Origin of the sequence: Ruminococcus sp. RTP21204st1_B2_RTP21204_210225 (genome assembly GCF_040914135.1) — a bacterium.
In the GTDB taxonomy this organism is placed as follows: domain Bacteria; phylum Bacillota; class Clostridia; order Oscillospirales; family Ruminococcaceae; genus Hominimerdicola; species Hominimerdicola aceti.
In genome coordinates this window covers 1-50,098 of sequence record NZ_JBCPGA010000016.1, presented here as the reverse complement: position 1 = coordinate 50,098, position 50,098 = coordinate 1, and the positions used below count along the sequence as shown (strand labels likewise).

The window sequence follows — 50,098 nt, the reverse complement described above, 5'->3', positions numbered from 1 at the left end:
GTGAGTTGAAATGTCAAAAGTTGTCTTTCCAGTTGTAATTGACGTGGTCACGCTCCACGTGAGCGTGTGAGTTGAAATGAAGTTGTTTACAATTTTTACATCTGCTGAAATGGTCACGCTCCACGTGAGCGTGTGAGTTGAAATATGTTCACATTAAAACTGTTCATGTGTAATACCGTCACGCTCCACGTGAGCGTGTGAGTTGAAATACCCATCCGTTATGATTAGAAAAAAATATCCAATGGTCACGCTCCACGTGAGCGTGTGAGTTGAAATTTTTTCAAGGTCAGGCAACAGATTTTTCAGTTCGTCACGCTCCACGTGAGCGTGTGAGTTGAAATCTGATTGATATTGATAATCAGGGTGACAGCTCACGTCACGCTCCACGTGAGCGTGTGAGTTGAAATATATATACAAAGAGAAATATGGTGATAGTGGTCGTCACGCTCCACGTGAGCGTGTGAGTTGAAATTTGCCTGTTCTGCCGTCTTTTTGAGCATTGATTGTCACGCTCCACGTGAGCGTGTGAGTTGAAATGCTGTTCTGAGGGGCAAAAAAACACTTCTGATTGGTCACGCTCCACGTGAGCGTGTGAGTTGAAATGCTTTCAAGTCTGTCTGTATTAAATCTTCCCATGTCACGCTCCACGTGAGCGTGTGAGTTGAAATTCTTTTTTTGTGAGCTACATATGGCGCAGAGAGGGTCACGCTCCACGTGAGCGTGTGAGTTGAAATTTGAATTACTTTTCTCCTGAAAAAAATAATGCCGTCACGCTCCACGTGAGCGTGTGAGTTGAAATTAAATTGTTAATAAATAACAATACTGAGTTAGGGGTCACGCTCCACGTGAGCGTGTGAGTTGAAATAATATAGTTGCAACGTTGCAACTTTAGGTTGCAAGTCACGCTCCACGTGAGCGTGTGAGTTGAAATTATCTGTTCTTCAACAACTGGTAATCTCCTTGCGTCACGCTCCACGTGAGCGTGTGAGTTGAAATTGGAACAGGGGAAGCAATTTACAGACGTATAAAGTCACGCTCCACGTGAGCGTGTGAGTTGAAATGTCCTTCTTCTTGTTGTCCAACATCTCGAGGACGTCACGCTCCACGTGAGCGTGTGAGTTGAAATTCTTTTCCGTGTTCCATTCTTTTCCATCAAAAAGTCACGCTCCACGTGAGCGTGTGAGTTGAAATGATCTTATATGTTCTTGCATCATCAAGGAATTTGGTCACGCTCCACGTGAGCGTGTGAGTTGAAATTGACCTGTTCACCGATTGCCGATATCCTATCCAGTCACGCTCCACGTGAGCGTGTGAGTTGAAATTTGACGGTGAAAGCATGGATAAGCTTATTGAGCGTCACGCTCCACGTGAGCGTGTGAGTTGAAATTATTTGTTCTTCAACAACTGGTAACCGCCTTGCAAGTCACGCTCCACGTGAGCGTGTGAGTTGAAATGCACTGTCGTTTCCAGTCATCGGAATTGATACAGTCACGCTCCACGTGAGCGTGTGAGTTGAAATTGATTTTGCAGAAATTTCCAAAATCAACGTTACGTCACGCTCCACGTGAGCGTGTGAGTTGAAATAACATTAAACTGCACTTTAAATCAAAACATTCGGTCACGCTCCACGTGAGCGTGTGAGTTGAAATTGGTGACTACACAATGACAATGTTTAACATCACAAGTCACGCTCCACGTGAGCGTGTGAGTTGAAATGCATCATATTTATAAAAATAATTCCAATATTCGCCGTCACGCTCCACGTGAGCGTGTGAGTTGAAATTGTATTGTACATTGTCAAAAGATTAACAACATTGTCACGCTCCACGTGAGCGTGTGAGTTGAAATCTGATAATTTGTACCAGTTGCAAAACCGCTGTACGTCACGCTCCACGTGAGCGTGTGAGTTGAAATTTTTCTAGTTGCAACGTTGCAACTTTAATATGCTGTCACGCTCCACGTGAGCGTGTGAGTTGAAATGACAAAAGCACCATTTTCAGGTCACTTTCAGGGGTCACGCTCCACGTGAGCGTGTGAGTTGAAATTTAGGCGATAATAATTGTTTAGTTTTTTTCTTAGTCACGCTCCACGTGAGCGTGTGAGTTGAAATTTTAAGATTTGCAAAATGCGCCACATCTCTGGGGGTCACGCTCCACGTGAGCGTGTGAGTTGAAATTCGGATTTGCGTTACATACCATGCAGGCATCACGTCACGCTCCACGTGAGCGTGTGAGTTGAAATCTAAGTAAATTCCAGTGTCAACGGGTTCAGTAAAGTCACGCTCCACGTGAGCGTGTGAGTTGAAATCCTGCGGTCGACCGCGCTTCGCGCGCCCATATTCGTCACGCTCCACGTGAGCGTGTGAGTTGAAATTGAAATCTCTTTTTGCGAACGCAGACTATGAATGTCACGCTCCACGTGAGCGTGTGAGTCAATTTTCGTTTCAACGCAGGACTTAGGGTGTACGTTATCCGCTCAGATCACAGCAAGTGCTGTGTGGTGTTCAAAGCTTGCAGTAAAAGACGTTTATCCTGAATTTAACTGGAGAAAAGGGGGCTATGTTCATGGCAGAAGAAAATGATATTCTCACGAAGTTAAAAAAAGGCGAAAAAGTTGAGTGTCCTGTTTGCCATAACGGCTACTATGTTCCTGTGAATACAACAGCAGATAAGGCACATTACTTTGTCTGCACTAACAAAGAGTGCAACGGACATTATCGGTGGGAGCCGATAATCGATATTGAATAATACAAATAACCGCTTGACTAAGGTCGGGCGGTATTTTTATACCCAAATACTATACATTTTTTCATGTGTTTTCCGTCAAATCCGCCAATTCACACCCCCAAATTTGTGCAAACAAATGATTTATAATTTAATTTGGCAACATTTCTGCAATTGTTGCATTTTTTCTGCAACAAAATACCCACTTTTCGTGTATAAGTAGAAGAGGTTTCACCACAAATCGGAAACCTTGCGGAGCGACAGTGTATGAGGAAACATTTTGTCAACGTGAGTTAGGTGAACACGATGAGAGGTTCTGATCGCACAGAAAAGCACTTCCTGCACTCCGTCTGAAGCTTGAAAATTGAATATTTATACCGACACACCTTAGCTATACCCCGTGAGCATACTGCTAAATTTAATTGTTATAACCGCCTTTGTTGACATTATTCATATAAAATGGTATACTTAAAATAAAATTTATACATAATGAAAAGAGTAAATGTGATGAATAAACATACCATTATCGATAAGTCAACAGGCGAGAAAAAATGTAGCTGCTTTAAACGCTGCGGCGGCTGTCAGTTGGATAAGGTCTACGCCCAGCAAATAGAATGGAAGCAGGCAAAAGCCGATAGAATGTTGAGCCGCTTTTGCAGACCTCAGCAGATAATAACTATGGACGACCCCTATAATTATCGCAATAAAGTCCAAACTGTCTATAAGGTCAATAGCTCAAAGCGTATCGTCTCAGGAGTGTATCAGTCCTCTACCCATAGCATGGTAATAACTGACGATTGCTTTTTGGAGGATATAAGAGCACAGCAAATAGTCGCTACCCTTAAAGAGCTTATGGTCGACTTCCGTATCCTTCCATATAACGAGGAAAGTGATCAGGGCCTTCTTAAGCATACCCTTATCCGTACCTCCCAAACAACAGGCGAGGTAATGCTCGTGCTAGTTACAGCTACCCCAATATTTCCTGCAAAGAAAAATTTCGTTAAAGCTATCACGGAAAAACACCCGTATATAACCACTATCGTCCAAAACGTTAATAAAGGCAGAGTTCCTCTTACTTTGGGCGACCGTGATATTATAATGTACGGCAAAGGCTATATCACCGACGAGATGTGCGGCTGTAAGTTCAGAATTTCACCCCATTCTTTCTATCAGGTAAACCCCGAGCAGACCGAAAAGCTCTATTCTAAAGCAGTTTCCTGTGCCGAGCTTAAAAAAGGCGATAAAGTTATCGACGCATATTGCGGAACAGGTACTATCGGTCTTATCGCTGCAAAAAGCGGTGCAGACGTGGCAGGCGTTGAGCTTAATGCCGAAGCCGTAAAGGACGCAGTTTCAAATGCCAAGCTCAATAAGCTTGACAATATCAGGTTTTATAATGAGGACGCAGGTGAGTTCATGACAAAGCTTGCGCAGGCAGGTGAGAGTTGTGATACAGTTTTCCTTGACCCTCCAAGAGCAGGCACAACAGAAGAATTTGTTGAAGCCTTGGGCAAACTCAGACCTGAAAAGATAGTCTACGTTTCCTGTAAAATAGAAACTCTCGAGCGTGATTTGAAGCTTCTTGCAAAAATAGGCTATAAAGCACAGCTTATCCAGCCCGTTGATATGTTCCCGCATACCACAGGTATCGAAAATGTGGTGCTTTTAAAAAGAAAAATGATATCGCTCACACCAAACAGAACACCTGATAAAAAGGGGGATAAAAAAATTGAACGAAAAGGTAAAACTTCTCACAGATAATATCGAAAAAGTTATCGTCGGCAAGACCGACTCTGTGCTTAAAATAATCACAGCCATGCTTTGCGGCGGTCATGTTCTTATCGAGGACGTGCCTGGAGTAGGCAAAACTCAGCTTGTATCAGCCCTTGCAAGGTCAGTGGACGGCAAATATAACCGTATCCAGCTTACCCCTGACGTTATGCCGTCCGATATCGTTGGCTTTTCTATGATAGACCAGAAAACTCATGAGCTTGAGTATAAAGAGGGTGTGGCAATGTGCAATTTCCTCTTGGCAGACGAAATAAACAGAGCCTCCCCAAAATCTCAGTCAAGCTTGCTTGAAGTCATGGAAGAACATCAGATATCCATTGACGGTAAAACTCATGAACTTCCATTGCCATTTATGGTGCTTGCCACACAAAACCCTGTGGAAACTTACGGCACTTATCATTTGCCTGAAGCCCAAATGGATAGATTTCTTATGAAGATATCAATGGGCTATCCCTCATATGATGATGAGCTTGATATCATGTCAAGAGCCGAAAGATCAGGCTTTGCAAAGAATATCAAGCCTGTCATGACCCTTGAAAACGTCCGTGAGCTTATGGGTTACGCTGAAAATGTAACCGCAGAGCTTTCCGTGAGAAAATATATCCTGAGCCTTGTTACCGCAACAAGAAATTCAGATTATGTAAAGCTTGGCGTTTCTCCCCGTGGAAGTATCGCACTTCTCAAAGCTTCAAAAGCCTATGCCTTTGTTCAGGGCAGAGGATTTGTTATGCCAGATGATGTCAAGGCTGTTATGCCTGACGTTCTTGCACATAGACTTATGCTTTCTCCTAAAGGCAAATCCGCCTTTGAAAATGAAAGGGAAGCTCTTGAAAGTATCGCTCTTACAGTAAAATCACCTGACGCAATAGAGAAATAGAGGATATGACCCCATGAAAAATCTTTTAGGTTATCTTACCTGCGTGGCGGTGGCGATACTGCTTAGAGTTTATATAAACGGAAGCGGCGGTACGCTTGTGCTTTATCTTTTAGCTATAGCCTTTGTGGTATCTCTTGCGGCACTTCTCATTACCAAACGTAAACTTGTGGCAGCCATAAAGCTTTCCACAGAAATAAATGCAAAGAACGAGGAGTTTGACGCTGACATAATGCTTTTAAATGCAATACGCATTATTCCCTCATGCGTTGTTGAGGTAACGGCAGAGTGTTCAGATAATATCGGTGCTGTAAGCCCACTTGAATTTAAAACTATCGTGGCAGGCGGCAGACAGCAAAGCGTCAGCGTTAAGCTGAAAACACGCTATGCAGGTCTTGGCTCAGTGAAAATAAAAAGCATACGTTTGCATGACTATCTTGGAATAATCACCCTGCACCTTGACAGTTCACGTTATGAAAAAGCTGTGGGAAAAATAAAGATAATGCCGAATATCCCTGACACTGGCTCTCAAACAGAGCTTCTTAAAGCAACTTCCGAGAACGCTTCATTTGACGATAACGAAAGCGAATCAGATGAAAATGCACTTGGTCTTACAGGCGTTCCGGGCTATGACCACAGACAGTATGAGATAGGCGACCCGCTGAAAAGAATAAACTGGAAGCTTTCTTCAAAGCGTGACGAGCTTATGGTGCGCCTTGATGAAAAGGTCACGGCTTCAAGTCAGGCGTTTTTCCTTGATATACCAAGCGAGAATCATGAGCCTATGTTTGCTATGAATATCGATAATATAGTCGAAGCGAGCCTTGCAATGCTTTCAATGCTTATCATGGAGGGCTTTGAGAGTGAGTATAATTATTATCTTGACGGCTGGAAAAGCATGAAAATAAAGCAGGCAGGTGATATAATAGAGCTTCAAAACGACCTTGCGGCAATAGCACCATATCCGCAGGAAAAGCGGTTTGCCTTTTCTCATGAGATAGGCAAGACAGCTCCTATTTGCTTCACAGCCTGCATGGCGACTTCTCAGGGGGATTTTTCTTCTCTTATAGAAGAATTTAACGGCTCTTTTGTAGTGACACGCCTTAGCGGTCTTGATAAGCAGACAGAAAATATGTGGCTTGTAGACGAAACTTTCGAGTTTCGTAAAATGACATAGGGGGTGTGGCTTTTGAATACTAAAACTGCTCAGATAAAAAACACCCTTGTGAATATTCTTTCAAAATATGCTTTGCCTCTGCTCCTTGGAGCAGTGGTCATGAACATAATCTTTAAGACCTATCTTGTAGACAATGTCAGACTTTATACTTTTGGATATGTGGTCTATGAATGTCTGCTGTTCGCTCTTTTTGAGTGGCTAAAGCCGAAAAAAGTCCTGCGAGGTCTTGTCTATACCGCCCTTATGGTGGCAGTGCTGTTTTTGGGCTTTCAGCTTCTTCGTGCTGGATTTGAACATTCTGGGAAATCATTTATCAATTGGTTTTATGTAAACAGGCAGGAGATAGGTCAGATAGATGAATATTTCTACTTTCTGTTTGTGGGACTAGGCTTCTTTATCATTTCGGTGCTTTATTATTTCACCATTGTGCGCTATAGAAGCTTTGGAACGATGCTCGTTGTGCTTTTTCCGTTTTTTATTTACGGAAAGCGAGCCGACTCAATGGATACTCTTGACATAACCATAATGCTCACTGTGTTCATTGCACTTATGGTGCACAGCAGACTTGTTTCAGACGAGAGCAAGCATGACCTTGTTATAAACGGCTCTTATGTGGCGGCATCGGCGGTTTTCGTTACCCTTGTGGGTGCGCTTGCAATGCTTATGCCGACTTCATCAAAAACATCTTATCTTGAAAAAAACAGCAACTTCTTTGATGTGAATATCAAAAGCAGTGGCACATATGACAATCTTAGTGATGAGTCTTCCCCAAGATTTGGCGCAGACGCAACGGGCGAGATACTTTTCAACTTCACCACAACCTCTGATGAACAGGTCATTTACCTCCGCAGACAATCCTTTGACCTTTTCAGAAACGAGAAGTGGGTAACAGACGATAGCTTCTACGATTTTGCTTTTGACAAAAATGTTCATCTTTACGGTGACAACGAGGTGAACTCACCGAGCTATGTTTACAGCATAGCAAAGTCACTTGCAGATAAGGATTACACCAAGGATCTTGGCGTGGACAGGTCACAGTTCCCTGATGATCTGTTCAGTGAAAAGGCAGTCATGAATCAGTTCAGCGACAGCTTTGCCCCTAGCTATATCCCTGCTCCACTGATGATAACCCCAGGGGAGAACAACGTTTATATCAAAACAACTCACAGCGAGGTCTACAGACCATATGACACCGCAGGAAATAAGCTTGGCATTAGCTTTGAGTATATCCCTGAAACGGAGAGCGAAAGACAGGCTGCGGCAAATCTTGATATGACCGAAAATCAGTTCAAACTGCTGCTTTCTTATGGTTTGACAAACGGAGATGTCACATCAAATCAAGCGCTGAATATTTATAAGATATATGCGTTGTACACAGACGTTTCTGCATATGACGATAAAGGTGGAAAAATGGAGGCTCTTGCAAAGAGTATAACGGAAAACTGCAAAAATGATTATGAGAAAGCTCAGGCGCTTGTGGATTATTTTGAGCAGAACGGCTATGTTTACGATAACGAGTATGAGCCTGACGATGAGTCTATCGCATATTTTCTTTTCACGAGCAAGCGTGGAAACTGCACAAACTATGCCACAAGCATGACGCTTATGGCGAGAATGCTAGGACTTCCAGCAAGGTATGTTGAGGGCTTTGCAGCATATGAAAAGAATGAACGTGGAGAGTTTGTGGTAAGAGATAGCCACGCTCACGCTTTTGTAGAGGTCTTTATCACAGGCATTGGCTGGATGACTTTTGACCCAACAGTTCCGGGCTATCAGCGTGACTACAGTGTAAATGGTACGAACTTTGATGTTTCAACTTTTGTAAGCTATTTCAGCAGGATCGCACTGTTTATCGGTGTAGCGTTTGTGCTTGTGGTTTTCGTGTTCCTTAACAGAATTATCGAGGTATTTTTCCGACTGTCACTTAAATTCATAGATAACGGCGACAAAGTCATAAGGCTTTACAGGCGGGTGGTAAGGCTTTTGACCATAGCTTCTAATGATAAGCTATCGGGATACACGCCTGAAATGATAAGAGAATATCTTGTTAAGAGGCGTGGAGTTGAGCTTGGCGGTCTTATAGATCTTTTTGAAAAGACCTGCTTCGGTGGATATGTTCCTGATGAAGCCGAGTGGAAAATGGTTTATGCAGAGTACAAAGTACAATGGAAAAAGCTCACAAAGCGTGAGAAAACGACTTTGGAGCTTGATAAGAATATGTAATGAAATGGCTGTGCGGAAAAAATTACGCACAGCTATTTTTTTGTATAAAAAAAGGCTGCCGTATAAAACAGCAGCCTGAGAGTGTAAAAATCTCCGAAAGAGCAGGACGTCAATGACGCCCACTGTATCTGATATTTAATTAAAGTGAAGCAAGAAGATCGCTCATTGCGTAAAGTCCTGCCGGCTTTCCACAAAGGAAAACGCCTGCATTCACTGCACCCACAGCGAAAACCTGCTTTGAATGAGCCTCATGCTTGAGTGAGATAACTTCATCTCTGCCTGCAAAGATTATCTCATGCTCGCCAACAATAGTGCCGCCACGGACAGAGTGCATACCGATCTCTGTCTTTTCTCTCTTTGCTCTTACAGAATGACGATCGTAAACATAGTGATACTTGTTGTCAAGCTCCTCGTTTATTGCGTCGGCAAGCATGATAGCTGTGCCTGACGGAGCGTCTATCTTCTGGTTATGGTGCTTCTCGATTATCTCGATATCATACTGACCGCCAAGAACTTTTGCGGCAGTTTTTGCAAGATTTGCAAGAAGATTGATACCAAGGGTCATGTTGAATGTGAAGAAAACAGGTATCTGCTCGGAAGCCTTGTGTATCTTCGCTGTATCCTCTTCTGTATAGCCTGTGGTAGCTATTACAAGTGCAGTGCCGTTTGAAAGGCAATAGCTGAGAAGTCCGTCCAGTGCGGAAGGGTGTGAGAAGTCGATTATTACATCAGGCTTTTCAGGCAGGTCGGCAGGCTCTTTTACAACAGGGAAGTCTGCATAAGCCTCGCCGAACTTGTCGATACCTGCGCTTACTGTGCAGTCGTCACGCTCTGACATAACGTCATATATGAACCTGCCCATTTTTCCGCAGGCGCCACATATTGCGATCTTAGTCATTTATATCATTCCTTTTCTTTTTATTTATTGACCAGTATGTGCAGGGAAACGGGCGAACGCTGTTCGCCCCTACAGCACACCTTAAAATTTTGTTATAAACATAAAGGGCGAATTTCTCCGCCCTTTGTATTTTTTTTACTTGATAAGTCCGAGAGCGTTCATTGACGCTTTCAGCTTTTCTATCTTATCATCGCTCATTCTTACAAGCGGCAGACGGCACTCGCCGACCTCAAAGCCCATAAGGTTAAGAGCTTCCTTGACAGGGATAGGGTTTACGTCGCTGAAAAGTGCCTTTGCAAAACCAAGGGTCTTGAATACCTTTTCTCTTGCTTCCTCGTACTTTCCATCAAGGCAGAGCTGTGTGATCTCATGTGTTTCAAATGGCATACAGTTGGAAAGAACTGAGATAACACCCTTTCCGCCCAGAGCCATGATAGGAACGATCTGATCGTCGTTGCCTGAATAGATATCAAGGTCATCGCCGCAGAGAGCTGCCACCTGTGTTATCTGGCTGATGTTTCCGCTTGCTGCCTTGATAGCAACGATATTGTCTATCTTTGCAAGCTCACGGCAGGTCTCAGGAAGAATGTTCACACCTGTTCTTGACGGTACGTTGTAAAGAATGATAGGCAGTGTAACAGCCTTTGCGATAGCGGAGAAGTGTGCGATAAGTCCTGCCTGTGAAGTCTTATTATAATAAGGTGTAACACAAAGCAGAGCGTCAGCACCAAGCTCCTCAGCTTTCTTTGAAAGGTTTACAGCATACTCTGTATGGTTTGAGCCTGTGCCTGCGATAACAGGAATTCTGTGATTTGTCTTTTCAACAGCATAGCGGATACACTCGATATGCTCCTCGTCTGTCATGGTAGCACTTTCGCCTGTTGTTCCGCAGATTATGATAGCGTCTGTACCGTTGTCGATGTTGAAATCGATAAGCTCGCCCAACTTGTCAAAGTTGATAGAGCCGTCAGCGTTCATAGGTGTAACGATAGCAACGCCTGCACCTGTGAAAATAGTCTTTTTCATAAACAGCACTCCTTTCGTGCGTATATATGTGTTATATTAGTCAAAATAGCCCTTTGCTGCAAGAAGCTCAGCCAGCAGAACTGCTCCGCCTGCCGCACCTCTCAGAGTATTGTGTGAAAGGCAAACGAACTTATAGTCATACTGTGAATCTTCTCTCAGTCTGCCTATAGAAACTGCCATGCCGCCCTCAAGGTTTCTGTCGAGCTTAGCCTGTGGACGATCGTCCTCTGTGAAGTAGTTAAGGAACTGCTTTGGAGCGCTTGGAAGCTGAAGCTCCTGTGGAACACCGCTGAAATCTTTCCAAGCCTGAAGGATCTCTTCCTTAGAAGGTTTATTCTCAAATGATACGAAAACTGCTGCTGTGTGACCGTCGGAAACAGGAACTCTCAGGCACTGTGTTGTGATAGCTGGAGCTGTTGCGTCAACGATAACGTCGCCCTCGATATGACCCCAGATCTTAAGAGGCTCTTTCTCAGACTTTTCTTCCTCGCCGCCGATATAAGGGATAACGTTGTCAAGGATCTCAGGGAAGCTTTCAAATGTCTTGCCTGCGCCTGAAATTGCCTGATATGTGCAGGCAAGAGCCTTTGTTACCTTATACTTATCCATAAGAGGAGCAAGAGCAGGAACGTAAGACTGGAGTGAGCAGTTAGACTTAACTGCGATAAATCCTCTCTTTGTGCCAAGTCTTTTTCTCTGTGAAGCGATTATCTCGATATGCTCAGGGTTTACCTCAGGAATGACCATTGGAACATCAGGAGTATGTCTGTGTGCGGAGTTGTTTGATACAACAGGGCATTCAGCCTTTGCATACTTTTCTTCAAGGGCTCTTATCTCGTCTTTCTTCATATCAACTGCGCAGAATACGAAATCTACCATTGAAGCGATCTTCTCAACGTCCTCCTCGGCGTTCAGAACTGTAAGCTCACCGATAGCTTCCGGCAGAGGCTCTGAAAGCTTCCACTTGCCTGCAACTGCGTCCTTGAGCTTTTTGCCTGCCGAACGTGGTGAAGCGGCAACGCATACTACATTGAACCATGGGTGTTTGTCAAGAAGCAGAGAAAATCTCTGACCTACCATTCCTGTTGCACCGATGATACCGACATTGTACTTTTTCATATTAAAACTCCTTTTCCTGTGCCATGGTAACAATTTTCTTTGGCGTTATACACTAAAATCACGCACTGTTCAAATGTTATTTTGCACAAAACATAAAAAATAAACAAATAATAAAAAAACTGGTTGAAAACCAGTTCATCATACAATATAATAAGAATGTTGACATAAAAATTTATGCCGATAGCACTCCACCATTTGTAATGATGACAACTGATAGTCTATTAAACTAACAGTCAGCAGGAGTGTTCCCGATACTCCGCTTCGGCAGTTTTACCTTTCTCATTTACCATAGGCGTTGGGACGCTGTTGTGTGGGGTCACACGAAAAATGATACTCATTTCAACTGCACCTCTATCTGTTCTGTTTAATGATAACAAATATTTAGCATTCTGTCAATACATATAGATAAAAATATTTTAATTTTCTGTAAATTAATAAGTTTATATGAAATTAATTAGACTTACAGAGCGGTGACGGCTATTGGGTCGGGAATTTTACATCGGGACGTCGGGGGCGCCGTCCCCTACAAAGTTATTCATGTACATTATTATATTATTATAAATAGGAGATATTTAAAATGCTTGATATCAACAATATGAAAAGATCGGATTTTTATTATGACCTGCCGCAGGAGCTTATTGCACAGACCCCTGTTGAGCCTAGAAATGCTTCGAGAATGATGAAGATAAACAGGCAGACGGGAGAGGTGGTACACGACCATTTCTATAATCTATGCAATTATCTCAAAAAAGGTGACTTGCTTGTGCTTAACGACTCAAAGGTGCTTCCTGCGAGGATATACGGCGAGCGTGAGGACACAGGCTCGTTCATTGAGTTTTTGCTTGTGGAGCAGAAAGAGAACATGGTCTGGGAGATTCTTTGCAGACCCGGCAAAAAAGCCAAAATCGGCACAAGATTTGTTTTTGGCGGTGGTAAGCTGAAGGCGGAGATAATTGATGTGTTGGAGGACGGAAACCGTATCGCACGATTTGAGTGCGAGGAGAATTTCTTTGCCACACTTGACGAGATAGGTCAGATGCCTTTGCCACCTTATATTACTGAAAAGCTGAAGGACAAGGACAGATACCAGACGGTTTATGCTCATGAGCTTGGCTCGTCTGCTGCGCCGACTGCCGGTCTGCATTTCACTGAGCAGCAGCTTGAGGACTTAAAGGCAATGGGTGTGAACATCGCGTATGTTACTCTGCACGTTGGTCTTGGCACGTTCAGACCTGTTAAGGAGGACAAGGTCCTTGACCATAAGATGCACAGGGAACATTATGAGCTTAGCCGTGAAACTGCAGACATGATAAACGAAACGAAGAAAAATGGCGGACGTGTTATTGCGGTGGGTACTACTTCATGCAGGACGCTGGAGAGCGTGGCGGCATTCAATGACGGAAAGATAGTTCCATGTGACGGTTACACGGAGATATTTATTTATCCTGGCTTTGAGTTCAAGGTGCTTGACGGACTTGTTACTAATTTTCACCTGCCTGAAAGCACGCTTATAATGCTTGTTTCTGCATTTATGGGATACGAGAACACTATGAATGCTTACAAGATAGCGGTTGAAGAGAAATACAGATTTTTCAGCTTTGGTGATTGTATGCTCATAATATCTGAGTGAGGAATTAAGGTATCGTCTGCAGCGATGATATCTTATTTCAAACTTTTTTTTACGGAGGTTTTTTCTATATGAATGACATTAAGTCAGGGGAGAAGAAACGACTGTATTTATATGATAATCTGAAATTTCTGCTTATAGTGCTTGTGGTCTTGGGGCATTTGATAGACGACAGCACTGTCAAGCTTTTTGGTGACGGCGGCGGTGAAACAGGTGTACCGCAGGCAAAGGTTTTTAGCGGCGCATTTGTGTTTCTGTATGCTTTTCATATGCCGTTGTTTTTATTCATATCAGGATTGTTCAACAGGGGGCATGATGACGGCAGGAAAGTGCTTGGAAAGACGCTTGGATTTGTTGTTATCGGAATGTTAATGAAATGCCTGAATTATTGGTCGCAGGTGAGATTTCAGACGGATTTTGACAAGGAAAACAGTGATGGCGAGATTTTCTTTGACCTTTTAGGCGGCGACGGTGTATATTGGTATATGTTCGCAATGGCGGCATTTATGGGGCTTTGCTATCTGTTAAGAAACAGCAGACCTTGGGCGGTGCTTACGGCGTCTATGGTGACGGCACTTGCAGCAGGGTATGACCCTAGCGTGGGCGATGAATATGAGCTATCCAGGATAGTGGTGTTTTTCCCGTTTTACTACTGCGGATATGTGCTTGACCCTGAAAAGGTGGCTGATTTTGTGAAGAAGTGGTATGTAAGGGTGCTGTCCTTGGGGGTGATAGGCATTTGGGCTTATTTCTGCTTTGGAAAAACAAAGCTTGTTTATCCGCTGAGAATGCTTCTTACGGGAAGAAACTCTTATTTTTCCATATCTGAAGCAACGGACATGGATTGCACTTTTTTGAGCAGGCTTCTTGTTATGGGTATCTCGGCACTGCTTTGTTTGGCGGTGCTTGGTATTGGGCTTGATGTGAAGATTCCACTGATAACAAAGTGCGGCTCCAGGACTTTGCAGGTGTACTTCTGGCACAGGACTATTGTTTATATGCTCACATACTATGGTTATCAGGCATATCTTGCAAAGGCTTTTCCTGAACGTTGGGAGCTTTATCTGGCACTTACAGCGATACCTATTGTATTGGTGCTTTGCATAAAAATATTTGGTGTGCCTCTGGATATGGTGCTTAAAGGAATAAGGGGCAGGAATGATATCATAAAGGAGAACGGAAATGGAAAATAACTTTTTTAAGAGCGTTATTGACGCAGACGATGCACCTGTGGTTATTTGCGACCTTGAGAATACGATAGTATATATGAACCCGACAGCGGTCAAAAGATATGAAAAGCGAGGAGGAGCGGCTCTTGTGGGCAGGTCCATAAAGGGCTGTCACAACGGGGATTCTAATGACAAGATAGAGCAGGTCATTGCATGGTTCAAAAAGGACAAGGGCAACAACAAGGTGTATACTTTCCGCAACGAAAAGGAAAATAAGGACGTTTACATGATAGCTCTCAGAGATGAAGAGGGAGAGCTTATTGGATATTATGAAAAGCATGAGTACAGAAATATTGAAACTATGAAGCTGTATGATATGGAATAGGCTGAAAAAAATAATTTATAAGGAGAATTTATGTTTACATTATTAAAACAAGAGGGTGCTGCACGCAGGGGGCAGTTTGAAACTGTTCATGGAACTATACAGACACCTGTTTTTATGAACGTGGGAACTTCGGCGGCGATAAAGGGCGGAGTTTCTTCCATTGATCTGAAAAACGAGCTTAAAACTCAGGTGGAGCTTTGCAATACCTATCATTTGCACGTCAGACCGGGCGATGACGTTATATACAAAATGGGCGGACTTCACAAGTTCATGAACTGGGACAAGCCTATTCTTACAGACAGTGGTGGATTTCAGGTATTTTCTTTGGCCAAGCTGCGTAAAATCAAAGAGGAGGGCGTGTACTTCAACTCTCATGTTGACGGTCGCAGAATTTTTATGGGTCCTGAGGAGAGTATGCAGATACAATCGCACCTTGCGTCTACTATCGCAATGGCATTTGACGAATGTGTAGAGAACCCTGCTGAGCACAGCTATTCAAAGGCAAGCTGTGATAGAACGGTAAGGTGGCTTGAGAGATGTGTCGCTGAGCAGAAAAGGCTCAACGGACTTGAGGAGACTATAAACAAGCATCAGATGCTGTTCGGTATCAATCAGGGCTGTACTTATGAGGATCTGCGTATCGAGCATATGAAGCGCATAAGAGAAATGGAATACTGTTCGGGCTTTGCTATTGGCGGTCTTGCGGTGGGTGAGCCTACTGAGGTGATGTATAACATTATCGAAAAGGTCGAGCCTTTTATGCCAAAGGATAAGCCGAGATATCTTATGGGCGTTGGCACACCGACAAACATAATCGAGGCTGTTTACAGAGGCGTGGACTTCTTTGATTGCGTAATGCCAAGCAGAAATGCACGTCATGGAACGCTGTTCACATGGAACGGCATTATGCACATCACTAATAAAAGGTATGAAACTGACCCCAGACCTATTGACGAGCATTGCGATTGTCCTGCTTGCCGTAATCACAGCAGGGCGTACATTCGTCATCTGTTCAAGTCTGAGGAGCAGCTGGGGGGCAGGCTGGCAGTTATGCACAATCTGTATTTCTACAACACGCTCACGGAGAAGATAAGAGAGGCTCTTGACGAGGGCAGATTTGAACAGTTCAGAAATCAATACAGCTCGCTTCTTGCTTCAAAGTGTGAGGATTAACAAAATATAACGGTATGACGCTGTTTTCGGAAAATGCAAAGATGTTATTTTGTATTTTCCGAGATGGCGTTTTTTGTTGAGTGGTGGCTATTTTATTTGATGAAAGCATGGGTTTGTTGCTTTGATGGGCGAAAGCTGTTCGCCCCTGCAGAAAAGGTGTGGTAGCAGGCGTAAAAAGTGTGGGTGCAGATAAAAATATAAGGGAAGTCAAGATTGAATGTAAAGCTGTTTTTTATAAATTATACAGGGGGATTATATGAGTATTTTTGAGCTTTTTCTTACAGCGTGTGGACTTTCTATGGACGCTTTTGCGGTATCGGTGACTAATGGGCTTTGTGTCAAAAAGGGGAGAGTCAGGGGAGCATTGATGTGCGGTATCATATTCGGGCTTTTTCAGGGGATAATGCCTGCGATCGGCTATGCGCTGGGCATGAATTTTGCGGAGTACATAGAGAGGTTCGACCACTGGATAGCTTTGATACTGCTTGGGTTCATAGGGTTGAACATGATATGCGGTTCGGGGGACGATGAGATCCAGACAGGGGGCAGGCTCACTTTCGGGGCTGTGCTTGTGCAGGGATTTGCCACCTCTGTGGACGCACTGGCTGTGGGCATAAGCTTTGCGGCACTTGGTGTGGGCATAGTCAGGTCGGCAGCGTTTATATGTGTTGTTACGGCGGCCTTATCGTTCTGTGGGGTTATGCTTGGTAACAAATTCAGCGGAAAACTCAAAAGCAAGGCAAGGATAGTTGGGGGAGTTATTTTAATATGTATAGGGCTTAAAATATTCGCTGAACAGACTATATTTGTTTAAAACAATTTGCTTATTCACGTAAATATGTATCACATAGATATCTTTGTGAATTTTAATTTAACAATTACAGGTGTGTATGTTCATAAACAAGCCACAATATCAGTGTATAATAAATCTCGTGATTTTTAGACAAGTGTATAAATTTGCGATTGATGTACAAACTTGTGATAAGTGTACAAACTTGCGATAAGTGTAAAAATTAGTGCATGGTGACCGACAAGTTTATGGAAAGTCGGAGGGAGGAAAGGCTTTTTATATAGCTGATTTTATGAAAAAGCTATTTATTTTTGATCTGGACGGAACGCTTGTAAATTCTATTTATGATCTTGGGGACGCCATGAATGCGGTTCTTGAGAGATATGGGTTTCCTGTGTTTGATTATGATACCTACAAGCATTTAGTGGGAAATGGTACTTTGAAGCTTGTTGAGCGGGCTTTGCCTGAGAAGCTGAGAAGCGAGGAGAACATCAAAAAGTATCATGCTGAGTTCTCTGAGGAATACAACAAGAGATGTGTGAACAAGACCAAGCCTTATGAGCATATCTGCGAGGTGCTTGACACGCTTCGCAATGAGGGCATTATGACGGCGGTGGCTTCAAACAAGCCTGACGGCTTTGTGAACTACATTGTAAAGAATATTTTCGGTGAGAAAGATTTTGACCTGATCGAGGGCAAAAAGGACGGTGTTCCGACAAAGCCTGCGCCTGAGATAATATACAATATTCTTGGCACGCTTGGGGTCAAGGCTGAGGAAGCTGTGCTTATCGGAGATTCTGATGTGGACGTTATGACGGCAAAAAATGCGGGTCTTGACTGCATTGGCTGTGAATGGGGCTTCAGGGGCAGAGAAGAACTTGAAAATGCAGGTGCGAAGTATATTGCGGAAGTTCCGCAGGACATAGTGAGCATTTGTCATGAGATAAACAGGATATAATTAAAACGGAGGATTTCATATATGAGTTTTGTAATGGCTGATTTTTACAAGAGGTTTGTTGACGAGGAGCTTGACAGCGAGGGCAGACTTAAAAGCTTTAAGCTTGACCTGCCTGAGAACTTCAACTTCTCATATGACGTTATAGACGAGCTGGCTAAGAACGTGCCTGATAAGGTGGCTATGCAGTGGGTCAACGAGGAGGGTGAGGAGCATATCTTCACTTACAAGGATCTTTCTGAAAAGAGCAGTCAGGTGGCTAACATGATGCTGGCACACGGAGTTAAGAAGGGCGATTTTGTTATGGCTGTTCTTAAACGTCATTATGAGTTCTGGTTCCTTGCTTACGGTCTTATGAAGATAGGCGCTATCCTTGTGCCTGCAACTTGTCAGCTCAAGAAAAAAGACTATGTTTACCGCTTTGACGCTGCGTCTATATCTTATATCGTGGCAACTGCGGAGGACGATGTTCCTAATCAGGTGGATTCAGCTCTTGAGCAGTACAGCGGCATGAAAGAGAAGTTTATCACTCACGGTGCTAAAGAGGGTTGGATAGATTTTCTCAGCGAAATGGACAAGTATCCAAAGACTTTTGAGAGGATCGAAACACACGTTACTGAGTCAATGCTTATGTATTTCAGCTCTGGTACGACTGGATATCCTAAAATGGTACTGCACAAGTATTCACTGGCTGCGGCACACATTATCACTGCTAAGCACTGGCATCATCTTGACGAGAACTCACTGCACCTTACTGTTTCTGAAACAGGCTGGGCTAAGTGTGCATGGGGCAAGATGTTTGGTCAGTTTATCTGCGGTGCAACAACTTTTGTATATGACTTCGACAGATTTATTCCTGCAAACGTTCTGAAAGTAATTCAGGATTACAAGCTGACTTCATTCTGCGCACCTCCGACAATGTACAGATTTTTCATTAAGGAGGGTCTTGAAAACTATGACCTTTCTTCACTGAAATATAGCTGTATCGCCGGTGAGGCTCTTAACCCTGAGGTATTCAACAAGTGGTATGAGTACACAGGTCTTAAGCTTATGGAGGGCTTCGGTCAGACAGAGGGCGCTGTGCTTGTGGGCAATCTTTACGGCATGGAGCCAAAGCCGGGCTCAATGGGCAAGCCTACACCGCTTTACAATATCGGTATAGTTGACAACGAGGGCAAGCCTGTTAAGGTAGGCGAGACAGGCGAGATCGTTGTTTACGCTAAGAGAGGCGAGAACCCTGCGCTGTTCAAGGAGTATTACAGAAACCCTGAGGCAACGGACAACGCTTGGAGATTTGGTATGTATCACACAGGCGACACTGCTTACATGGACGATGACGGCTACTACTGGTATGTTGGAAGAACGGACGACCTTATCAAGGCTTCGGGTTATCGTATAGGACCTTTCGAGATAGAGAGTATCCTTATGGAACACCCTTCTGTACTTGAGTGCGCTATCACGGCGGCTGATGACGCTATCAGAGGCAAGGTAGTTAAGGCTACTATCGTGCTTGCAAAGGGCTACACTGCTTCTCCTGAGCTTGCTAAGGAGCTTCAGAACTATGTTAAGCAATCAACTGCGCCTTACAAGTATCCTAGAATAGTTGAGTTCGTGGACGAGCTGCCTAAGACTATCAGCGGTAAGATACGCCGTGTTGAGATAAGAGAGAATGACAGCAAGAAGAATAGCTGATTGATTTAGATATGATAAAAGCACAATGCTCTTGGTGGGTGTTGTGCTTTTTGTTTGTTGCTTCGACGGGCGAACAGTGTTCGCCCCTACGGAATTTTGCAGGACATTTTATATTGTAATTTTCAATATTTTTTTTGTTTTTTTGTAAAAGTATTGACAAATATTTGGCTTTATGGTATTATATAATATTACCATGATATATTGGGAATTATAGAGAATCGGGAGAGGTGCTTTTTATGAAGAATGGTATGAAGAAAACGGCGGCTGTTGTTATGGCGGCAATGCTTATGGGCACGGGGGCTGTTGTACCTGCGGCGGAGGATATGGGGATATTCTCACAGACGGCTATCGTTGCGGAAGCGGCGAGTGTTGGCAAGGTAACTGGGCTTAAATCTAAGACGCTTTCAAACAGTGAGATACAGCTCAACTGGAGCAAGGTAAAGGGTGCGAGCGGTTACACTGTTTATATGCGAAAAAACGGCAAGTACAACAAGCTTGGGGATTGCAAGGGTACGAGCTACACAGTTAAGAAGCTGCCTAATGCAACGAGGGAAAATTTTAAAGTAAGGGCATACAAGACTGTCAAGGGCAAGAAAGTTTACGGAAAATATTCCGCAAACTGGAACACGGCGACCAATCCGCAGGCTTGCAAGGGGCTAAAGGTAAGCAGTGTTGGCACTGACAGCGTTAAGCTTTCTTGGACGAAGATAGGCTGTACAAATTACCGCATTTATCAGAACATAAAAGGCGAATGGAAAGAGATAGGCAAGACCACAGGGACAAGCTACACTGTGAAGAAGCTTGCGCCTGCGACAAAGTATCAGTTCAAGATAAGGGCTTGCAAGCAGGACGACAAAAAGACGAATAATAATCACTATGGCAAGTATTCGGGTGTTGTGACGGCGATAACTAAGAAAAGTGATAAGATAACACAGGCTGATATTGATGCTATGAAGGCAGAACTTACAGCATATTCAAGAGAAAAAGCGGAGTATATCAAGGCTCATTATACAGAGTTTTGGAAGTATGGAACAGATTTCAATACACTTGAAGAATTTTTTAAATTAAAAGAAGGAAGTGTAACTCCCGAAACTGCAAGTTATGATGCAGTATATACAGTACCATATACGCAAAGTAGTCTTTCTGACACAATAGAGGTTTATAAGAGTGAGTTGGACTATCTGTACAATAAATATGGCAATACTTATTATGTGGTGTATATTCAGAATTGCCCAAACGGTCATAATGTAAATCCTAATCCTTGTTGGGCTGTGTATCTGCTTTACTAACAGCAGACTCATATAGCACAATTTCATTCAAATGTGTTGACTTTTGCGCATTTCAGGTGTATAATAAAACTGAAAATAGATAAGAAAATGTACAATGCTCTTATGGGTGTTGTGCATTTTTTGTATCATATGGTTATCCTAATTGTGAGGTGAATGATTTGCAGGCGGTTTATGAATATCCTCCGAAGCTGTCAAGGGCGGAGAGGCAGGTCAAGGCGGCACATGATATTGAAGAACACAGGAAAATGCAGAAGAATATGTATAAGAATATCCTGCTTGGAGTCGTTATCATCATAATTGGTGCGGTGTTTGCAAGTGCGGTCTTTGCAAAGGTCCTGCTTATACTGCTGGGGGCTTGCAATTGTTCTGTGGGCGGGCTTATGTACTGGTATTACTCGCTTTCACGGGACGCTGATGTTTACACGAGGATATATGAGGATCACATTGAACACTCTCAACGCATGGGGCTTTCTAAAAGCTATCTGCACATATGCCTTTACTATGAGGAGGTAGAGAAGTCTTATCAGACGAACAAGGGCAGACTCGTTTGCGTGCTGAAAAATGTGGAGAAGTCAAGCTTTGTGGTAAAGGACAAAGAGGGCAGGGAGAAAGCTTTTGTACCTGAGGACGGTATGATAGCTCTGAGCTTTCAGGACACTAAGGGCAAGCTTGTGCTTATCAATGACTTTTATGAGAAGATAGGTTATCCACACAAGGAATACAACAAGATAGAGGACGAGGAGGACGATTATTACTCCGAGGAGGATATGAAGTGGGACAGGCTTCATAAGCATGGGCTGTAGTTGTAAACTTTTTGTTAAGCCCTTGAAATGTGAGGCGGAATGTGATAACATATTATTGTATCAATACACTTAAAACACTATGACCGAGAGAGTAGTTTTGCTAAGGGTCTTCAGAGAGAAGCTGCGGCGTGTGTGCGTTTTCTGAAAGCGGCTTTATATCCTGACAAAATGAAGTTCACTTGCGAGTGGTCATGCCGAATGAGAGATAGTCTTTAGTAAGCGTGAACGTCTGTCTGCGTTAAGGACGGGAGAGTGTTGGCTCTTTACTGATAGGTGGTATAAACAAGAATTTCAAAGTCTTGTCCTGTTTAGTCGGGGCAGGGCTTATTTTTATAGGAGGATAAGTAATGAAAGAACAGTTGAAAAGCATTGACGAGCGTGCGAAAGAAGAACTTTCACATATTGATGACGCCAAGCTGTTGGAAGATTTCAGAGTAAGATTTCTTGGCAAAAAGGGAGAGATAACTTCCATACTTAAGCAAATGGGCAAGCTTTCCGCAGAGGAAAGACCTGTTATCGGTCAGCTTGCAAACAAGGTAAGAGCTGATATCGAGAACGCTCTCAATAAGCGTAAGGAAGAGCTTAAGAGCAAAATGGAGCAGGTAAGGCTTACAGAGGAAGCCATAGACGTTACGCTTCCGGGCAAGAAAACAAGAATAGGCAGACCTCACCCTCTGAACGCTACTCTTGAAGAGGTAGAGGAAGTGTTCCTTGGCATGGGCTTTGACATCGTTGACGGTCCAGAGGTTGAAACAGACCATTATTGCTTCGAGGCACTGAATATGCCTAAATCTCACCCTGCAAGAGATACGCAGGATACATTCTACATCAATGAGAACGTTGTTCTTAGAACACAGACTTCTTCTGTTCAGATAAGAACAATGGAAAAGAGAAAGCCACCTATAAGAATCATTTCACCGGGCAGAGTTTACCGTTCTGACACAGTGGACGCTACACATTCACCGCTGTTCCACCAGATAGAGGGTCTTGTTATCGACAAGGGCATCACTATGGCTGACCTTAAGGGTACGCTGGAGCTTCTTATGAAGCGTCTTTACGGCGAGGACACTCAGATAAGACTTCGTCCGCACCATTTTCCATACACAGAGCCTTCTGCTGAAGTTGACCTTATGTGCTTCAACTGCCATGGCAAGGGCTGTTCAATGTGCAAGCAGGAGGGCTGGGTAGAGCTTCTCGGCGCAGGTATGGTACACCCTAAGGTACTTGAGGGCTGTGGCATTGACCCTGAGGTTTACAGCGGATTTGCATTTGGTATCGGTCTTGAAAGAATAACAATGGGCAGATACAACATCAATGATATGCGTCTGCTTTATGAGAACGATATGAGATTTTTAGAGCAGTTCTGATGAATGAAGTTATGAGCCAGAGCAGGCTTTACAGAAAGCTTGTGCCGTCAAAGGCTAAGCTTGTAACGTCGGCGGCTATCAGCACACTTATGGCGCTGATAGTAGGTGTTGGCGGTGGGTTATCGGTCATGCTTGTAAAAGAACAGCAGAGTGCATGGGATATGCTCGTGCTATGTGGGTTTCTGGTGATTTTTCTGGGTATCCTGCTTTTTATCGGAATAAGAGGATTTAAAAGGCAGGTAAAACAATACAGAGGGAACCTTGCAAGGCTGGAGCAATTTGACGCTCAGGATATGCTGGCTTTGGAAAGCGAGATAGAGGGAAGCGAGTTCAAATACAAGACCTTTTATCTACTTGACAGATATATGTATGTGCCTAAGGCTAAACTGCTTATAAAATATACGGATATTAGAGAGTTCAAGACCATAGTTCACAGCACAAATGGTGTCAATGACAGCATGAAAGCTGAGATAACTGATAATTTCGGGATAAAGTATACTGTGAACATAAAGCGGTGGAAGGATTTCTATATTTATAGACCACTGTTTTTAAAGGACTTGGATGAGAAGATACAAAACTGCGGTAAATGATAAGATTACGGAGGAATAATAAATGGATTTGTCAATGAAATGGCTTGCAGACTATGTTGACTGCGATATGCCGATAAAGGATTTTGTTTCCGCTCTGACGCTTTCAGGCTCAAAGGTAGAGTGCTTTGAGCAGGAGGGCAAGGATATTTCTAACGTTGTTGTGGGCAAGGTAGTTTCTATGGAGCGTCACCCTGACTCTGACCATATGTTCATCACTCAGGTAGATGTTGGAGAGGACGAGCCTGTTCAGATAGTTACCGGTGCTCAGAACGTTCACGAGGGCGATTTTGTGCCAGTTGCAAAGCACAAGTCATCTGTTCTACATGAGGGCAAGCAGGTGAAGATAACAAAGGGCAAGCTGAGAGGCGTTGCTTCTAATGGTATGCTTTGCTCTCTGGGCGAGCTTGGACTTTCTGTTCACGATTTCCCATATGCTATAGAGGACGGAATTTTCATTCTTGGCGATGACTGCGACAAGACTGTAGGCAAGGATATACATGAGGCTATTGGATACAATGACACAACTGTTGAGTTCGAGATAACTTCAAACAGACCTGACTGCCTTTCTGTTATCGGTCTTGCAAGAGAAACTGCGGCTACTTTCGGCACAGAGCTGAAAGTCAAGAAACCTGAGTTCAAGGGCATTGATGGAGATATCAACGATATGCTCAAGGTAAAGATACACAACACTGATCTTTGCAAGAGATACATGGCCGGTATCGTAAAGAATGTAAAGATAGGTCCGTCACCTCGTTGGATGAGAGAAAGACTCAGAGGCTGCGGCGTTAGACCTATCAACAACTTTGTTGATATCACAAACTATGTTATGCTTGAATACGGCAGACCGATGCACGCTTTTGACCTGAGATATGTTAAGGACGCATCGATAAACATCAGAAACGCTAAGGCAGGAGAAACTATCACAACTCTTGACGGAGAAGTAAGAGAGCTTTCAGAAGAGATGCTCGTTATTGCTGACGCTGAAAAGCCGGTTGCTGTAGCAGGCGTTATGGGCGGCGAATACAGCGGTATCATGGACGATACAACTACTGTTGTATTTGAGTCTGCTTGCTTTGACGGTGCGAGCGTAAGAACTACAGCCAAGAAGCTTGGCATGAGAACTGACGCTTCTGCAAGATATGAAAAGGGTCTTGACCCACATGAGTGCTATGAGGCTCTTATGAGAGCTTTCCAGCTTGTTGAAGAGCTTGGTGCAGGTGAGGTCGTAAAGACTTACATTGATGAGAATTACGAGGACGAGACACCTAAGACGGTGGATTTTGACCCTGAGTGGATAAATAAGTTTCTTGGTACTGAAATACCTGAGAGCGACATGGTGGAATATCTCACAAGGCTTGGCTTTGAGATAAAGGACGGCAAGGTAGTTTCGCCATGGTACAGAGTGGACATTGCCTGCAAGGCTGACGTGGCAGAGGAAGTTGCTAGACTTTACGGCTACAACAAGATTCCAAACACTATCGTTAGAGGCGTTGCACAGGCTAAGCTCACCGAGGCGCAGAAGTTTGACAGACATATACAGAGATCTATGCTCGCTATGGGTCTTAACGAGATATCTACATTCTCATTCATTTCCCCTAAGTATTTTGACAAGATAAATCTTCCTGCTGACTCAAAACTTAGAAAGACAGTTGTTATCACAAACCCTCTTGGCGAGGACACCAGCGTTATGAGAACGACTATCATTCCGTCTGTATGTGAAGTGCTTGCAAGAAACTACAGCTACCGCAACCCTGAGTGCTATATCTTCGAGAGAGGAAACGAGTATATACCTGTTGAGGGAGAGGTGCTTCCTAACGAGCCTGAAAGACTTGGTTTTGGTTTCTATGACACTGAGACGAAGGCTGATTTCTATGACATAAAGGGTTTTGTCGAGGGTCTGCTCTCTAAGCTTGGCGCACAGAAAGTTGAATTTGAAAAGGCTACTGCTGAATGTAGCTTTGACGAGTTCTATGCTTTCCACCCGGGAAGAGTTGCTGTTGTTAAAGTAAATGGTGAGGAGATCGGCATTTTTGGCGAGCTTCACCCAAGAGTTCTGGAGAACTACGGCATTGACGCAAGAGCTTATGTGGGCAAGATAAATGTTCCTGAGCTTATGGCAAGCTGTGTTGCTCAGAAGACATATAAGCCACTGCCTAAGTATCCTGCTACAACAAGAGATCTGTCTATCGTTTGTGATGACGATATCCCTGCGGCTCTTCTTGAAAAGACTATAAGCAAGGCTGTTGGCTCGATACTTGAAAAGGTAACGCTTTTTGACGTTTACAAGGGCGAGCAGATCGAAAAGGGCAAGAAGTCTGTTTCATACTCCATTTCAATGCGTTCACATGACGGCACGCTTACTGACGAGCAGGCTGACAAGGCTATGAAGAAAGTTCTTGAAGCTCTCAAGGCTATCGGTGCTGAACTCAGAATGTAAAAAATATAGTGCTTGATTTGTATAATGTGCATAAATTTTGCTTTTGGACTTGTTATTTTGAAACAAATGGAGTATAATAATATCAGGCGTATTGCTGATATTAATACATTGCAGAGGGGCTGAGCATAATGCACGAACAAACTATGGAGTTTTCAGTACAGCACGACAAGGAGGCTGAGCTGAAAAAGACACTTACAATTATATATGACGCTCTGAAAGAGAAGGGCTATAATCCTATTAATCAGATCGTAGGTTATATTCTTTCTGAGGACCCGACCTACATAACAACATACAATAATGCCAGAAGTCTTATTCGTCATATTGACAGAGATGAACTTTTGCAGGCATTGGTGAAGTCCTATCTTGAGTCATAACTGATATTTAAAGGCGGTAGTTTTTACCGCCTTTTTTGTTTTACGTCAGAATTTACCTGAAACGTATTTTTGTATAAAGCCGTTTTCTGAACATAATAGTATAAGATGATAAGAAAACGGAGGGCTTCATATGAAGATAAGAAATTGCATGGCACTTATTTGTGCAGTTGTAGCGCTCAGTGCTTGTGGCAGGACAGTGATAATGCGTGAGGGAAATTCATCAGAGGGAACAAGCTCGGCGGTCATCGAGCCTGTGGCTGTGGGAAAGAAAACCGCAAAGGAAAAGATAGATCTTTCGGGGCTTTCACATGACAAAGTCGGATATGGTCAAGGCGTTCTTGTGGACGAAAAGAACAGGACGACTGGTGCGCTTGATTTTAATGCACAATACGGCAAGCTTAACGCAAAGGCTATAAATAATGATGACAAGATATATCTGACCTTTGATCAGGGTTATGAGAATGGATACACTGAAAAGATCCTCGATGTGCTGAAAGAGAAAAAGGTCAAGGCGACGTTTTTTCTTTTGCAGGATTATGCAGAGAAAAATCCTGAGCTTGTGAAGCGTATGATAGACGAGGGGCATATTGTGGGAAATCATTCGGTACACCATTATTCTATGCCGACGCTTGGACAGGCGGAATGTGAGTCGGAGATAAAGGATTTCCATAAGTATATGGAGGATAACTATGATTATACCATGACAGTGTTCAGACCGCCTATGGGGGAGTTTTCGGAATTTTCTCTTGGAGTGACGGCAAACTGCGGTTATGAGACTGAGCTTTGGAGCTTTGCTTACGCTGATTGGGACGTGAACAATCAGCCTGATGAGGGGCAGGCACTTGAAAAGCTTGTGAATGCGGCTCACCCGGGGGCAATTTATTTGCTTCACTCGGTATCCAAAACCAATACTGATATTCTCGGGGACTTTATCGACAGAGTGAGGGCTGGCGGATTTGAATTTGGCTGATAAGAGAATATGATGAAGAGAGGCCTTGTGCCTCTCTTTTTGTTATTTTAGGGACATTTGTAGCTGATTTGTAATATGTTAGTCTATTGACAAATTGTTAAAAGTATGTTATATTTTAAATACGAACAGAAACATGAGTTTCTTTAAGGAGGAAATAAAATGGTAAAAAATAAGGTGCTTACACCTGTATTGGCAGGCGTTTTGGGTCTTAGCATAGTTGGCTCAGGTCTTGGCTATTATTTTGTAAATAAAGACAGTAATGATGGTAAAACTGAGGGCGGCAAGGCTAAGCTTACTCAGGTGGCAGATAATATAAACAACACTCTTGGCACGGCTGAAAAGGCTATCAAGGGCGAACTTGATTTTGCCTACAACGCAACGGCTACTGTTTCATTCGGCGAGGGCTTCACAGAGCAGGCAGGTGTTAGCTTACAGCCTATTTCTGTGACAACTGTTACAAAGCAGAAGGGAAGCAACACTGCAGCAGATGTTTCGCTGACATATGGCGGAAATAATCTTGTGTCTGCTAATGCTGTATATTCTAGAGATAACAAGTCGGCTTATGTTCAGATACCTGAGCTTTCTGACGCTTATCTTATGGTTAACGTTGACAGCCTTAAAGACAAGGTAGGCAGTGAGCTTTCTTCACAGGGCATTGACCTTGATTCTCTCTTTGATTCTGCTGAGGGCGCTGATGTTGATTTTGATACTGACGCACTTGAAAAGGATCTGGAGGAATACAAGAAGGTTATGGAGGACTCTTTCCCTAAGCCTGTTGACGGCGAGAAAAAGACTGGTGACATTGACGGAAATGAGTACAGCTATACAACTAAGGAATACACTATCTCAGGCAATGATGTAAAGGCTGCTTTTAAGGCTGTTCTTGACAAGGCTAAGGACGACGCTACGCTTAAAGATATGTTCAGCAAGTCAGGTGTTGCTGAAGAGCTTGGTATGTCATATGATGATATAATCTCACAGTATGCTGATTCTATGGATTCACTTTTTGCAAGTGATAATCTTGACGAAACTGCAACATTTAACGCTTACTACAGCGGTGATGATTTTGCGGGCTTTAGCTTTGAAAAAGACGGCGAGGGTGCAACTCTTTACACCATTCTTAAGGACGACGTTGTGGCTGTTGATTTTAGCCTTAACATGGGCAGTGAGGGCAGTGCATCATTCAAGGGTTCTGCAAATACTGTTGACGGTGTTACAAATGGCAAGTTCACAATGAAAATGGAAACTGCGTCTGATTCAGATATAGACGCTGACAAGACTTCTGCTGACGGTGGACTTTCCCTTGAGCCTACCATGGCAGTTTCACCGAGCATAAACTTTGACACAATGGAGGCTGAGGTTACTCTCAAAGACCTTAAAGAAGAGGGTGACGCATTCTCAGGTACTATCAGATTTGATGTGAATGGTACATCTGATTCTCAGGCTGTATCAGGCTGGGTAGAGCTTGCTTCTGCTTCAACTGCTGACAAGCTTGACCTTTCTGTTGAGTTTGGCATGAACGGCAAGCAGTTTGTTACAATGGCAGTTACAGGAAATAAGACAGAGGCTTCTGACATCACTGTTCCGTCAGGCGACAAGATCTATGACATGACAAATGACGATCAGATGAATACATACCTTGCAGGCTGTGACAGTGACGGATTTGTTGCTAATGTAAAGAAAGTTCTTGGTGACGAGGTCTACAATATGCTTGTAAATGCAGAGGGTGATCTTGAGTCAGATTATGATGACTATGGTGATTATGATGATTATGATGACTACGATCTCTCTGATATTGATCTGTCAGATTATGATCTGAGTGCAAATGCATAAAATGCACAATAGATAAAAAATTAAGAGGATCGCATTGAGCGGTCCTCTTTTTTTAGCTGATAACACGATAATTCTCGGCTGCTTCTTCTTTTTTTACATACTCGGTGACATTGAGAACTTCCACCTTGACAGGCTTCTGACCCATATTTATGGTGATAATGTCGCCAACTTTCACGTCATATGAAGCTCTTGCAATCTTATCGTTCACAAGCACCTTGCCTGCATCGCAAGCTTCGTTTGCAATAGTACGTCGTTTAATAAGTCTTGTGACTTTCAGGTATTTATCAAGCCGCATATTTTCCTCCTTTGTAGTAAAAAAGACCTAACCCGCAGGCTAGGTCTGAGTGGCATAAGCTTTAGATTACTTGTTTACAGCGTCCTTAAGAGCCTTGCCTGCCTTGAATGCAGGAACTTTCTTAGCTGCAACAGTGATCTGCTCCTTTGTACGAGGATTGATAGCTGTCTTTTCAGCTCTCTCTCTAACCTCGAATGTACCGAAACCTACCAGTGAGATCTTCTCGCCGTTAGCAAGTGTCTCTGATACAGAATCAATAACAGTTGTAAGTGCCTTCTCAGCGTCCTTCTTTGAATAATCGCCCTTTTCTGCGATAAGATTGATCAGTTCTGCCTTTGTCATTGTTTTTACCTCCAAATTATTTTTAACGAATAAAGTTATTCATTCATTTTGCTCTCGCCAATAAGCGTCAAGCTCATTTATGCTCAGGGCGGTCATATCCTGCCCGTTTTGCCTTACAGCATTTTCTGTTTTCTCAAACTTTTCGATATAATTATTATTTGTATCCGTCAGCACTTCTTCAGCGTCAAGGTCAAGCTTTCTTGCAAGTGAAGCACAAGTGAACATTATCTCACCAAGCTGTTTTGCAACTACGGCTTTATCACTGTCAGCACTGTTTTCAAGAGCCTTAACAGCATTTTCAAGTGCGCTGATATCATGAGCATTGTCATACTCGATACCTGCTCTTGCGGCACGTTTGCTTAACTTCTGAGCTCTCATAAGTGCAGGAAAGTTCTTTGGAACGCTTTTAAGGGTATCGGAATAAGTTTCCTGTCCCTTGGTTTCTTTCTTGATAGTGTCCCAATTTTTAAGCACTGTTTCAACGTTGTCAGCTTCTACGCTTCCGAAAACGTGTGGGTGTCTGATGATAAGCTTTTTACAGATATCAGTTATAACATCGTCAAGTCTGAAATTGTTGTTTTCGGTCTCGATAACTGTATGGAAAACCACCTGCAAAAGAACGTCGCCAAGTTCTTCTCTCATCATTTCAGGAGAGTCACAGTCAATTGCTTCCATGACCTCATAGACTTCTTCAAGAAAATCTTTCTTGATAGACTTATGGGTCTGGACTTTATCCCACGGGCAGCCGTTCTCGCTTCTGAGAATTACCACGATATCCGCAAGATCATTGATATCAAAGCTGTCTTTAGCAAGCAATTCCTTAATTTTATCGCTCATTACATCATTACCTTTCCAAAAGGGTGCTTATTAATAATAAACCATTTTGCTCAAAATTTCAAGGGTTTTGCGGATTTTTTTTTGAAAATATGCAATTTACAATATTTTTCGGCGTTTCGCACAATAAATATAAACAAAAAAAGTACATTGTGCTACCAATTCCTATAGAAAAAAGGGTCACAAATCTATGATTTATTTGCAAATGGGCTATTTTCGTAAGTGTTTCGTGTGACAAAATGGCTGTCACACTGCACATAATAGCGGCGTAGGTGGGCTTTACGAAAATTTCGCTCACTTTTGGTTTTAGATCCGTCATTTTGCAAACTGAGCGTACGGATAGGACGCATATGAAAACCTCTGATACAAGAGTAGAAATAGCTGCTCCTGATATATTTATTATGGGCTGTCTTATAAGTATAATGTTCAGAAATAGCTTGATAATTCCACCTGCCAACATAATTATTATGGCTTTGTGAGGTTTTCCCAGAGTTTGCAGGATAGCAAAGCAGGGAGTTGCTATGGCAAGGAATATTACTGCTATTCCTAGTATGGACATTGGCATTATGCAGACCTGTATCTCAGTTTCACGGCCTCCAAAAAGAAAACGCAGGATAGGTTCTGACAAAACTGCGATGCCCATGCCTGCGGGTATGGCTATGATACTGGTGACGATGAGCATTTTTGTAAGGCCTGACTGCATGGCTTTTTTATCGTTTTTGGCACAGCTTTCGGCAAGTGAGGGGAGTATGCTTTTGCCAAACATTGCGGTGATGGTCGGAACAAGACCGAAAACTGTCACTGCAAGACCAGTATAAGAGCCGTAAATGAAGTTCGGGAGCATATCGGTGGTGAGCTTATCAGAAAGCAGGCTGTCAAATGTGTGTGGAGAAGCTTTCATGGCTGTTTTGATACACGGATTGACAGTGAGCATATCTATCATGTTGGCAAAGGTCATTATCACTGAGATAAGTGCGATCGGAAGACAGCAGACGACAAGCTTTTTGGCTGTTGCTCCTGTGGGGTCTGTTATGGTATCTCTTTGAAGCATTTGCTTTGTTACGCTGTCGCCTTTGATCTTGCCTGATATGAGAATATACAGACAGGCGATCGCAGAGGCTATGGACGAACCTAGGATAGCTGCGGCAGCTATAAATGGAAGTGCGGCGGAGGCTGCCTGACGTGAGTTTTCATAGGCTGTGCCGAATATCATGCCTGTTTTATCATATATATCGGAGATATGATACATTAGTCCGTAGGCGAAACCAAGACCTAGGATAAGTTTGAAAAGGGTTTCTATCACTTCTGATACAGCGGTCGGTATCATATTCTGCAAGCCCTCGCAGTAACCGCGTTCCACTGACATAATGGTACAGAAAATAATAGATGGGGCAACGCACATGAGAGCATATTTTGTACTTGGCTCGCCGACTACATTGCGTGACAGAAAATCTGAGGTGAGTATCATTACTGCAGCAGCGGCTGCGCTGATGATCGTGAAAAGAAAAAATGCAGTTCGCTTGGTATGACGCATATTTGAAAAGCGTTCAAGGGCATAGTTTTCAGCGGTAAGGCGAGCCATGGTGGAGGGGATACCTGAAACGACTATGGCGAAAACTGGTGTAAAAACTGAGAATGCTGAAGCGAAATATCCCATGCCTGTGCCGCCAAGAAGATTGGTAAGAGGTATCTTATAGAGAAGTCCCAGAATTTTTGTTATCAGAACCATTGCAAGCAATATTGCTGAGCCTTTTATAAAGCCTTGTCTTTTCATCTGTCAACCTGCTTTCTGACTTGTTTTTATATGATCTTATGCTGTTATGGTGGGTTTTATTACGGTTTGTCCATATGTCAGGTGGATATGCAGTTGTTTAAATTGCACAAAAATAGAGCTTAGGGTGCTAATACTAAAAAAAGTTTGCGTAAACACTTTATTTTATAGGAAAAATGTGATATAATCATATTATGTATATTTAAGAAAAAGAGGTAAAAAAGATATGACTTATAAGTTTTCAGAAAAGGTTTCTCATTTGCAGGCTTCTGCTATCAGAGAGATACTTAAATTTACTTCTGACCCAGAGGTAATTTCATTTGCAGCAGGCAATCCTTCTCCTGAGGCATTCCCTGTGGACGAGCTTAATAGAATATCAGAAGAGATATTCAAGGAAAATCCTATCGGTGCACTCCAGTACAGCCTTACAGAGGGATACACTCCGCTGAGAGATCTCCTTAAGAAAGAGCTTGAAAAGAAGGGTGAATTTGATCCTGAGAGAGATGATCTTATCATCACAAGCGGTGCTCAGCAGGCTAACGAGCTTGCTTGTAAAGTTCTCTGCGACCCAGGCGACATTCTTTGCTGTGAAGCTCCAAGCTTTATAGGCTCACTTAATGCGTTTAAGTCTTACAATGTTGAGCTTAAGGGTATCACGCTTCATGAAGACGGAGTTGACCTGAAAGAGCTTGAAGAGGCTTTCGCTACAGGCAAGGTAAAGGTATTCTACATTATTTCTAACTTCCAGAATCCTACTGGTCTTACAACTTCTCTTGAAAAGAGAAAGGCTATCTACGAGCTTGCTAAGAAGTACAGCGTTATGATACTTGAAGATAACCCATACGGTGACCTGAGAATAAAGGGTGAGGCTATCCCGTCTATCAAGAGCATGGACAAGGACGGTCTTGTTATGTATTCAAGAACATTCTCGAAGATACTTGCTCCTGGTATCAGAGTTGGCTACATTTCCGCTCCAAAGGAGATAATCGGAAAGATAGTTGTCTGCAAGCAGGTGGCTGACGTACATACAAACATCTGGGCGCAGATGCTGGCTTACAACTTCATGAAGGACAATGATATCGAAGCACATCTTGCTTCGCTGAGAGTGATCTACAAGCATAAGCTCGAACTTATGATAGAGCAGATCGAGAAGAATTTCTCTTCACAGATCAAGTTCACAAGACCTGAGGGCGGTCTGTTCATTTGGTGTACTCTTCCGGAGGGCAGTGACATGACTGGTTTCTGCAAAAAGGCTGTTGCAGAATATAAGGTAGCCGTTGTTCCGGGCAATGCTTTCATGGTAAGCGAGTCTGACAAGACAGCTTCATTCAGATTGAACTTCTCAACTCCTACAGACAAACAGATAATCGACGGCTGTGAGAAGCTTGGCAAGCTTTCTAAGGAAATGTTCGGCGATTAAGATAAAATGAAAAAAGTTCCTTTTACGCCTTTTCAGCTAGTGCTTACGGTGGTAAATACGGCGGCTCTAATGTTCTGCATGGGGTGTGATTGCTTTGTGCTGATAGTGGGCATGACGGCAGGCAGGACAAAGCCTTATGTGGTGGATCTTGTGCTGAGTCTTCTTGCTATGACGGTGTTTATTCTGCTTGTGTTTTCAGCAGGCAGGATAAATATTTTCAGTGATAAAGCTGACCCCGATGGGGACACTGCACCTGCGGTATCGGCACTTAGGACGTATTTTTGTATCTTGTTTTTTGATATCTCAGGAGTGCTGGGTCTTATGCTTGCGGGAGCGTTGGGGGTTGAGTGGGCTAAAAAAGCTATTATAATTTTTGCTCCTGTCGTTTTTGTCCTTGCGGCGATTGTTTATTTTATTCTATCGGGCAGGATAGGTCTTGATGATTTTTCGGATAGTGACGGGGAAGAATGATATTAAAAATGGGAGGTCTGTCATGAAAAGTGCATTGAAAAAGGATACTGTCAGAGAGATAAGGCACTCGTTGGGCAGATTTCTCTCTATTTTTCTGATAGTTCTTCTTGGCTGTGGATTTTTCTCTGGTATCAAGGCGACTATGCCTGATATGATAGACACGGCGGAGAAATATTTCAGTGATAACAGACTTATGGATATTAAGTTAATGTCGTCTATAGGCGTTAAGTCTGAGGACGTTGAGGCTGTGAAAAAAGCTGATGATGTTCAGGGCGTTATGGCGGGATATTCTAAGGACGTTTTCTATTATCATGAAAATCAAAACCTTGTGCTGAAATTCATGTCCTTCAACAATGTTGTTGATGAGAACAGCCCTAATAATCTTGATAAGCCTGTTTTACTAGAGGGCAGGCTTCCTGAAAAAAAAGGCGAGTGCGCAGTAGAGGTAAAAATGAGTTCGCCTAACACCTTTAAGTTGGGCGGAGAGATAAAGATCAACGAGCCTGACTCGTCAAAAAATATAACTGATACTTTGGCAACTGACACATACAGGATAGTTGGTATTGTGGCTTCACCGCTTTATATCGGCTATGAGCGTGATGCGACCACGGTGGGCAACGGAACTGTGGTAAGCAACGTTTTTGTGCCTGAGAGCGAGTTTGTGTGCGATTATTACACTGAGCTTTATGTGAAATTCAAAGGCACTGACGAGCTTGACCCGTTTTCCGACGAGTACAAGCAGGCTGTGAAAGATAAGAGCGTTCAGGCGGTGGAGTTTTTTGAGGACAGTGTGAACGCAAGGTTTGAAAAACTAAGCAGTGACGCTCAGGACAGTATTGACGTCGCTCAGGAGAAAGTTGACATCTTGAAACAGGCGCTTGCCTGCGACGAAAATCAGCTTACGGAGCTTTTGGCAACAGCGCAGAAGTCGGTTGAGGAAGCTCAGGAGGCTTATGATAAGGCTGAACAGAGTGGTTCTAGTGCAAAGTATCTTGCAAGGTCACAGCTTTTAAAAGCACAACAGCTTGAAGAAGTGGCTGGAAAGCTTCTTGAAGACAAAAAGACAGGAACTACGGCGGCTTTTGATGAATATAATGGTCAGCTTGCGGCGGCAGAAGATGAGATAGCCGGAGCGAAAAAAGAACTTGAAGCCGTTAAAACGCCTGCATTCTATCAGTATGACAGATTTGAGGCTAGCTCTGATTATAGTTCATTTTATGGGGACGCTCAGAAGGTCGACTCTATCGCAAAGGTGTTTCCTGTGTTCTTTATTCTTGTGGCGGCGCTTGTATGCCTGACCACAATGACTAGAATGGTAGAGGAACAGAGAACGCAGATAGGTACATACAAGGCTTTAGGATACAGTGGGGCAAGAATAGCTGGAAAGTATCTTTTCTATGCAGCAACAGCGGCATCAGCAGGAAGCTGCATAGGCGTTGCTGTTGGATTGCAGATCTTTCCGAAGATAATTTATAGTTGCTATAATATTTTATATAACATTCCAGATATTGACACGCCGTTCAAGCCTGTTTATATGGCGCTTTGCTTGGTGGTGTCGGTTATTTGCACTTGCTCGGCGGTGCTTTATGCCTGCATGAAAGAACTAAAGTCGCAGCCGTCACAGCTTATGCGTCCAAAGCCACCGCAGAATGGCAGGCGTGTTTTGCTAGAGCGTGTGGATTTTATATGGAATCGGCTTGACTTTCTTGCAAAGGTCACTGTGAGAAATTTGCTGAGATATAAAAAGCGTTTCTTTATGACAATCGTGGGAGTGGCAGGCTGTACGGCGCTGATAGTCACGGGTTTTGGTTTGAAATATTCTATAAAGACTATTGCCGAAAAGCAATTCAATGAGATATTTCTGTATGATGGGATCGCGGTACTTAATTCAGCTGATTTTGACGAGAAACAATTGGAGGACAAGATAAGCAGTATCACACAGGTAGACAAATCTATGCTTATGCAGAGTACAGATGGCATTGCAGAAAATGAAAGTGAAAACCAGTCTGTTTCTATGATCGTGCCGAAAGCTCCTGAAAATATGGGAGATTATATCGATCTTGTATCTGCTGAGAATGGATCAAACCTTGAAGTGAAAAGCGGTTCTGTTATCATAACACAAAAGCTTGCAAAGCTTCTTGATCTGAAAACGGGTGACACTATTACTATAAAGCTCAGTGGTCATGAGGAGAAAGAGTTCAAGATAGGCGGAGTAAGCAAGAACTATGCTTTGCATTATATTTACATCACTCCTGATGATTTTGAAAGTGTATACGGTGAGAAGCCTGTTTATAATCTTTCTTTTATTGACCTAAAGAAAGACACTGATGAAAACTCTTTCAAGGAACAGCTTATTTCAAATGACGAGTTTTATGGAATAAGCTTTAAAAATGATTCAAGCAGAGGTTTCCTTAATTCTGTGGACAGCCTTGACGCTATTGTTATTTTGCTCATCGTTTGCGCGGGAGGCTTGGCGTTTGTGGTGCTTTACAATTTGGCAAACATAAACATAACTGAGCGTGTTCGTGAGATAGCGACAATAAAAGTGCTTGGATTCTATGACGGTGAGACTTCAGCGTATATTTACAGAGAAAATCTGATATCGACGCTTGTGGGCATTATCGTAGGTCTTGCGGCAGGAAAGATACTGCACTATTTTGTTGTGATAACTTCTGAGGTCGATCTTGTGCTGTTCAACAGACAGCTTGTTTGGTGGGCGTATGTGCTTGGTGCATTGCTCACATTGGCATTTGCATTTATAGTTAATTTGGTTCTTCATTTCAAGCTTAAAAAGATAGATATGGTAGAATCTTTAAAATCAGTAGAATAGACGGAGGTATTATTATGGATATTTTTGAAGAAAACTGCGATACTGAAAATAACTGCACAGTAAGCTATTTTTGGAAAGGTCTTGCACTTTTTCTCCTTGGCGTTATAATTGGTCTGTTTGTTTCGCCTATCAAGAAAGGCGTTACTATCGGTTGTAACAACAAGATAGACAAGGGTGGCTGTAATGATCATTTTGACCCAGACGAGTATTATGATGATTATGACTTTGATGATGATGAAGATGATTTTGACCATGATGGCGTAAAATTTTAACGAAAGGCGTATATTGATATGAAACTTGGCATGGTAGGACTTCCTAACGTAGGAAAATCAACACTTTTTAATGCACTCACAAATGCGAGTGCAGAATCTGCGAACTATCCGTTTTGCACGATCGAACCGAATGTGGGCATTGTTTCGGTGCCTGATGAAAGACTTGACAAGCTGGCTGAGATGTATCACCCTGTAAAGTTTACTCCTGCAACACTTGAATTTGTTGACATTGCAGGTCTTGTAAAGGGTGCTTCAAAGGGCGAGGGACTTGGAAACAAATTTCTTTCAAACATAAGAGAGGTGGACGCTATCGTTCACGTTGTAAGATGTTTTGACGACCCTAACATCATTCATGTTGACGGCTCTATCAATCCTCGCAGAGATATTGAAACTATCGACCTTGAACTTATTTTCTCAGACGTTGAGCTTATCGAGAGAAAGCTTGACAGAACTAAAAAGGCAATGAAAGGCGACAAATCTCTTGCTTCTGCTGTAGAGTTCCTTGAAAAGCTCAAAGAGCATCTTGAAAGCGGCAAGCCTGCACGTTCTTATGACATGACAGAGGACGAGCTGGAGATACTTAAAGAAACACCGCTTCTTTCACTTAAGCCTGTTATCTATGCGGCTAACCTTTGCGAAGATGATTTCAGAAACAATATCGAAAGCAACGAGCATTACAAGGAAGTTTGCGAGATTGCAAAAGCCGAAGGCTCGGCTGTGTTTCCGATATGCGCGCAGATAGAGGCTGAGATATCTGACATGGACGATGAGGACAAGGAAATGTTCCTTGCAGACCTCGGTCTTGAAACTTCAGGTCTTAACAGAATAATCAAGGAGGGCTATTCGCTTCTTGGTCTTATTTCATACCTGACAGCAGGCGAACCTGAGGTAAGAGCTTGGACTATCAAAAAGGGCACAAAAGCTCCGCAGGCGGCAGGAAAGATTCACACTGACTTTGAAAAGGGATTCATCAGAGCTGAAGTTGTTTCATTTGACGATCTTATGAGCTGTGGCTCTATGACGGCGGCTAAGGAAAAGGGTCTTGTTCGTCTTGAGGGTAAGGATTACGTTATGCAGGACGGCGATATCGTTCTGTTCAGATTTAACGTATAAAGCGTAAGCTACACAAAGGCAGGCTGAAATATGCTTGCCTTTTTATGTGCAATATGTATGTTTTTTGTTATTATATTTGTTTAAAATCACAAAAGTAAATTTAATTTGTGTTATAGATTTTTTCATATATTGATGATAGAATGTGATAGTAAAAATTAAAGATGATAAATGTGATAGTTAGATTTTTGGAGGAAAAGTAATGACAAAAAACATGACAACGGGCAGTCCGTTCAAGCTTATAATGAGCTTTGCGCTTCCTCTGCTTTTAGGAAATTTGTTGCAGCAGACATACAATCTTATTGACGCTGCCATCGTGGGAAGATTTCTTGGTTCTGACGCTCTTGCAAGTGTCGGAGCTTCAAGCAGTGTGCAGTTTTTGGTGCTTGGTTTCTGCATGGGAACAGCCTGCGGCTTTGGCGTGCCTATTGCAAGGCATTTCGGAGCAGGGGACATAAAAAAGCTGAAACAGTATTTTTACAATTCTATTGTTATAACCGCCGTTACTGCGTTTGTGTTGACTACAGTTTGTGCGGTGCTTTGTAGTGAGATATTGAAGCTTCTTTCAACTCCATCGAATATTTTTGATGACGCATATAAATATCTTCTGGTGATATTTCTTGGCATACCGTTCACACTTTTGTATAACCTGCTTTCAAGCGTATTGCGTTCTGTTGGCGACAGCAAAACGCCATTTGTATTTCTTGCTATATCAACGGTTTTGAACATTGCTCTTGACCTTGTGTGTGTTATCGTGTTCAGGTGGGGCTGCATGGGTGCGGCTATCGCTACGGTCGTTGCGCAGGCGATAAGTGGAATACTATGTGCTGTATTTATTATGAAAAAGGTCAGCGTGCTGAAACTTACCAAAGAGGACAGAGTGATGTCAAAGCCTGCGGTGCTGAACCTTATAATAATGGGCTTTTCTATGGGACTTCAATATTCCATAACGGCTATCGGCTCAATGGTCATGCAGTCGGCTAACAACAAGCTTGGAAGCATTTATGTGTCAGGATTCACTGCTGGGGCAAGGATAAAGCAGTTCACAATGTGTCCTTATGACGCTTTTGCAACAGGTGCATCTGTTTTTGCAAGCCAAAATCTCGGTGCAGGAAATCTCAAGCGTATCAAAAAGGGTATACGCATTGGAGTTGGCGTTGGCATGACATATGGAGTAATAGCCGGTATTGTACTTATATTCTTCGGCAGAGAGCTTTCGCTTATCTTTGTGAATAAGTCAGACGCAGCAGTGCTTACTGCTTCAGCCAAATATCTTTTCTATGCAGGCTTTTTCTATTGGACGCTAGGTATACTCAACACTTGCAGAATGTGTACGCAGGGTCTTGGATATTCTGGACTTGCTATATTCTCAGGAGTGACGGAAATGATAGCTCGAATTTCTGTAAGTATGATATTTGTGCCGAAATTCGGTTATCTTGCAATCTGCTTCACAGATCAGGCGGCATGGATAGCGGCTTGCTTGTACATAGTTCCTGTTTGCATATATTGTGTGAACAGGGCAGGCAGACACATTGCAGGAGATCACGGACTTCCTGTGGAAAATAAATAAGTAAAAGGCAGCTCTGAAAAAATCAGAACTGCCTTTTGTTATGCCTACTTGTTTATAGCTTTTTTAAGTTGTAAGACAACTTCGCTGTAGTATCTTGGATTGACATCGCCAAGTTTCATGTTGTCATTGTATGCAGCATCGGGAAGTCGGAAGTAAAGCTCTTCCACGGTCACGTCCTCTATCTCGTAATAGCCAATGTATGTTCCTGAGAATTTAAGCTCGGCGGTCATGCCTATGTTGATGAGCTTGCCGTCGGGATCTTTCTCCTTGCCTGAGATATCATTTCTTATGAACTCATAGAAAAAGCCTGCGTCCTGTGCCTGACCCTTATACCAGCCTGCTTTGGTCATGCGGTTGACTAGAGTGGTGTTCGTTATCTCGGTATTCTTGAAGATCTCGCAGGCGGTCTTATTCTTATCGATTTCCGCTACTTTGTATACCTTTCTTCTTAGCTGGTCAAATGGCTGTATTATCTTGTAATCATCAAGCTGTTCCAGCCAAGCTTCTTTTTCATGTTCAGTAAGCTCCAGCGGGTGAACAAGCCCTATCTGCATAACCTCGGACAGCTCTATCTCATCATCATCTGAGTTTGTAAAGCTGCCGTCGTCAAGATAACGGAACGAAGTTTTAAGACAGCCATTTTCGTAAATACCCCATATAAGACCTATCGCAAAGCAGTGCATGAGAGGATTTTTTACAAAGAGAGCTTTCCAAGCTGCTGCTGTCCACTTACGGTCAAGCATAAGCACATATTCAAGACGCTGTTTCTGTGCGTCAACAACAGTTTTCATTTGCTTTTTCATTTCCTTGAAATCAGCAGTAGCCTTTTCTGCGAGGGCAGGGTCGTCATTAACGCCTATTTTAGGGAGATTTTTAAGTTTTTTCTCGCCCTCGAATATTTCTATATCAAGCTGTGGAGTGAGATAAACGGAGAATTTTCTGCTTCCAAAATCAAAGGTGCGGCACATTTTCTCGTCAAAGCCCATGTCAGGTACTATCTTGTCCGCAAGCTCCTGCGTTGTCAAGCCAAGCTGTTTAGCGGCATTGGCAAGTGCGTCAACTGCGGCAGCTCTGACCGCACGGCTCTTATATTTTCTTGAAATATTGTCTACAGTCATAAGTGCATAGGAACTGCCGTTCAGAGCTACGGCATTGACGGCTTTAACCGCAAGGGCAACACGCATATTTAATGACTGTTTCGACCATTCTTTTATGTAATCCGTCAGGCAATTTATTGCTTCATCACCGCCGTAAATGGCCGCAAAATACATTGCCCACTTTGTTTTCGCTTCTGCACCTTTTTCAAGCCAGCGGCTCAGGACTTCAAGGGCAAATGTTTCAAGCTCATCAGCTTTGAGCTTCTTGGCAAGTGCCTTGCCCTCGGGTGGCAGAGTACCTTCGTTGGCGTTTGCATATGTAAGCAGGAGAGCCTGCAAATAGATATCCTCTGCGACTGTATCATTGGTGAAGTGAATAGGTGCAAAAGGCTGTTCAAAAAGCCAGAGAACTTTCTTGCTTTTTGTGCCTTTGGTGAGCGCAGTCACAAGGTCTTCATCTGATATTTCGGCAGGTTTTGCTTCGCTGCCCAAAATTTCAGATATTTTCGATTTTAGTTTGTCGGATTTTTCTGTGGCATAGGCTTTTTCAAGCTCTGTGCGGTAGGCGTCAGCACCTTGATTTTCAATTATCATAAGTGCAGTTTCACGCTTGGTTGATTTTTTCTGAGCAAGAAGTTTGCAAACATCATCGTGCCAATCCTTGTGGGCGGATATAACTTTCACAAGCTCTGCTTTTATTACCTTGCTGTTATCGTCACAAAGGGCAAAAAATTCGTCTTTGTACTTGTTGCTGTCTGCGATATCAAGAAGCCTTATATACAAAAGTCGGCTGGACACAGCCATTTTGCTTACGTCGATAATGGTGGCTTTGTCTTTAAATTCTGGCATGACAGCGGTTATCTTTTTGATGATGGCTTCTTTACAGTAAGAGCTTTCTATCTGCCAGCCAAGGGATCTTATAATTATATCTATCGGTAGACCTGATCTTACCATTGCACGTACGATGAACTCGGTGTTATAATAAAGATCGTTGCCTATAAGTTGGAGGGGGTCACTTGTATCTTTAGACGCTCCTATGGAAAGGGCGGCGATACAGCGGATGATAAAATCGTCCTCTCCATATGCAACAATATAGTACATTTGCTTATGTCTGCCCTCGCAGGCTTCTTCGTCTGCAAAGGGGAGTATCGCGTCTATTTCTGCTTTGCCCATGATATATGCGTATATCTCGTCACTGTGCTTGAAATGTTCGGCAATAAGTTTGGCGATACGTTCCTGATGGGTAGCTTTAAGACCAATTGCTTCTGCGTTATATTTAGGGTTGGTGGCTTTGAGCATTTTCTCCATTGTGATCGCTGTGTCAAATGGAGCGTTTTTCATTGTTTCTATGAAAAGCTGTGGGTGATCTTTTGCGAGCTTTACCATTTGCGCTGGATAATTCCCATTTTTGTCAGGTGATTTGACAAAGTGCAGAATGTATCTATCTGTAAGACACTGTGGTTGAGCTTCGATAAGGTCGAATATCCTGGTGGTGGAAAGCTTCATATATATCAGCCCTTGGGTAAGATCGTCGTAATATTTCACAATGTTTTTATCGAAAAATGCACGATATTCTTTTACAAAATATGACGCTTCTGCATATGCGGCAAGAAAAAGACAGAAAACGGCTGTAGTTGTTTTGGGCTTTTTTTCGACTACTTCGCAAAGCTTTTTTATGGCAATTTCGGCTGTATCAGGAATTTTTGTTTTGCCGAGCAGGCTCTTTTTAGGCAGCTCGGTTGCGTCCAATGCGTAAACGCACAGGAGAAGCTGTGCTATGATATCGTCAGGGCTAACGAAGTTGAATGTTCTTATGGCATCGTCTGCGGAATAGATAGGATGATTTACAGTGAAAACGCTGATAGAATCATTTGAGCGGTTTGAGATCTCGGTTGATATCCAGACTGCTTCTGCGTTCTCACCATAAAAATCAGTGAGCGGCTTCATATACATGGCTTTGTTTTCGGAATATATATAGGCATTGCCAGACAGCGCATCTGTCATATATCGGAAATATGGACCCGTTGCCATTGAACTGAAAATAATATAACGGTCTTTAAGCTCCTCACTATCTGAATTTGATATCTCACTTTTTACAGCTTTGATAAGCTTTTCACGATAACTATACTGCATGAGTTTTGGATAGTATCTTGTTGTAATTTTTCTCATCAGGTCATTGTTTCTTGGCTTTGTGATGTCAAGATATTCAATGGCAAGGTCTATGGTCTGCTGGTCAAAACCAAGCTCCTTTAGGGCGGTTTCAAGCTTTATAAAGCTTTTGGTGCTTTCGTTGTAGATCATTTTTTCTCCTCCATATTATTTATCGCACTGAACAGTGCTAATTTTTGTGTGCAAAGTCTGATATACCGCATTGTGTTGCCTGCGGCAGTGAAGATATCAAGGCTTTTGTCTGCGGTGGTGTGTCTTGCATTTTCGCACAGCTTTGTGAAGCATTCATAACGTTTTGCAAGTTCTTCAAGTCCGCATTGGCGTATGCTTTGAGCGTGTTCGTCTGTAATAACAGAGTTCACTCCGCACTCCATTGCCGTGACTATCCTCTTGTAGGTTTCTTCGGTGGTGTCAAGAAGCTCACTACACATTCCATAGTCTTGGTCTGTATCATTCTCGACGGGTACAGGAACATTGTCAGGCGGATCAATAAAATCATAGACCTCTATTGGGAAAAGCGTTAGCCTGCCGTGGTCGATATACCCCTGAGCCAGCAGGACGTAGTTTTTGTGCTTTTCTTTTAGCATTTTGCCACCTATGGTTTCAAGCGTGGAAATAAATTCACGATTTTCTGCTGTGTATTTTGCGGTGACAGATATTTGTCTATCACAGCCGTCTTTTATAATAAAAATCTGCTGTTGAGTGTGCTTGTCAAAATATGAAGCGACGCACTCTTTGGGGTGAACGAAATAAAGTCGGTCGGTCTCCTCGTCGCTTTTGTTTGCGGAGATCTTTTCCGCAAGCTCTTTGAAATCGCTGACAATAAGCTCACGGAGGGCAAAACAGTTTAGCTGTGCAGGACCTGCGCCTATGGCATTGGTCTTTGACGATGAGGACAAATGCCCCATGCTCACCTTGGCGTTTTCAAGCTTCAGCTCTGTGCACATATAGATGTTTAGAGAGCTGTCAAGATCCCATACAGTTGTGCTTTCGGCAAATCGTCTTTGCTTTTTTTCATAGAAAGTGGGGCGCAGATCGCTGTAGGTAAAAAAGCGCTGGGGCGAAGTTCTGTTTTTATTGAGAAAATAGTAGATACAGCCAGTGTATTCGCCACTGACATTTCTTGTGCCTATAGGCAGGAGTTGGAGCGTCCCCTCATAGTCGGTGTATTCTCTGCGGAAGGTGCCGAGCATTTCTTCTGTGATGTCGGCTTTTATAAGCTTGTTCATGCTGTCAGCATATTCAAACATTTTGTGAGTGAATACCTGTGGACTGAATGAAGCTCGCCTTGAAACACAGTCTTTAAGTCGGCTGCCAAGTTCACGCATTTGTCTTTCTGCCTCAGCCATTCTCAAAGCATGGCAGGAAACTGCGGCAAGCTCAAAATTATCGGGGTCGCTCTCTTCGGCTCTTACAAGACCTCGGGTAAATATTCCAGACATTATTTTTATGCACTGTTCGGCACATTCTTTTATCTTTTTCTGGGTATCCTGAGAAAGCGAATTTATTTCAGGTTGGTCGGGGAGTTCAATTTCTGCTTGTTCAGGCTCGGAGGTTATGACCTCTGGAGTGATATCCTCGCCGTCGTACTGTGGAAGCTGTGCTTTCAAAAGCAGTATGGCTGTGATAATGTGCCTGCACATTCCTCTTGAAACACAACTGCATTGACTTTCATCAAGTGGTGATTTTATGGTGCAGGTTTCACCGTCTAATTTTACTATGTAACATTCATGGATTTTTTCAGCCGAAAGGGTCATGTTTTTGGATTCCTTCAACGCACGTTTGTAAATGCCCTTGTTTGAAAGCTCAATAAGCGTTTGTTCGTTTGCAATGTCAAGCTGTTTATCGATCACGTCCAAGATGTCATCTCCTATGCAAATATTTTTCCGATGTAATCCCCAAGCTTATCAGGGGTAAGACCGCCAACGAATGAGCCCATATCTGCAAGCTTCTGACCTGTTGCCTTGTCATAGGCAGGGTCGGCATTTTCATCAAGGGCGGTAAGGAATGAGAGATGTGCGCCGCTTGTGATTATATTTTTGCTGACGTTCATAAGCTGTGCTTCACTGCCACCCTCGTAGAGGTCTGTTACCACGATAACGCAAGTGTCACGGGGCGTAATGATAAGGCTTTCGCAGTAGGTAAGGGCTTTTGCAATATCCGTTCCTCCCCCAAGCTGAACGCTCATTATTGTCTGAGCAGGGTCGTCTGCATGGTCTGAGAGGTCAACGATGCTTGTATCAAATATGATGAGCTTCACCTCTGCAAATGGCAGTTCGGAAATTATCTGCGCCATTACTGCACTATAGATGACTGAACCGAGCATTGAACCGCTTTCGTCTATGGCTATGATAATGCGCTTTTTGTTATGCTTTTTCACACGTCCACTGAAATAGATATCTTTCAGTATAAGCTGGTTGCTTGCTTTGTCATAGTTTTTCAGGTTTCGGCGGATAGTCTTTTTGAAATCGAGGTTTGCAGAGCATTTCATAACTGACGATGTGTTTTTATCAAGCCTGCCTGTAAGGCTTCGCTTTATGGTCATATCAAGCTTTTGTTTGATATCGTCTGCCACCTGTTTTGCTATTTTTACAGCCGCCTGCAACACCTCGCCGTTCATGAGATGTTTGAGCTGAATGATAGTTTTAAGCAGCGCTATATCAGGCTTCATTTCTTCAAGAACCTTTTTATCGGTAAGAAGCTCGGTCATGTTGAACCTTTCCAAAGCTTGACGTTCAAGCACATCGGCGGTCTGCTTTGGAAAAAGCGTTCTGACTTTTGTTATCCATTCTGCGGCGTTTAGCACACTGCCACCCTGGCCGCCTTGCCTGTTGTTCTCGTTTCTTACATCGTCACCTTGCGCACGGCTATAGAGATAATCGAGTAGCTTTTCCATATCCTGAAACGTTGTTATCTCTGCTTTGTCACCGGTAAAGGAAAGGCTTTTGTCAGACATTCCGCCCAGCACGAGCCGCCAGCGGTTGACGGATATGGCTTTGTTTTCATCTGTCATGGCTTTTCCTCCTCAGACAAAAGTTTAACTATCTCTTTATCTATTTCCCAACCGAAGCTATATAGCCTTTCGTTCATAGGTTTTTCCGTAAGAAGCTCAGCACTGTCAGCGTCATAAAGCTTTGCGACAGCGGTGGCTGTTTGCTGTATTTCATAGGGTGTGAAACAACTGAAAGCAAGCTTCATGGAGGGAAGTATCTCTATAAAATCGTCATAGTCAAGTCCGCAGATAAGCGTGTCTGTCATTCTGATGAAAGAATCGTCCGTCATGATGATATCACGGGCGGCATTGAAAAGTCCGTGAAGAAACTCCGCTCCTTGTATCTGAACATTCCTGTCGCCTTTGAGATAGCTTGACATTGCCTGTTCAGCAAGCTTGCGGCGGTGGGGGTCAAAGGCATAAAGTATGCCAAGTGCTGTGCCGTAAACAAATGGGTCTTTATCAGATTTACCGCAGAGGGAAAGCAGGGCGTTTTCATAGTCCTGACGATATTCTCTAAAGCCGTCAGTGACAGCTTTCTGCATTGCGTACATTATCGCTGCACATTCTGCAATGTGGTCGTCTTTCACCGACGCCATATCAGGCAGTGCTGTGATTATCCTTGTCATGCACCGCTTTGCACAATTTTCTGCGGCGGAAAACTCGGTATTATAAAGCTGTTGGAGTTCCATAAGAGTGATAAAATGCCTTAGACCTCTGCCTACAGAGAAAAAGTCACCGTCTGAGTTAAGAATGTTCTCGACACAAGCCTTGTCATCTTCAGAGAGTTCTAAGCCCATTTGGAAGCAGTCCACAAGGATATGCGCCGCAACATCACAGTGCTTTTCATGGCGAAGTGTTCTTGAAGCACAGGTGCGGCAGGCTTCTTCAATGGTGAAGCCGTCGGCAGTATGGTCTATGAGAGCAACGTCTGTGGCAGGAACTTTTTTGTATACCCATTCTTCACGGACACGGCTTCTGTCTTTTCGCCTATGCAAATCAGGTCCTTTTGTTCGCTGGGCAAAGTCTGTGCCTAGAAACACCATTCTATGGAAAAATCTGCTTAGTTCCATGCCGTTTGCAGTGGTAAAAAGTGAAACTTCCGTCTTATTAGGGGTTACTGTTTTTATTTTAAGTCGAAACCTTTTACACTGTTCTTCAAAATCAGCGATAAGCGGAGAAACGTGGTTTATATCACCTATATGACCTGTCTTGTCGCCTGTGGCAAGTTTGTGCATAAGGTCGATAGGCAGGGCGGAGGATATTGTTTTCTCTCCCTTGATAAATGACGAGGTTATGGCGTCCTCAAGCTCGTAAAGTCCACATTCATGACAGCCACGAAGTGCGGCAAGTCCACTCATCATAGACTGCGCTGCGGAAGCGTCAGCCATTGACACTGGGATATCATGTTTATCACAGGCTCTCACTGTACCTATGAGCAGGTCAAGAACTGTGTCGCTGTAAACACCTGCCGGGTCATCGCAGTGAATTAGCTTGTTCATCACGCAATCATAAAAATAAGGACGCTGGATACCAGAGGCATATCCACTGAGAGCGTCTGCTGCTTCATAAGAATAAGCTACGGGGAAACAGCCCTCATCTTTTTGAGAGAGCTTGTGAAGCTTTTCTTTTTGGATATTATCACTTTTCAAAAGCTCATAAAGTCCCAAACTGTGGAATCCACCTGTTACAGCAAGGACTTTTTTGTTATCTTTAAGTGCTTCTTTGATACGCAGAGCCATATGGTTTTCTCTTGCAAGAGTGCCGTCTGCCGCAAGATCATCTTGTGTTTCGTCATTTCGTGTGATAATGCAGTAGGTGTACATTTGCTGTACAAAATCTTGTACAGATAGTCTGAGTCCCTCTATCTCAAAATATTTCTCCCAGAACTCTTCAAAGGTCCTTAGATCTGTTTTCTCGCAAAGCTTTTTGCAGAATTTGCTGTATATAAGTCTGCTGTCATCAGTGTAGCTGTGCTTGTCCTTATTACTGCGAAGGCCTTTATTTACGGCTGTGGTAATAAGTATCTCGCTGTAGGGAAGATCTATAAAGCGTGCTTCTATCCCCATGGCTGCGGCTGTTTTCAGAGCGTTATACTCAGGTGAAGCATAGATAAAAGGGTAGTAGCATTTATAGTCCTCGGCTTCATCACTGATAAGCTTTTTTCTGTCCTTGTAGTAATAATAGAAAGCCGCAGGGAGCTTAGTTCTCTCGTCCGTCAACACACCTATCATATCATTGGCATTTTCAGGACCCTCTATAAGTATGACATCGGGCTGATATTCTTTAATTGCTCTGATGAGCTGCCACGAGCAGACAGGGCTGTGGTGTCTTACAGGAAAAAGCAGAAATGGCTGAGAATAGTCAAAAGATATTATTTCAGATACTTGGCTGTATCCAGATATTCTGTCCATATGCCTCCCTCACTTGCACTTTTTTCCTTAACAGCGATCCTGAAATAGCTTTTGAGCTTTTCAAGGTCGTCTTTGTTTTCCTTACAAACTGCTCCTAAAAGATTCTGCGTAAGCTCTTTGAGATCAGTTTTTCCGTCACCATAATAATATGCACTGCTCATAGTTTGATAGAAAACGGACACAGCTTCGGCTGTACTCATAACGGCGTTTGGTTTTTCAAGCTTTGTTCCCTCTGAGGTAACGCCCTCACGAAGCTCATGATATGTGACAGCAAGAAGTTCAGCAGCGTCAGTGTCTATAGGCTGGTCGATATGACCTGTTTTTGCAAGGTCTTGTGCTTCACGGATAATGATCTCTTTTTCGAGCCTTACGTCACGAACAGGCTCGACAGTCTCAAAATTGAAACGTCTTTTCAAAGCACCTGACATTTCATTTACGCCCTTATCACGGGTGTTTGCAGTACCGATTATATTAAATCCTTGCTTGGCGAAAACAAGTCCTTCGTTTTCAAGCTCAGGGATATTGAGTATCTGGTCGCTCATTACAGAAATAAGGCTATCTTGGATCTCAGCAGGGGTACGAGTTATTTCCTCAAATCGTGCGAAAATGCCTTGTTCCATGCCTATGAGCAGGGGAGCAGGCACAAGGGCTTCACGGCAAGGACCTTTTGAAAGAAGCATGGCATAGTTCCAGCTATATTTTATCATATCCTCGGTAGTTCCAGCCGTACCCTGAACTGTGTTTGTGCTTATGCCACAGCAGGCAGCAGAGAGAAGCTCAGAGAGCATAGTTTTAGCAGTGCCTGGCTCACCCACCAGCATAAGTCCGCGGTTTCCAGCGAGGGTGATTATACAGCGCTCAACAAGTGCGTCATTGCCATAGAATTTACGCTTTATCTGCATTTTACCATCGGCAGTTTTGATGATTCCGCCTAATATAAATGTTCGCACAGCCTTTGGCGACAGCACCCAATTTTCAGGCTTTTTGCCAATATCAACACTTTTTAAGGCGTCAAGTTCATTTTTGTAGCGTATTTCAACGGGCGGTTTTATGTATTCATTCGTCATAGCAGTTATCTCCTAAAAGTTAATTTATCAGTAATAATTATATCATATTTTGTTGTTATTTACAATAAGCAGGTGGATATTCGTCCCCGCCAAATAATCTCCCACCCTACCCAACGAACACCAAATAGACTAAACTAGAAGTAAGAAAAAAGTCTAATT

The 50,098-nt window shown here is 43.1% G+C and carries 38 protein-coding genes, 1 CRISPR repeat array and 1 riboswitch; of the genes, 26 read left to right on the top strand and 12 right to left on the bottom strand.

Features of this window, described 5'->3' with window-relative positions; genetic code table 11:
* Positions 1-46: 46 nt before the first annotated feature.
* Positions 47-2,438: a CRISPR direct-repeat array (repeat unit 32 nt; unit sequence GTCACGCTCCACGTGAGCGTGTGAGTTGAAAT).
* Positions 2,439-2,564: 126 nt separating this feature from the next.
* The 5 genes from AB5123_RS07760 to AB5123_RS07740 all read left to right on the top strand — a co-directional run bounded on the left by AB5123_RS07760 (position 2,565) and on the right by AB5123_RS07740 (position 8,788).
* A complete protein-coding gene (locus AB5123_RS07760; protein WP_022286932.1) occupies positions 2,565-2,747 on the top strand; it encodes a hypothetical protein in 183 nt (60 codons plus the stop codon).
* 483 nt (positions 2,748-3,230) lie between these two features.
* The gene (gene rlmD / locus AB5123_RS07755) at positions 3,231-4,484 is read left to right on the top strand and encodes a 23S rRNA (uracil(1939)-C(5))-methyltransferase RlmD (RefSeq protein WP_337811861.1); all 1,254 of its coding nucleotides are present in this window, start codon (positions 3,231-3,233) and stop codon (positions 4,482-4,484) included.
* Complete coding sequence (locus AB5123_RS07750; protein WP_337811862.1) at positions 4,453-5,391, top strand: MoxR family ATPase; 939 nt, start codon at positions 4,453-4,455, stop codon at positions 5,389-5,391. Before rlmD ends, AB5123_RS07750 begins: the two co-directional genes overlap by 32 nt.
* Positions 5,392-5,404: 13 nt before the next feature.
* A complete protein-coding gene (locus AB5123_RS07745) occupies positions 5,405-6,565 on the top strand; it encodes a DUF58 domain-containing protein (RefSeq protein ID WP_368364667.1) in 1,161 nt (386 codons plus the stop codon).
* A 12-nt stretch (positions 6,566-6,577) separates the two neighbouring features.
* Positions 6,578-8,788, top strand: coding sequence for a DUF4129 domain-containing transglutaminase family protein (locus tag AB5123_RS07740; protein ID WP_368364666.1), 2,211 nt, complete (start codon positions 6,578-6,580; stop codon positions 8,786-8,788).
* A gap of 139 nt (positions 8,789-8,927) precedes the next feature.
* Here the strand turns inward: AB5123_RS07740 and dapB are convergent, their stop codons facing one another.
* The 3 genes from dapB to asd form a co-directional block, all read right to left on the bottom strand.
* Positions 8,928-9,686, bottom strand: coding sequence for a 4-hydroxy-tetrahydrodipicolinate reductase (gene dapB / locus AB5123_RS07735; RefSeq protein ID WP_022286927.1), 759 nt, complete (start codon positions 9,684-9,686; stop codon positions 8,928-8,930).
* Positions 9,687-9,821: 135 nt separating this feature from the next.
* Entirely contained in the window at positions 9,822-10,712 is an 891-nt protein-coding gene (dapA, locus tag AB5123_RS07730; RefSeq protein WP_046441406.1) for a 4-hydroxy-tetrahydrodipicolinate synthase, read from the bottom strand.
* A 36-nt stretch (positions 10,713-10,748) separates the two neighbouring features.
* Entirely contained in the window at positions 10,749-11,831 is a 1,083-nt protein-coding gene (asd, locus tag AB5123_RS07725) for an aspartate-semialdehyde dehydrogenase (protein WP_022286925.1), read from the bottom strand.
* 173 nt (positions 11,832-12,004) lie between these two features.
* Positions 12,005-12,193: riboswitch (Lysine riboswitch) on the bottom strand.
* Between the two features lie 215 nt (positions 12,194-12,408).
* Here asd and queA point away from each other — a divergent pair.
* The 15 genes from queA (at position 12,409) to AB5123_RS07650 (ending at position 29,285) form a co-directional block, all read left to right on the top strand.
* Complete coding sequence (gene queA, locus AB5123_RS07720) at positions 12,409-13,461, top strand: tRNA preQ1(34) S-adenosylmethionine ribosyltransferase-isomerase QueA (protein ID WP_022286924.1); 1,053 nt, start codon at positions 12,409-12,411, stop codon at positions 13,459-13,461.
* A 68-nt stretch (positions 13,462-13,529) separates the two neighbouring features.
* On the top strand, positions 13,530-14,651 hold the full coding sequence (locus AB5123_RS07715) for an acyltransferase family protein (RefSeq protein WP_302413610.1): 1,122 nt from the start codon (positions 13,530-13,532) through the stop codon (positions 14,649-14,651).
* Positions 14,641-15,012 carry a PAS domain-containing protein gene (locus AB5123_RS07710; RefSeq protein WP_022286922.1) on the top strand — a complete coding sequence of 124 codons (372 nt, stop codon included), beginning with the start codon at positions 14,641-14,643 and terminating at the stop codon, positions 15,010-15,012. Before AB5123_RS07715 ends, AB5123_RS07710 begins: the two co-directional genes overlap by 11 nt.
* A 30-nt stretch (positions 15,013-15,042) precedes the next feature.
* The gene (tgt, locus tag AB5123_RS07705; protein WP_022286921.1) at positions 15,043-16,185 is read left to right on the top strand and encodes a tRNA guanosine(34) transglycosylase Tgt; all 1,143 of its coding nucleotides are present in this window, start codon (positions 15,043-15,045) and stop codon (positions 16,183-16,185) included.
* A 256-nt stretch (positions 16,186-16,441) separates the two neighbouring features.
* Entirely contained in the window at positions 16,442-16,999 is a 558-nt protein-coding gene (locus tag AB5123_RS07700) for a manganese efflux pump MntP family protein (protein ID WP_329963384.1), read from the top strand.
* A gap of 268 nt (positions 17,000-17,267) precedes the next feature.
* On the top strand, positions 17,268-17,933 hold the full coding sequence (locus tag AB5123_RS07695; protein WP_041337309.1) for an HAD family hydrolase: 666 nt from the start codon (positions 17,268-17,270) through the stop codon (positions 17,931-17,933).
* Between the two features lie 21 nt (positions 17,934-17,954).
* On the top strand, positions 17,955-19,622 hold the full coding sequence (locus AB5123_RS07690) for an AMP-binding protein (protein WP_081856054.1): 1,668 nt from the start codon (positions 17,955-17,957) through the stop codon (positions 19,620-19,622).
* 236 nt (positions 19,623-19,858) lie between these two features.
* Positions 19,859-20,911: a fibronectin type III domain-containing protein gene (locus AB5123_RS07685; protein WP_329963383.1), complete on the top strand. Its 1,053-nt coding sequence runs from the start codon at positions 19,859-19,861 to the stop codon at positions 20,909-20,911.
* Between the two features lie 158 nt (positions 20,912-21,069).
* Positions 21,070-21,714: a hypothetical protein gene (locus AB5123_RS07680; protein WP_329963382.1), complete on the top strand. Its 645-nt coding sequence runs from the start codon at positions 21,070-21,072 to the stop codon at positions 21,712-21,714.
* Positions 21,715-22,061: 347 nt separating this feature from the next.
* On the top strand, positions 22,062-23,081 hold the full coding sequence (gene pheS, locus AB5123_RS07675; protein WP_022288228.1) for a phenylalanine--tRNA ligase subunit alpha: 1,020 nt from the start codon (positions 22,062-22,064) through the stop codon (positions 23,079-23,081).
* Positions 23,081-23,671, top strand: a complete 591-nt coding sequence (locus AB5123_RS07670; RefSeq protein WP_117891775.1) for a hypothetical protein — start codon at positions 23,081-23,083, stop codon at positions 23,669-23,671. The genes pheS and AB5123_RS07670 overlap by 1 nt, the downstream gene beginning before the upstream one ends.
* A 22-nt stretch (positions 23,672-23,693) precedes the next feature.
* Positions 23,694-26,108 (top strand): phenylalanine--tRNA ligase subunit beta, encoded by a 2,415-nt coding sequence (gene pheT / locus AB5123_RS07665; protein WP_117891776.1) that lies wholly within the window; start codon positions 23,694-23,696, stop codon positions 26,106-26,108.
* A 128-nt stretch (positions 26,109-26,236) separates the two neighbouring features.
* Complete coding sequence (locus AB5123_RS07660; protein ID WP_022288225.1) at positions 26,237-26,482, top strand: IreB family regulatory phosphoprotein; 246 nt, start codon at positions 26,237-26,239, stop codon at positions 26,480-26,482.
* 130 nt (positions 26,483-26,612) lie between these two features.
* Positions 26,613-27,452, top strand: a complete 840-nt coding sequence (locus tag AB5123_RS07655; protein ID WP_046441425.1) for a polysaccharide deacetylase family protein — start codon at positions 26,613-26,615, stop codon at positions 27,450-27,452.
* Between the two features lie 159 nt (positions 27,453-27,611).
* Positions 27,612-29,285 carry a DUF6583 family protein gene (locus tag AB5123_RS07650; protein WP_337812292.1) on the top strand — a complete coding sequence of 558 codons (1,674 nt, stop codon included), beginning with the start codon at positions 27,612-27,614 and terminating at the stop codon, positions 29,283-29,285.
* Between the two features lie 52 nt (positions 29,286-29,337).
* On the opposite strand, the gene AB5123_RS07645 is transcribed toward AB5123_RS07650, so the two are convergent.
* The 4 genes from AB5123_RS07645 to AB5123_RS07630 all read right to left on the bottom strand — a co-directional run bounded on the left by AB5123_RS07645 (position 29,338) and on the right by AB5123_RS07630 (position 32,530).
* Positions 29,338-29,580 carry an RNA-binding S4 domain-containing protein gene (locus tag AB5123_RS07645; RefSeq protein WP_022288222.1) on the bottom strand — a complete coding sequence of 81 codons (243 nt, stop codon included), beginning with the start codon at positions 29,578-29,580 and terminating at the stop codon, positions 29,338-29,340.
* 66 nt (positions 29,581-29,646) lie between these two features.
* Positions 29,647-29,937 carry an HU family DNA-binding protein gene (locus tag AB5123_RS07640; RefSeq protein WP_256319968.1) on the bottom strand — a complete coding sequence of 97 codons (291 nt, stop codon included), beginning with the start codon at positions 29,935-29,937 and terminating at the stop codon, positions 29,647-29,649.
* 24 nt (positions 29,938-29,961) lie between these two features.
* Positions 29,962-30,759: a nucleoside triphosphate pyrophosphohydrolase gene (mazG, locus tag AB5123_RS07635; RefSeq protein WP_022288220.1), complete on the bottom strand. Its 798-nt coding sequence runs from the start codon at positions 30,757-30,759 to the stop codon at positions 29,962-29,964.
* A 58-nt stretch (positions 30,760-30,817) separates the two neighbouring features.
* A complete protein-coding gene (locus tag AB5123_RS07630) occupies positions 30,818-32,530 on the bottom strand; it encodes a polysaccharide biosynthesis protein (protein ID WP_278634765.1) in 1,713 nt (570 codons plus the stop codon).
* Between the two features lie 223 nt (positions 32,531-32,753).
* Between AB5123_RS07630 and AB5123_RS07625 the strand changes: the two genes are divergently transcribed.
* The 6 genes from AB5123_RS07625 to AB5123_RS07600 all read left to right on the top strand — a co-directional run bounded on the left by AB5123_RS07625 (position 32,754) and on the right by AB5123_RS07600 (position 40,200).
* Positions 32,754-33,947 (top strand): PLP-dependent aminotransferase family protein, encoded by a 1,194-nt coding sequence (locus AB5123_RS07625; RefSeq protein ID WP_022288218.1) that lies wholly within the window; start codon positions 32,754-32,756, stop codon positions 33,945-33,947.
* A gap of 6 nt (positions 33,948-33,953) precedes the next feature.
* On the top strand, positions 33,954-34,418 hold the full coding sequence (locus AB5123_RS07620; RefSeq protein WP_195220344.1) for a hypothetical protein: 465 nt from the start codon (positions 33,954-33,956) through the stop codon (positions 34,416-34,418).
* A 22-nt stretch (positions 34,419-34,440) separates the two neighbouring features.
* Positions 34,441-37,248, top strand: coding sequence for an FtsX-like permease family protein (locus tag AB5123_RS07615; RefSeq protein WP_368364662.1), 2,808 nt, complete (start codon positions 34,441-34,443; stop codon positions 37,246-37,248).
* Between the two features lie 14 nt (positions 37,249-37,262).
* Positions 37,263-37,520, top strand: a complete 258-nt coding sequence (locus AB5123_RS07610; RefSeq protein ID WP_195220347.1) for a hypothetical protein — start codon at positions 37,263-37,265, stop codon at positions 37,518-37,520.
* An 18-nt stretch (positions 37,521-37,538) separates the two neighbouring features.
* Positions 37,539-38,633, top strand: coding sequence for a redox-regulated ATPase YchF (gene ychF, locus AB5123_RS07605; RefSeq protein ID WP_368364661.1), 1,095 nt, complete (start codon positions 37,539-37,541; stop codon positions 38,631-38,633).
* Positions 38,634-38,832: 199 nt separating this feature from the next.
* Positions 38,833-40,200 carry an MATE family efflux transporter gene (locus AB5123_RS07600; RefSeq protein WP_337812289.1) on the top strand — a complete coding sequence of 456 codons (1,368 nt, stop codon included), beginning with the start codon at positions 38,833-38,835 and terminating at the stop codon, positions 40,198-40,200.
* A 44-nt stretch (positions 40,201-40,244) separates the two neighbouring features.
* Here the strand turns inward: AB5123_RS07600 and AB5123_RS07595 are convergent, their stop codons facing one another.
* The 5 genes from AB5123_RS07595 to AB5123_RS07575 are packed head-to-tail and all read right to left on the bottom strand — an operon-like array spanning position 40,245 to position 49,939.
* Positions 40,245-43,598 (bottom strand): DUF4132 domain-containing protein, encoded by a 3,354-nt coding sequence (locus tag AB5123_RS07595; protein WP_368364660.1) that lies wholly within the window; start codon positions 43,596-43,598, stop codon positions 40,245-40,247.
* Positions 43,595-45,325 (bottom strand): hypothetical protein, encoded by a 1,731-nt coding sequence (locus tag AB5123_RS07590; RefSeq protein ID WP_368364659.1) that lies wholly within the window; start codon positions 45,323-45,325, stop codon positions 43,595-43,597. The genes AB5123_RS07595 and AB5123_RS07590 overlap by 4 nt, the downstream gene beginning before the upstream one ends.
* An 11-nt stretch (positions 45,326-45,336) precedes the next feature.
* Positions 45,337-46,479 (bottom strand): VWA domain-containing protein, encoded by a 1,143-nt coding sequence (locus AB5123_RS07585; protein WP_278946213.1) that lies wholly within the window; start codon positions 46,477-46,479, stop codon positions 45,337-45,339.
* Positions 46,476-48,872, bottom strand: a complete 2,397-nt coding sequence (locus tag AB5123_RS07580; RefSeq protein ID WP_368364658.1) for a DUF5682 family protein — start codon at positions 48,870-48,872, stop codon at positions 46,476-46,478. Before AB5123_RS07580 ends, AB5123_RS07585 begins: the two co-directional genes overlap by 4 nt.
* Complete coding sequence (locus AB5123_RS07575) at positions 48,833-49,939, bottom strand: AAA family ATPase (protein ID WP_022288208.1); 1,107 nt, start codon at positions 49,937-49,939, stop codon at positions 48,833-48,835. The genes AB5123_RS07580 and AB5123_RS07575 overlap by 40 nt, the downstream gene beginning before the upstream one ends.
* Positions 49,940-50,098: the final 159 nt, after the last annotated feature.

Bases quoted from the DNA above. Each gene is read 5' to 3' on its own strand.
- AB5123_RS07760 (WP_022286932.1), top strand. From the start codon at position 2,565: ATGGCAGAAGAAAATGATATTCTCACGAAGTTAAAAAAAGGCGAAAAA.
- rlmD (WP_337811861.1), top strand. From the start codon at position 3,231: ATGAATAAACATACCATTATCGATAAGTCAACAGGCGAGAAAAAATGT.
- AB5123_RS07745 (WP_368364667.1), top strand. From the start codon at position 5,405: ATGAAAAATCTTTTAGGTTATCTTACCTGCGTGGCGGTGGCGATACTG.
- dapB (WP_022286927.1), bottom strand. From the start codon at position 9,686: ATGACTAAGATCGCAATATGTGGCGCCTGCGGAAAAATGGGCAGGTTC.
- dapA (WP_046441406.1), bottom strand. From the start codon at position 10,712: ATGAAAAAGACTATTTTCACAGGTGCAGGCGTTGCTATCGTTACACCT.
- asd (WP_022286925.1), bottom strand. From the start codon at position 11,831: ATGAAAAAGTACAATGTCGGTATCATCGGTGCAACAGGAATGGTAGGT.
- queA (WP_022286924.1), top strand. From the start codon at position 12,409: ATGCTTGATATCAACAATATGAAAAGATCGGATTTTTATTATGACCTG.
- AB5123_RS07715 (WP_302413610.1), top strand. From the start codon at position 13,530: ATGAATGACATTAAGTCAGGGGAGAAGAAACGACTGTATTTATATGAT.
- AB5123_RS07710 (WP_022286922.1), top strand. From the start codon at position 14,641: ATGGAAAATAACTTTTTTAAGAGCGTTATTGACGCAGACGATGCACCT.
- tgt (WP_022286921.1), top strand. From the start codon at position 15,043: ATGTTTACATTATTAAAACAAGAGGGTGCTGCACGCAGGGGGCAGTTT.
- AB5123_RS07700 (WP_329963384.1), top strand. From the start codon at position 16,442: ATGAGTATTTTTGAGCTTTTTCTTACAGCGTGTGGACTTTCTATGGAC.
- AB5123_RS07695 (WP_041337309.1), top strand. From the start codon at position 17,268: ATGAAAAAGCTATTTATTTTTGATCTGGACGGAACGCTTGTAAATTCT.
- AB5123_RS07690 (WP_081856054.1), top strand. From the start codon at position 17,955: ATGAGTTTTGTAATGGCTGATTTTTACAAGAGGTTTGTTGACGAGGAG.
- AB5123_RS07685 (WP_329963383.1), top strand. From the start codon at position 19,859: ATGAAGAATGGTATGAAGAAAACGGCGGCTGTTGTTATGGCGGCAATG.
- pheS (WP_022288228.1), top strand. From the start codon at position 22,062: ATGAAAGAACAGTTGAAAAGCATTGACGAGCGTGCGAAAGAAGAACTT.
- AB5123_RS07670 (WP_117891775.1), top strand. From the start codon at position 23,081: ATGAATGAAGTTATGAGCCAGAGCAGGCTTTACAGAAAGCTTGTGCCG.
- pheT (WP_117891776.1), top strand. From the start codon at position 23,694: ATGGATTTGTCAATGAAATGGCTTGCAGACTATGTTGACTGCGATATG.
- AB5123_RS07660 (WP_022288225.1), top strand. From the start codon at position 26,237: ATGCACGAACAAACTATGGAGTTTTCAGTACAGCACGACAAGGAGGCT.
- AB5123_RS07655 (WP_046441425.1), top strand. From the start codon at position 26,613: ATGAAGATAAGAAATTGCATGGCACTTATTTGTGCAGTTGTAGCGCTC.
- AB5123_RS07650 (WP_337812292.1), top strand. From the start codon at position 27,612: ATGGTAAAAAATAAGGTGCTTACACCTGTATTGGCAGGCGTTTTGGGT.
- AB5123_RS07645 (WP_022288222.1), bottom strand. From the start codon at position 29,580: ATGCGGCTTGATAAATACCTGAAAGTCACAAGACTTATTAAACGACGT.
- mazG (WP_022288220.1), bottom strand. From the start codon at position 30,759: ATGAGCGATAAAATTAAGGAATTGCTTGCTAAAGACAGCTTTGATATC.
- AB5123_RS07630 (WP_278634765.1), bottom strand. From the start codon at position 32,530: ATGAAAAGACAAGGCTTTATAAAAGGCTCAGCAATATTGCTTGCAATG.
- AB5123_RS07625 (WP_022288218.1), top strand. From the start codon at position 32,754: ATGACTTATAAGTTTTCAGAAAAGGTTTCTCATTTGCAGGCTTCTGCT.
- AB5123_RS07620 (WP_195220344.1), top strand. From the start codon at position 33,954: ATGAAAAAAGTTCCTTTTACGCCTTTTCAGCTAGTGCTTACGGTGGTA.
- AB5123_RS07615 (WP_368364662.1), top strand. From the start codon at position 34,441: ATGAAAAGTGCATTGAAAAAGGATACTGTCAGAGAGATAAGGCACTCG.
- AB5123_RS07610 (WP_195220347.1), top strand. From the start codon at position 37,263: ATGGATATTTTTGAAGAAAACTGCGATACTGAAAATAACTGCACAGTA.
- ychF (WP_368364661.1), top strand. From the start codon at position 37,539: ATGAAACTTGGCATGGTAGGACTTCCTAACGTAGGAAAATCAACACTT.
- AB5123_RS07600 (WP_337812289.1), top strand. From the start codon at position 38,833: ATGACAAAAAACATGACAACGGGCAGTCCGTTCAAGCTTATAATGAGC.
- AB5123_RS07595 (WP_368364660.1), bottom strand. From the start codon at position 43,598: ATGATCTACAACGAAAGCACCAAAAGCTTTATAAAGCTTGAAACCGCC.
- AB5123_RS07585 (WP_278946213.1), bottom strand. From the start codon at position 46,479: ATGACAGATGAAAACAAAGCCATATCCGTCAACCGCTGGCGGCTCGTG.
- AB5123_RS07580 (WP_368364658.1), bottom strand. From the start codon at position 48,872: ATGGACAGAATATCTGGATACAGCCAAGTATCTGAAATAATATCTTTT.
- AB5123_RS07575 (WP_022288208.1), bottom strand. From the start codon at position 49,939: ATGACGAATGAATACATAAAACCGCCCGTTGAAATACGCTACAAAAAT.